The organism is Candidatus Thiothrix phosphatis (assembly GCF_035668035.1).
Classification (GTDB): Bacteria; Pseudomonadota; Gammaproteobacteria; order Thiotrichales; family Thiotrichaceae; genus Thiothrix; species Thiothrix phosphatis.
In genome coordinates, this window is the sequence record NZ_JAYMYJ010000105.1 from 1 (window position 1) to 56,495 (window position 56,495).

Sequence of the window (56,495 nt, forward strand, 5' to 3'; positions counted from 1 at the left end):
ACGCCTGGGATGCCCAGGCCATGCCCATGAACGCCCTGAAAAGCGGCGAGTTCACTTCTGTGCTGGAGCTGGACTCTGGCCAGGAATACCAGTTCCGTTATGTGTACGATGACGGTTCCTGGGAAAACGACTGGGAAGCGGATGGTTACGCCGCCAACGGCCTGGATGGGGAAAACTCCATCGTTCGCGTCTAGGTGAAAATCGGGTATAAACAGGGGTTCCCTGTTTGTCTGTGAGGAACCCGTATGGCTGTTGGCTTCACCCACCCTTTTGCATTTGACCCCGCTTATGGTTATTCACCGGAGGCGTTGTTGGCGGTAAGCGCACCGCCGCCGCCCGCTGATTTCGCCGCCTTTTGGCAAGCGCGTTACCAAAGCGCCATGAGGATGCATCCACGCCCGCTCATTGAGCATACCGGCGTGGCGCGGAATGGTTTTGAGGTCTACGACCTGCGCTATTTGTCCACCGGCGGCACCGTGATCCGGGGATGGCTGCTGGTTCCGCAGGATCAGCCGGTGACGCGGGGGCTGGTGTTCGGGCATGGCTATGGCGGTTGCAGCGGGCCGGATGACCGTCTGCATCCGCCAGGGGCTGCGCTGTTGTTCCCCTGTTTCCGTGGCCTGTCGTTGAGCCAACTGGCGGCGGTGTCCAGTGACCCGTCCTGTCATGTGTTGCACTGCATCGACAAGCCGGAACACTACATCATCGGCGGCTGTGTGGAGGATCTGTGGCTGGCGGTGTCGGCTTTGCTGCTGCTGTTCCCGGCGGCGCGCGGGCATGTCGGGTATGCAGGCGTCAGTTTCGGCGGCGGGATTGGCGCGCTGGCCCTGCCGTGGGATGAACGTATCCAGCGGGCGCACCTGAATGTGCCGACGTTCGGCAACCAGCCGTTGCGCCTGCAACTGCCCACCGTCGGCAGCGGGGCGGCGGTGCAACAGTACCAGCAGCAGCACGGCCATGTGCTCGACACCTTGCAGTATTACGACGCCGCTGTCGCCGCCGGTTTTATCCATCAGCCCATGCATGTCGCCGCCGCTTTGTTTGACCCGGCGGTGGCGCCACCCGGGCAGTTCGCCATTTACAATGCATTGCCGCAGCCGAAGTCGCTGTTCGTGCTGGAGGCCGGGCATTTCAACTACCCGCAGCAGGTGGCGCAGGAACAGGCGTTGCTGGCGGAACTGGAGAATTTCTTCGGGCAGTTATAGGGCTGTCATTCCGGCATGGTTACCGTAGTGAGCTGACATTGGCGTAATAAGCGGCGCGCCATTGGGGCATGTGTTCATACCCCTGCAACACAAACCCGGTAAAGTTCCCCTGACCCCCACCAGGAGCCGCAGCATGCAAACCTTTGGTTACAAGATCGTCGACAAGAGCCATGAAGAAATCGGGCCGGTCGTCAGCGCCGCCATCGGCCAACAGCGCCCGCTGGAAGTTGGCCTGTATTTTGGCAACCCCGCAGCGTGGGAGCTGATCCGCTCCAGCCTGCGGGAGGCTTCCGTCCCGATTCCGGTCAGCACCCATCTCGATCACCAGCGCCTGAGCCTGTTCCATCTCGCCGGGATGGAGGGGCAGCTTCACCAGCAGATCACCCAGGCGCAGGAAATCGGCTCCACCTATTCCATTACCCACATCCATAACCGGCCAACCAGCCAACGCCCCGCCCACCGCAAGGCGTTGGCTGAATACCTGACCCGCCAGTTGCAGGTGTTGGAGGCGGTGTGCGCCGAACGCCAGCATCCCATCCATATCGAGAACACCTACCACAACCTGGAGTTTTACCGCTGGTTTTTTGACCTGGTGGAACGGTTGGAGCTGCGTCACATCCACCATTGCTTCGATATTGGCCACGCCAAAATCTGGTCACTGGAAAAATTGCCGCAGTGGTTTTTGTGGTTGCGGGAGTTGGCGGACAGGGGGTTCCGCATCCATTTCCACCTGCATGCCAACAACGGGCTGGAAGACCAGCATTTGTCCTTCGTGGAAACCGAGGCGACGGGCATGAACCGCGCCGACAGCTACACCCTGAAATGGGATTATTTCGAGGTGATGGCGGAACTGCGTGAACACTTTCCAGACAGCCGCAAGGTGTTTGAGGTCAAGCCCCGGCAAGCGCTGGAAAACATGGCGTTGGTGATGGGGCGGTTGGGGCGCTGATACGCAAGGGTCAAACGGCTGTTGAGGAGGGGCAGGTTCGGCAAATGCGACGGGAATATCACCGCTGGTATAGCGCCCGGCTGGGGCGCATGATGGAATTGCTGGTGTTCGGGCATGCGGGGGCGAAAGTGCTGGTGTTCCCCACCCGTGACGGGCGTTTTTACGAATACGAGCAGTTGCGCATTGTGCACCAGCTGGCGCACAAGCTGGAGGCGGGGCATCTGCAACTGTTCTGCGTGGACAGTGTCGACCATGAGTCGCTGTATTGCTTCTGGAAGCATCCCGCCGAGCGCATCCGCCACCATATCCGCTTTGAGGATTACATCCTGCATGAAGTGTTGCCGTTCATGCAGCACAAGAACCCGCACCCGTGCACCATCGCGCACGGCTGTAGCCTGGGGGCGTTCCATGCCGCCAATATCGCGTTCCGCCATCCGCACCTGTTCCAGAAACTGAGCGCGTTTTCCGGCCGTTATGACCTGACTTTGCCGGTGGAAAGCTTCACCGACCTGTTCAACGGCTATTACGACGAAAACATTTATTTCCACACGCCGACGCACTTCCTGCCGAACCTGGGCTGTGGCTGGCGGTTGGGCCATTTGCAGCGGATGGACATCGTGCTGGTGATTGGCCGGGAAGACCCGTTCCTGGGCAATAACCAGCATTTGAGCCATATCCTGCACAGCAAGGGCGTCCGGCACCAGTTGCATGAATGGGATGAACGCGCCCACCGGGGCTATTACTGGCGGCGGATGGCCCCGCTGTACCTGTAGCCGCCGTCCGGATGCGCCAAGGCGGCGTCAATGCCGGACGGTTTTGGAAAACAGGTGGATGACCAGCACCCCGGCGATGATCAGCAGCATCCCCAGCGTCGCGGCCAGATCCAGGCGTTCATTGTAGAAAATGATGCCGATGATGCTGATCAGCACAATGCCCAGGCCAGACCACACCGCGTAGGTGACGCCCAACGGGATGGAACGCAACGCCAATGTCATGAAATAGAACGCCATCCCATAACCAACCACCATGACGAATGTCGGCAATGGTTTGGTGAACTCTTCCGTCGCGCGCAGGGAACTGGTGGCGATGACTTCAGCCACGATGGCGAGAGCAAGATAAAGGTAAGACATAAATTCCAGAAACCGGGTCCAACAAAACAGAGCCGGTATCATAAAGAAAGAAAGCTTGTCTGGATATGTGGCATCCGGAATATACATCCGCAAAACCGCGCCGGGCGCAGTTTGTCATGTAATTGTCATATTGTGCAGGCTAGTATGCTAACGATAAAAGCTAATGGAACGCCGCCGGAGTTTTGCATGCAGAAATTCACATGGATCATTGCTGTCATCGCCGCCCTGTTGCTGGTGAAAGGGTTGTTCTTGGATGGCGGGAATGCGCCGCCAGCCAATGTCGACCCCGCCAATGCCGATTTGGTCATTGTTTCCGGCTCGGAAAACAGGGAACTGCAACCCCTGATCGACGCTTGGGCAAGCGATGAAGGCAAGAAAATCGCCGTGGTTTACCAGGGCAGCGTGGACATTTACCGTAACCTGCAACAGGGTGCGGCCATGCCTTACGACGCCATTTGGCCTGCCAACCATTTGTGGGTCGAACTGGGTGACACGCAGAAAGTGGTCAGGCATGAACAATCGATCATGCGTTCCCCAGTGGTGCTCGGCCTGAAGCAATCCATCGCCCGCCAGCTTGGCTGGGACAAGCGCACGGTGCGGATTCAGGACATCCTCGACGCCGCCGAACAGAAACGCTTCCGGCTGGCCATGACTTCCGCCACCCAGTCCAATTCGGGCGCGAGTGCTTATCTCGGCTTCCTGTACGCCATGGCGGGCTACCCCGACACCCTGACCATGCAGAATTTGCAAGACCCGTCCGTGCGGGAAAAGGTCAAGAGCCTGCTGTCCACCACCAACCGCTCCTCGGGCAGCTCCGGTTGGCTGAAGGAAGCCTTGGTGCAGCACCCCGACCGTTTCGACGCCATGTTCAATTACGAGGCGCTGGTCATCGAAGCCAACCAGGCGCTGGTGAAACAGGGGCAGGAGCCGCTGTACGCCATCTACCCACAGGACGGGTTGTCGGTGGCGGACAGCCCGCTCGGCTTTATCGACAAAGGCGACAAGGCCAAGGAGGAACTGTTCCTGAAGCTGCAACAGTACCTGCTTTCCAGCAAGGTGCAGCAGCGGATTGAAGGCATGGGCCGCCGCACCGGCTTGCTGGGCATGACGGTCGCCAATCCTGACAAGTCTGTCTGGAATCCGGCTTGGGGGATTGAGGCCGACAAGAACATCGCCTCCATCCCGGTGCCGCAGCAACAGGTCATCCAGGAGGCCCTCAACCTTTACCAGACCGATTTGCGCAAGCCCAGCCTCACGGTCTGGGTGCTGGATGTTTCCGGCAGCATGAGCGGTGCCGGGATCGACAGCCTCAAGCAGGCCATGACCACCTTGCTGGACCCGGCCCAAGCCAGTGAACACCTGTTGCAGCCGGGGCCACAGGACATTACCTACATCATCCCTTTCAACAATCAAGTGGAAGCGGTCTGGAAAGTGCAGGGCAATGATCCCGCCCAACTGGCGGCGGCGTTGCGCAGCGTGCAGTCGTTGGAAGCGCGCGGCGGCACCGACCTGTACGCCGCGCTGGTGACAGCCTTGCAGCAGTTGCAGCCTTATCAGGCCGACGGTTCGCTGTGGCGTTACCTGCCCGCCATTGTCGCCATGACGGACGGGCGTTCCGACGGCACCAACCGGTTCGCGTTCCAGGACGCCTTGCAGGCGTTGCCGTTCGCCAGGGATGTGCCGATCCATGCGATTGCGTTCGGTGATGCCGATACGCAGCAATTGCAGGAACTGACCGGGCAAAGTGTTGGCCGCCTGTTCCAGGTCAAGGGCGACCTGCCCGCCGTGTTGCGTGATGCCAAGGGTTACAACTGATGCTGAAACTGAAGGAATTATGGCGGCAGGTCGTGGCGGGCGTGTTCGCCGCGCTGGTGTTTGTCGCGGTGTATCTGGGTTTGGGGCTGGTGTGGTGGGCGGCCTTGCTGGCCGGTTTCGCGGTGTATGCCGCCAGCCTGCTGCTGATTGAGCGTGCGCCGGAAGACAGTGAGGTCTATGTTTTCGCCAATATCACCCAGTCTGACATCAATACGGCGGCGCGCCAATGCCAAGAGGCTGCCGAACAACTGCGCAAGGCCAGCAAAGCCAAACGCCTTGACGCCGATACGGCGACAGCGTTGGGGCGGATGGCGCAACTGGTGGATGACATCGGTGCCAATTACCGCGTTGACGCCCGCGACCTCAAGTACAGCCGTAATTTCACCAATCACTACCTGCCGAAAATCCTCGAACTGGTGGCGGATTATGTGGCATTAAGCGAGCGTGCGACCAGCGGCGCATCCCTGGAGCGTCTCCACCAAGTTGGTGGTGCCATCCGTGGTTACCTGCCGAATTTGCAGACCATCCATGATGCATGCCTGGAAAACGATTTCGAAAAACTGGAGCTGGAAACCGCCGTGCTCGGCGACGTGATGAAGCTCGCCGTTCCCGCCGCCAAGGAAACAAGCCAATGAGAAAGCTACTGGGAATCCTGATATTGCTGGCGGTCGCCGCAGGCGTCGTGGTCGCCACCCAGGTGGATTGGGGCAGCCTGCAACGCACCGCCACCGCCAAGCAGGACTGGGCGGACGTGAAGATTTTCTACGGCGGTGAGAAAACGGCTTTCCTCACTGACCCCGGCGTGCGGAAAATACTGGACAAATACAAGGTGCGCCTCAACGCCGCCAAGGCGGGCAGCATCGAAATGGCGACCCAGCTTCCCGTTGATGGCGTGGACTGCCTGTGGCCGTCCAACCAGATTGCGGTGGAGCTGGCGCGGCAGGCGGGCAGGCCGGTGCTGTCCGACACCAATATCTTCAATTCGCCGTTGGTGTTTTACGCTTGGCGGCCAGTGACGGAAGCTTTCCTCAAGACCGGCGTCGCCGCCCGCAACAATGGCGTGTTGACGGTCGACACCCTCAAGCTGGCGCAACGGGTGCAGCAGCAGAAACGCTGGAAGGAGGATCTGGGGTTGGATGTGTACGGCGCGTTGAAAATCTTTTCCACCGACCCGCGCAGCTCCAATTCCGGCAATATGTGGGCGGGCCTGCTGGCCAACACCCTGAACGGCGGCAATGTGGTGGCGGCGGCGGATCTGCCGAAGGTGCTGCCGGAAGTGCAGGCGTATTTCCGCGCCATGGGGTATATGGAACACAGTTCCGGCGACATTTTCGAAAATTTCCTCAAGCAGGGCATGGGCGCACGCCCGATCATTGTCGGTTACGAAAACCAACTGGTGGAGTTTGTGATCGCACATCAGGAATACCGCGATGTGATCCGTGACAAGATCGACATCCTGTACCCGGCACCAACGGTGTTCGCCAGCCATCCGCTGATTTCCCTGACGCCCAACTGCAAGCGGCTGGAGGATGCGTTGCAAGACCAGGGTTTGCAGGCGCTGGCGTGGAAGGCGCATGGCTTCCGCAGCGGCCTGCTGGGGGTGGGCAACAGCCCGGACGTGCTGAACGTGGGTGGAATCCCTGCCACGGTCAACCAGGTCATGCCGTTGCCTGAAGCGGCGGTGATGAAGCGGCTCATTGATGCGCTGGAATAAGCGGCTTAACCAAACTGCAATATAAGTTTCATGTTGCTGCAAACTTTCTTGCTTACATTGCGGCTCATCCAAGCCCACTCATAATGGAGATTCCGTAATGAAACATTTGAACATCAGCCTGATGGCGGTGGCAGTGGCCGCTGCGCTGGCAGGTTGCAACGGTAATGACGGCGGTAGCGCCTCGGATACGACCACCACCACCACTACGCCTGCCGCCCGCTCCATCAGCTTTGGTTCTGTTCCTGTCCCTGCCACGGAGGCGGAAAAACGCGCGGTCAGCGCCACCAGCAAGGCGACGGTGAATGGCAAGGACTACAACATTGGCTACAACACCATCATGCGCAGTGGCGACCAGGTCGGCGGAGGCACCTTCGGCTTGGTCTACGATTCCACCGGCACACCGCTGACCGCCACCGATGGCTCGCTGCGCGTTTCCGACGACAATGACTTTGCTTCCCTGCTGCCGGTCGGCGGCAAACTGTTCATGGTGTCCCACTTTGAAACCCGTCCGGCAGCCATGTACCTGACTGAACTTTCCCAGGACAAAACCAGCGGCAAGCTGACCGCCGTGCAGACCCGCAACCTGGATTTCTCCGCTGTCCATGGCGGCTGGGTGCATTGTGCAGGCAGCGTGACGCCGTGGAACACCCACCTGGGCAGTGAAGAATACCCGCCTGACGCCCGTGCGGTTAACCCGGCCACCGGCTCCATCGACAACGACAGCGAATATTACAATGCCATGGCGGCCTACTACGGCGGCAACAAGCTGGCGCTGAATGCCTATGACTATGGCTATCAGGTCGAAGTCAAAGTCAATTCGTTCGACAGTGCCACCGTCACCAAACATTATACGATGGGCCGTATCGCGCACGAACTGGGCAAGGTCATGCCTGACAACAAGACCGTTTACATGTCTGACGATGGCGGTAACGGCGTGATGCTGCGCTTTGTGGCGGACAAGGCGGGCGACCTGAGTTCCGGTGAACTGTTCGCTGCCAAATGGACGCAGACCAGCAAGGACAACGGTGGCGCGGCCAACCTGTCCTGGGTCAGCCTGGGCAAGGCGACCGATGCGGAAGTCAAAACCTACCTGGACAGCAAGCTGACCTTCGCCGATATGTTTGACGCCGAAACCGCCAACGCGGACGGTTCCTGCCCAACAGCGGGCTTTACGCATGTTGCCACCGGCAGCGGCACAACCGGCATCAATGGCGTCACCGAGTGCCTGAAGCTGAAAACCGGCATGGAAAAGGCCGCTTCCCGCCTGGAAACCCGCCGCTATGCCGCCCTCAAGGGTGCGACCACCGAATTCAACAAGATGGAAGGCATCACGCTGGATCAAGACAGCAAGACTATGTATATGTCCATGTCCTCGGTTGAAAAAAGCATGCTGGATAACGACAAGACCGACCTGGGCGGCCCGAATGACATCCGGTTGGACAAAAACAGCTGCGGCACCGTGTTTGGCCTGAAACTGGATGACAATTATGCCGCCACCAGCATGGCGGGCGTGGTTCCCGGCAAGGCCTCCACCACCGGCGACGCGGCCAACACCTGTGACCTGAACGGTGTCGCCAACCCGGACAACGTGACCTACATGCCGGGCTACAAGACCCTGATCATTGGTGAAGACACCGGCACTGGCCATCAGAATGACGCCATCTGGTCTTACAACACCGAGTCCAAGGCGCTGACCCGCATCCTGACCACGCCATACGGTTCGGAAACCACTTCCCCGTATTTCTACCCGGACATCAACGGCTGGGCGTACCTGATGGCGGTGGTGCAACACCCTTACGGCGAATCTGACCAAAGCAAACTGGTGGCTGGCTCCGGCGACAACCGCGCCTATACCGGCTACATCGGCCCACTCCCTTCCATGAAGTGAGCGTTGGCTGCTGTTTGATATAAAAATAAGAAACGGGGGCGGCTGTGGCTGCCCCTTTTTTTGTATTCAGGAGATGACAGGATGATTGACCGGAACCTGATGATCAGCGGCATGCTGGGTTTGTGTTTGTCGGCTTGCGGAGGGGAGGCGGACAGCGGTGGCACAGCAACGTCCGCCGCCAGCGCTGTGCTGGAGGATTTGACGCCGCAAACCCTGACGGCCAACCAGGCGGCCTACATCCCGCCGCAATGTTATACCCGCACGCTGGATACGGCGGGCAGGGCGCATAACCCGTGCATGACCTGCCATATTCCGCCCAAAGAACCCAATTTTGTGAATGATGGCGCTTTGCAGCTCGGCTATACGTTTGCGGAATACGCCAACACCAACCATTGGGGCAATTTGTTTAAAGACCGCAGCCAGCAAGTCGCCGCCATCAGCGACAGCGCCATCCTGGAGTATGTGCGGCACAACAATTACCAAAGCAGCGCTGGCAAAATTGATCTGGCGGAAAAGCTCAAGGCCGTCCCGGCGGGCTGGGACTTTGACAAGGATGGCCAGTGGTCGGGGTTTGTTCCTGATTGCTACATGAATTTTGACCAGGAAGGCTTTGACCGCACCCCCGGCAACCAGTACAGCGGCTGGCGGGCGTTCGCTTATACCCCGTTTTTGGGGACTTTCTGGCCGACCAATGGCTCCACGGACGATGTCATCATCCGCTTGGGGGAGCCGTTCCGCCGCAATGCTGACGGGCAATTTGACCTGCTGGCCTACAAGACCAACTTGGCGATTGTCGAGGCGCTGATGACCCGCCAGGATGTGCCGGTTGGCCCGGTCGATGAAAGCCGTTTTGGCGTTGACCTGGACAAGGACGGGACATTGGCGGTGGCGACCCGGATTGCATTCGATTGGGCACCGAAGGAAGGCCGCACTATGGCGTTCGTCGGGCAGGCCAAGGCGATGCAGGAAGCGGGGCAATTGCATCTGGCGGCGGGCTTGTTTCCGGAAGGGACGGAATTCCTCCACAGCGTGCGCTACCTGGATCTGGATGCGGCGGGCAAGGTCAAGCTGGCACCGCGCATGAAGGAATTGCGCTACGCCCGCAAAACCGGCTGGCTGACCTACTCGGATTTGGAGTCCGCCGCGATCACCGAGGCGACGGAAAAAGCCAAGTTTCCCGACCGCCTGCGCCAGTTGATCGGCAATGTCGAGCAGGGCATGAGCAATCGGGCGGGCTGGGTGTATCAGGGTTTCATCGAAGACCGGGAAGGTGCCTTGCGTCCGCAGACTTTTGAGGAAACCACCGCCTGCATGGGCTGCCACGGCGGCATCGGCGCCACCAGCGACAGCAATTTTTCCTTTCCGCGCAAGTTGGGCCATGACAGTTTCCAGCAGGGTTGGTATCACTGGAGCCAGCGCGGTTTGCAGGGTGTCCCTGAACCCAAACGTGCCGACGGCCAGTACGAATACACCCATTACCTGGAGCAGAACGGCGCGGGCGATGAGTTCCGCGAAAACCTGGAAGTCATCAGCAAGTTTTTCGACGGGGCGGGGAACCTGAACCCGGATGCCGCCAACCGCCTGCATGGTGACATTGCGGAATTGCTGCTGCCATCCTCGGGGCGGGCGTTGCAGCTCAACAAGGCGTACAAGACGATCGTGGATGGGCAAGATTTCATCCATGGGCGCGAGGCGATGGTCACGCCGCCAGGCAATGTCCATGAAAGCGTGGAAAGGGGACAGGAAACCGGGGTAAGCGCCATCATCAGCGGCCCGCGATAGCCAGCCGGACAGGGCGGCGCATCTGGCCGTGCCTGTCAACAAAGTGTCATGAAGTCCGATTAAGCTGGGGGCTTTTATTCATTTGGCGTGGTTTGCAGATGCGCATCCTGATGGTTTCCGACGTGTATTTTCCCCGTGTGAACGGTGTTTCCACCTCCATCCAGGCGTTCCGGCAGGCGTTGCAGGCCGCCGGGCATCTTGTCACCCTGATTGCGCCGGATTATGGGCAGACAGTGGCGGATGAGGCGGGCATTGTCCGCATCAGTTCGCGCAAGGTGGTGGTCGACCCGGAAGACCGCATGATGCGCATCCGCCATATCCATCGGCTGACGGAGGCGTTGCGGGCGGAGGATTACGACATTATCCATATCCATGCCCCGTTCGTGGCGCATTACGCCGGGCTGAAGTTGGCGCGCAAGCTCAAACTGCCGGTGGTGGCGACGTACCATACATTTTTCGAGGAATACCTGTACAACTACGTCAAATGGCTGCCCAAGGAATGGCTGCGTTATGCGGCGCGGCGCTTTTCCCGCACCCAGTGCGCCGAGCTGGACGCGCTGGTGGTGCCTTCCAGCGCCATGCAGCAGGTGCTGGTGGATTACGGGGTGGGGACACCCATGACTGTCCTGCCGACGGGGTTGGACATGCAGGTGTTCGAAGCCGGGGATGGCGCGGCGTTCCGCCGGAAACAGGAGATTCCCGCCGACCGCCCGGTGATCTTGTTTGTGGGGCGGGTGGCGTTCGAAAAGAATATCGGTTTCCTGCTGGAGGTTGTGGGGCGGTTACAGGCCCGAATACCCAATATCCTGTTGGTGATTGCTGGGGAAGGCCCGGCGGAAAAGGCGCTGCATGCCCAGGTAAAGCGGGGCGGGTTGCAGCAGCAGGTGAAGTTCGTGGGCTATCTGCGCCGTGATGGCGATTTGCAGGCATGTTACAAGGCGGCGGATGTGTTCGTGTTCGCCTCCCGCACCGAAACGCAAGGGCTGGTGCTGATTGAGGCCATGGCTTGCGGGACGCCGGTCGTCTCCACCGCCGTGCTGGGGACGCGGGATGTGATCGGCGCGGGGCAAGGCGGGCTGGTGGCACCGGAGGATGCCGAAGGTTTCGCCGCACAGGTTGAACGCCTGTTGCAGGATAAGGTTCTGCACGCCCAGAAAACCGAGGAGGCGCTGGCGTATGCGGCGTCCTGGTCACATACTGCACAGGCGGAAAAACTGGTGGTGTTTTATCAGCAAGTTATGGGTGGATAACCGCTTTTTCTGAGGTTGCAGCACGCAGCAGGAAGCCGCATCCTTGACGATTTCTATCATGCTTTTTCCTTAGCGGAGGATTCCCCTTGAACGACCCGACGCGACAAGCAGCGCCACCCACCCCAACACTGGGGCAGGCATTTTTCTACTGGCTGAAATTGGGTTTCATCAGCTTTGGTGGCCCAGCGGGGCAAATCGCCATCATGCATACCGATCTGGTGGAAAAGAAACGCTGGATTTCCGAACACCGTTTTTTGCACGCGCTCAACTACTGCATGTTGCTGCCGGGGCCGGAAGCCATCCAGCTTGCCATTTACATCAGTTGGCTGATGCATGGCGTACTGGGTGCGGTGATTGCCGGGGTGTTGTTTTTCCTGCCTGCGTTCGTGCTGTTGTCGGCGCTGGCGGGTGTGTATCTGGCCTGGGGGGATGTGCCGCTGGTGCAGGGCATTTTCTACGGCATCAAACCAGCGGTGGTGGCGGTGGTGCTGTTTGCGGCTTGGCGGATCGGCTCCAAGGCGTTGCGTAACGGCATCCTGTGGGGTATGGCGGCGCTGGCGTTTGTCGGCATTTTTGCATTCGGGATTGGCTTTCCCTGGATTGTGCTGGCGGCGGGTGTCCTCGGTGCACTCGGCGGCAAACTGATGCCGGACAAGTTCAAGGGCGGCGGCGGGCATGGCGCATCCGACAAGGCTTACGGTGCAGCGGTGATTGATGATGATGCCCCGACCCCGGCACATGCGCGGTTTTCGTGGCCCAGGCTGGGTGCAACCGTGGCGGTATTCGTCGCCGTTTGGCTGCTGGCCATGCTGGCGCTGGGTGGGCAACAGGTTTTGGCCGATATGGGCAATTTCTTCACCAAGGCGGCCTTCCTCACCATCGGTGGGGCGTATGCGGTGCTGCCTTATGTCTATCAGGGCGGGGTGGAGCATTACGGTTGGTTGAGCGGTGCGCAGATGATGGATGGGCTGGCGCTGGGCGAAACCACGCCGGGGCCGCTGATCATGGTGGTGACATGGGTCGGCTACTTGGGTGGCGTCACCAAGGGTGTGCTTGCCAATCCGGGCTCGGCGGGTGTGGCCGGTGCGGCGGTGGCGACGTTTTTCACGTTCCTGCCGTCGTTCCTGTTCATTCTTGTGGGTGGGCCACTGGTGGAAAGCACCCGCAACGACCTGAAATTCACCGCGCCGCTGACCGGCATCACTGCTGCTGTGGTGGGCGTGATCATCAATTTGGCGGTGTTCTTCGCCTGGCACACCTTCTGGCCGCAAGGGACGGCCACCGCACCGTTTGCCGGAACCTTCCAGTGGTTCCCGGTGCTGGTCGCCATTGCCGCTTTCCTGGCACTATGGAAATACAAGCAGGACATCATGCGGGTAATCGGCGTCAGCGCGCTGCTGGGGCTGGCTTATGCATTGATTAAGGGGACAATGTGATGATGGGGGCGGATCATTGCCAAGCCCCGGCAGGAGACGCATAGCTGGAATTGCCCGGTATGAGTTTTCCTGCACTGCCTGCTGTTTCGGGTGGAATTGGGCATCAGCAAAACACAAAACCACCTGAAGAGCTGTTGAAATGGGTGATGAAAAACACCTCACTTACTTGGAATGAAAGCTTGGCGTTTGGTGTACCATACCCGGCCAAATGCGTTGAGGAAGCTGTCGGTGTGTTGAATCGTTGCTCGGGAACATTGGTAAGGTACGGTCGGGTATGGGTGATTCTGCTGGGTGTGTTCATGCACCATCCGGCGCTGGCGGCCCAGCAACCACTTGACCAGGTGGTCTTGCAGTTGAAATGGGTGCCGCAATTCCAGTTTGCAGGTTATTACGCCGCCCAGGCCAAGGGCTTTTTCCGGGAAGAAGGCCTGGAGGTGACGCTGCAACCCGGCGGCCCCGAGGTGGCGCCAATGGTTGAAGTGCTGGATGGGCGGGCGCAATACGGCGTTGAGGCCGGGGAGCTGGTTTACCACCGTTTGCAGGGCAAGCCGGTGGTGGCGGTGGCCAGTATTTTCCAGCATTCGCCAGCGGCGCTGATGACGATGGGGAATTCCAATTTGCTGACGCCCCACGATCTGGCGCACAAGCGTGTCGGGATGCTGGTGGGTGGCCAGCCGATTGTGGAAATCGCCGCCATGTTTGTGAATGAAGGGGTGAAGCTGGATGCGCTTTCCTTGCAGCCCAACAGCATCGGCACGGATGCGCTCGTGTCCGGCAAGCTGGATGCCGATTTTGCCTACATGACCAATGACCCGTTCAAGAACAAGCTGGCGGGGCGGGATGTCCATTATCTTTTGCCCATCAATTACGGGGTGGATTTCTATGGCGACACCCTGTTCACCACGGAACGGCAGTTGCAGGAGCACCCTGAACAAGTGGCGGCCCTCTACCGCGCTGTTGTCAGGGGGTGGCGTTATGCGCTGGAGAATCCCGAAGAAACCATCAGCCTGATGTTGGAGCGTTTCCCCAACTTGCAACGCGATGCCCTGCGGTTTGAAGCGGGGCGCATCCGGGAACTGGTGAACCCGGACATCGTGCAGATCGGGCATATGAACAGCGAACGCTGGCGGCGGATGGCGGACACTTTCGTCAAACTGGAAATGGTGAACGACACCAGCAGGCTGGCTGGCTTCCTCTATGACCCGGAGCAAAGGCCGGATTATCGCTGGTTGTGGTGGGTGTTGGGCGTCCTGGGAGGCGCAATCTTGTTGGGTTTCGCAGGCAGCGGGGTGTTGGCTTGGTTCAATGGGCGCTTGCAGGCGCAAAATTCCCTGTTGCAGCAATCCATGCAAGAGCGGCGACAAGCCGAAAACCTATTGCAGGAAAGCCGCCGCACCCTGCAAAGCCTGATCGGCAACCTGCCGGGCATGGCCTACCGTTGCCGTTATAACCGCCAATGGGCGATGGAGTTCATCAGCGATGGGTGCGAAATCCTGATTGGGTATCCGGCCAGCCATTTCCTGGGCGTTCAGGGACACAGTTTCAACAGCCTGATCCATCCAGATGATCAGGATCAGGTCTGGGATGAGGTCAGCGCCGCTGTGGCGGACGGCCATGCCTACCAGCTGAATTACCGGGTCCGCCACCGGAACGGCACCTGGCGTTGGGTGTGGGAGCAGGGGCATTGCGTGGAGCGGGATATGCAGGGCGTCCCGCTGTTCCTGGAGGGGTTGATCATGGACATCACCCCGCAGGTGGATACCCGGCAGAAGCTTCAGCAGGCCAAGGAAAAGGCCGATGCGGCGACCCGCGCCAAGTCCATTTTCCTCGCCAATATCAGCCATGAAATCCGCACGCCCTTGACCGCCGTCACGGGGTTGGCTGAATTGTTGCAGCAGATGGAGCTGGGGAGTAAGCAGCGCGAATACGCCGAGCAATTGTTTGCGTCTTCCCGGTTGTTGCTGGGGATTGTGGAAGATGTCATGGATTTTTCCCGCATCGAGGCCGGGGAAGCCAGCTTGCGGCCAGCGCCGTTTCACCTGCCGGGCATCCTGCAAAGCGTGGAGTACGTGGTGGGCGAGCAGGCCCACGCCAAAGGGCTGGGCTTTCAGGTGGTGGCGCAAAAAAACATTCCGCCGTTTCTGGTGGGCGACCCGTTGCGCCTGAGCCAGGTGCTGAACAACCTGTTGGTCAACGCCATCAAGTTCACCACCAAGGGGGAGGTGTCGTTGCATGTCAGCATGGAGTCCCGCACCCATACCCAGGTGCGCTTGCTGTTTTGTGTGCGTGACACGGGCATCGGGATTCCCGCCAGCCAGCGCAGCCGCCTGTTTGAACCCTTCACGCGCATTGAAGGCCAGAGCGACGCCATCGCCATCAAAGGTGCGGGGCTGGGCCTTTCCATCAGCCGCCGCTTGGTTGAACTGATGGGCGGCGAAATCCGGGTGGAAAGCATCCCTGGCGTTGGCAGTGAGTTTTCCTTCGCGGCGAATTTCGAGGTGGAGACGAGGACGCAGGCCAGGGTGGAGGCTTCAGTGCCATTGGAGGATGCCGGTTCGGGGGCGTTGGCAGGCGCCAAGGTGTTGCTGGTCGATGATGAGCCGCTGAACCTGATGATCGGGGTGGAAATACTCCACAAGTTCGCGTGCAATGTCCAGACCGCTGACACCGCCGTACAAGCGCTGAAACGGCTGGAGCATGAGCCTTTCGACCTGGTGCTGCTGGATGTGGAAATGCCGGGCATGAAGGGCGACGAACTGGCCCGGCGCATCCGCCAGAATGCGCGCTGGCGGGATCTGCCCTTGGTCGCCCTGACGGCGCATGCTTCCACCGACATCCGTGAACGTTGCCGGGAAAGCGGCATGGACGCTTACTTGGCCAAGCCGTTTGAAATAAAACAGTTGCGGCAAGTGTTGCTGCGTTTTCTGGCGGCCAGGCAGTCGGCCTGACCTTACCCGGCGTAGTGGGGCATGCCAGAGATTGTCGGCAACAGGAACTCCAGCGGGTTGCGCTGCTGTTGCAAGCGCGCCTCCAGCCCCTGTTTTACGACGCCCCATTCGGTGTCGAGGATGCTGTAAACGGCGGTGTCGCGGATGACGCCGTCCGGCATGATGGCGCTGCGCCGCAGCACGCCTTCCAGCACGGCACCCATCTTTTCCAGTGAACGGCGCGAACGCGCGTTGCGGATGTCGGTCTTGAATTGCGCCCGCAGGACGCCAAAGGTTTCGAACGCATGGCGCAGCAGCAGGTATTTGCTTTCCAGGTTGATGCCGGTGCGCTGGTGTTCGCTGGCGTACCAAGTGGCGCCGATTTCCAGTTTCATGTGCTTCATGCAGATGTCGCGGAACCGGGTGCTGCCAATGGCTTTGCCGGACGCTTGGTGGATGACGGCAAACGGCAGGTCGGTTCCGGCCTCGCGCAGGCGGATGGCGCTGCCGATGAAGGCTTCCATGTACGTTGGTTCGGCCAAGTTGCCATAGAACATGTACTGCCACAGCCGTTCGTCATGCGCGGCGTGCAACAGGTCAGGCATATGCTGCTCATGGAGCGGCTCAAGACGGACTAGCCGCCCCTCCAGTATGACAGGCTGCAAAGTCATGGCGAAACTCCTTTCCAGTTAGTGGGAAAGCGCGGCTAGGGGTCAGGGCAGGTAAGGCAACAGGTAGATGCTGCCTTCCGCCAGCCCGGCTCCCAGCAACGCGCCGATCAGCACGTCACTGGGGTAGTGCAGGCCCAGGATCACCCGCGACAACGCCACCAACGTGGCGAACGGAATCACCAGCACGGCCCATTCGGGGTAATAGTGCAGCAGCACCAGGCTGAAGCTGACCGCATGCAGGGTATGGCCGGACGGGAAACTGAACTGGTCCAGCGCCGCCACATTCTGGAAAATGTCGTCATTATGGCTGTAAGGGCGCACCCGCCCGGTGGAGGTTTTCAGCAATTTGTAGACCGTCAGCCCCGCCAGCGCCACCAGCCCCATGTGCAGGGAAACCTGTGCGGCGGGCCAGCCATAGATCAACGGCAGCATCAGCATCAGCACATACCAGAAAATGCCATCGCCTAGGCGGCTGACAGCGGCGAAAAAGAGGCTGACCGGTTTCCAGTGGTTGATGCGGTTGAACAGCAGGCACAGCGGAATTTCACGGTCGTTAAGCTGATGTAACAGTTTCATGGCTGACCTCGTGGAGGACGGTTTGGATAGTGTCGTGCAGGCGCCGCACCACTTTTTCCCAGCTCAGGTCGTGGGCGGTGAGGGTGGCGGCGGTGCCCATGCGTTGGCGTAGGGCGGCGTCCTGCGCCAGGGCGACGCTGGCTTGGATGAAGGCGTCATTGTCATCCAGCAGCACCGCCATGCCGTTGTCACCGCTGCGGATATGTTCGCGGGCGGCGGCGTAGTCGAACGTCACCACCGGCAGGCCGCAGGCCATCGCCTCCATGATGACATTGCCGAAGGTTTCACTGGTGCTGGGGTACAGGAACAGGTCGCCGCTGGCGTAGTGTTCCGCCAGTTCCACTCCCCGGCGCATGCCCGCGAACAGGCAGTCGGGATGCAATTCCTGCAAGCGTTTGCGTTCCGGGCCATCGCCGACCAGCAGGAAGTGCGCATCCGGAACCACTTGCTGGATGGCGCGGAAAGCGGCGAACGCCAGATCCAGGTTTTTTTCCTGCGCCATGCGTGTCACCAGCGTCACCAGCAATTGGTCAGGACGCAGGCCCAGTTGCGCGCGCAGGTGTTCGCTGCGGCGTTGCGGGTTGAACAGCCCCGAGTCGATGCCGCGGGCGAGGATGTCGAGCTTTTCATAGCCGCTGGCCGCCAGTTGCTGGCTGAGTTCTTGGGTCGGCACCAGTGTCACCAATGTCTGGTTGTGGACATGGCGCAAGTAGCGCTTCGCCAGATTGAAGAAGCTGCTGAGGCGGTAATAGCGGCTGTATTGGTCGAAATTGGTGTGGAAATCGCTGATCACCGGGATGCCGAGCTTTTTCGCCGCCTTCATCGCGGAATAGCCGAGCGGGCCTTCGGTGACAATTTGCACGATGTCCGGGCGCTGTTTTTTCCACTGCCGCTTGAGGGCGTTGTATTGCGGGAAGCCGAGGCGCACTTCACGGTAGAACGGCAAGGTCAGCCCATTGACCAGATATTCCTGGAAACCTTCCGTCTGCGTGGCGCGTTCACGCGGGTTCTGGCGTGGGCGCACCAGCTGGATGTGGTAGCCGCCATGGGCGCGCAAGCCTTCCACCAGACGGTAAATGGTGTTGGCGACGCCGTTGACTTCCGGCGGCCAAGTTTCGGTGACGACCGCCAGCCGGGTGTTGCGTTGGATAAGTTTGAGGTTGGGGGCAGTCACAATTACGTAATCTTGCATTAGACATACTTCTGATTATGAAGGGTAAATACTGCAGACGGGTGACGCTTTTGTGACGGTTGCGTTTAGTTGGCCGCTTGGTTGGGCAGGTCAGGGGTTGGGGGAAAAGCGGTAACCTGCCCCCCGCACTGTCTGGATGTAATGGGCCAGGCCGTGCGGTGCCAACAACTTGCGCAGACGCAGGATATGCACATCCACTGTCCGCTCCTCCACATACACGTTGCGTCCCCAAGCGTTGTTGAGCAATTGTTCACGGCTGTATACGCGATCAGGGTGCTGCATGAAGAATTTTAGCAGGCGATATTCGGTAGGGCCAAATTCAAGTTCTTCCCCGCGCGCGGTGACGCGGTGGCTGAGGGAATCCAGCACCAGTTCCTCGTATTCCAGCACTTCGGAGGGCTGGGCGTTATGGGTGCGGCGCAGGACGGCCTGGATCCGCGCCACCAGTTCGGCAGGAGAAAAGGGTTTGCTGATGTAATCGTCGACCCCAGCGTGGAAACCGTTGATCTTGTCGCTTTCTTCAGCGCGCGCGGTCAGCATGATGATGGGGATATCCTGGGTATTGGCGTCGCGCTGGAGACGCCGCACCAGCTCCAGCCCGCTGATGCCGGGCAGCATCCAGTCCATCAGGATCAGTTGGGGGCGTTGGCGGTCGATTTCGGCGTAAGCCTGTTCGGCGTTGGCGGCTTCGGTCAGTTCGAAACCGGCGCGTCCCAGCGCAAAGCCGACCATATTGCGGATAGGTTGCTCGTCTTCTACGATCAGGATAGTGCTCATGTTAAACCTGTGTGAATTCCATTCTCCACGGGCATTAAAGCGCAGGTGTATGTCAGTTCCGTGACAGACTGAAAATAAAAAAGGCGTCCGAAAGGACGCCTTTTACAGTGCTGAAATGGTTTGCCTGATTACTTGGCAGGAGCCGCTGCGGCAGTTGGTGCCGCTGGTGCTGCAACAGTGGCGCTGGCGGTAGGCGCGGCCACTGGGACTGGAGCTTGTGGCATTTGTGGCGCCATTTGCGGCATGCCATTGTAGCCATAAGCCCATGGGTTGTTTTGATAGCTGTTGCCGTAACCGTACAGGTTGTTGTAGGCGTTGCCGTAGCCATAACCATTGCCAGCGCCATACCAGTCGCCATTGCCACGGCCGCTGCCTGCAACGTCGGTGTCCATGTCGGTTTTGCCTTTGCCTTTGAAGTTGATGCTGAATTCAACTTCGCCGTCTGCGTTGCCTTTGCCACGGCCCCAGCCGTTGACATCGCCAGCCCCATTGCCGTAACCGTTGCCATAAGCATTGCCATAGCCAGTCCCGTTGCCATTGCCATTGCCGTAACCGCTGCCGTTGTCAAAGCCATTGCTCCAGTCAGCAGCGGCGACAGTTGAAAGGGCAACCAAAGAAGCGAATGCGATAACTTGCAGTTTCATAATCTGTTCTCCTAGCGTTTGTCAGTGGAAAGCTTTAGCGTGTGAATATCATAATATTAGAATTTTCTAATGTAAAGAGGGGAAACTGCATTTTTTAGGGTTGCTGTGAACTATTTGCCGGATACCCGCCCGCATTGCCGGGCTGGCCTGATGTCAGGCCAGCGTATTGCGGGGGAAGTGGTTAAGGCTTGATCCGGTACTCCGCTGACCGCGCATGTGCTGTCAGCCCTTCGCCGTGCGCGAGGATGGACGCGATCTTGCCCAGTTCCGACGCACCTTCCGCCGAGCAGTCGATCAGCGAGGAACGTTTCTGGAAGTCATACACCCCCAGCGGGCTGGAGAAGCGCGCAGTGCGGGAGGTCGGCAATACGTGGTTCGGCCCGGCGCAGTAATCGCCCAGCGCTTCCGCCGTGTAGCGGCCCATGAAAATCGCGCCTGCGTGGCGGATTTGCTTGGCCACTTCGCGCGGGTTTTCCACGGAAAGCTCCAGATGCTCCGGCGCGATGTAGTTGGCGACCTTGATGGCATCATCCAAATCCTGCGCCAGGATCAACGCGCCCCGGCCTTGCAGCGAGGTGGTGATGATTTCCTTGCGCGGCATTTCTTCCACCAGCCTGTTGATGCTGGCTTTGACCTGCGCGATGAAGTCCGCGTCCGGGCATACCAGGATGGATTGCGCGTCTTCGTCGTGCTCGGCCTGGGAGAAAAGATCCATTGCAATCCAGTCCGGGTTGGTCTTGCCATCGCAGACCACCAGGATTTCGGAAGGCCCAGCGATCATGTCGATGCCAACCGCGCCATACACCATCCGTTTGGCGGTGGCGACGTAGATATTGCCCGGCCCGACGATCTTGTCCACTTGTGGGACGGTTTGCGTGCCGTAAGCCAGCGCCGCCACCGCCTGTGCGCCGCCGATGGCGAACACGCGGTCAACGTTGGAAATGGCCGCCGCTGCCAGCACCAGCTCGTTCACTTCGCCCGCAGGCGTCGGCACCACCATGATCAGTTCCGGCACACCGGCGACCTTGGCGGGCACAGCGTTCATCAGTACGGACGATGGGTAAGCCGCCTTGCCGCCGGGCACGTACAGGCCAACCCGATCCAGCGCCGTCACCTGCTGGCCCAGCAGTGTGCCATCCGCTTCGGTGTAGCTCCACGAATCCATTTTCTGGCGTTCGGCATACGCCTTGATGCGCTCGGCCGCCAGTTGCAGGGCGTCACGCTGTCCTGGCGTGATCTTGTTCAGGGCTTCCTGCAAGCGGGCAGCCGGGATTTCCAGTTCCGCCATGCTGCCTGCGCTCATGCGGTCAAAACGGTTGGTGTATTCCACCACCGCTTCGTCGCCACGGGTACGCACATCTTTCAGGATGCCGTTGACGGTGTTGAACACCGCATCGTCAGAGACGCTTTCCCACGCCAGCAGATCCTGCATCTCCTGCCAGAAATTGGCGTCGCGGGTGTTTAATTCCTTGATGTTGAGCATGTTCAGAGATTCCTGCGTTTTTCTACCGACTCGGCCAATTGCTCCAGCACCTTTTCGGTGGTGTCGAAATTGATGCAGGCGTCGGTGATGCTTTGGCCGTAAACCAGTTCCTCGCGTTTTTTGCCGTCGGCTTTCTGGTTGCCTTCCACCAGATGGCTTTCGATCATGACGCCGCAGATGGAGCGGTTGCCGCCTGCAACCTGTTCGGCGACATCAGCGGCGACTTCCGGCTGGCGGCGGTAATCCTTGCAGCTGTTGGCGTGGCTGAAATCAACCATCAGGTACGGTGGCAGTTTGGCCTTTTCCAACGCCGCCACCGCCTTGGCGATGCTGTCGGCGTCGTAATTGGGCTCTTGCCCGCCGCGCAGGATCACATGGCAGTCTTCATTGCCCTTGGTGGCGAAGATGGCGGTGCGGCCTTCCTTGGTCACGGACAGGAAATGGTGCGGGCGGGAAGCGGCGCCAATGGCGTCGATGGCGATGTTGAGGTTGCCATAGGTGCCGTTCTTGAAGCCGATCGGGCAGGAAACGCCGGAAGCCAGTTCGCGGTGCCCCTGGCTTTCGGTGGTGCGTGCGCCGATCGCGGCCCAACTGATCAGGTCAGCGACGTATTGCGGCGTGATCAGGTCCAGGTATTCGGTGGCGGCGGGCATGCCGACGTTGTTCAGCTCCAGCAGCAGTTTGCGCGCCAGGCACAGGCCCTTGTTGATGTGGAAACTGTTGTCCAGATCCGGGTCATTGATCAGGCCTTTCCAGCCAATGGTGGTGCGCGGTTTTTCGAAATAAACCCGCATGATGATGTGCAACTGGCCTTTCAATTGGTGGCGTATGTGCTGCAAGCGGGCAGCGTATTCCAGCGCCGCATCCACATCATGGATGGAGCAGGGGCCAGTCACCACCAGCAGGCGGTCATCTTCACCGTGCAGGATGCGGTGCGCTTCCTGGCGGGCGGCGTACACGGTTTCGGTGGCTATGTCGCTCAACGGATATTCACGGTGCAACTCCATCGGCGGGGTCAGTTCGTGAATGCCGATAATGCGCAAGTCGTCAGTCTGGTATTTCATTGTATGTTCCTCTGCTCAACCGCTGACTGGAGGTGGGCCAGCAGGTTGCGGATAGGCTCGTGTTTCAGTTTCATCGAAGCCTTGTTGACGATCAGGCGGGAGGTGATGTCCGCCATGTGTTCCAGTGGCGCCAGTCCGTTTGCTTTTAATGTGTTGCCGGTGTCAACCACGTCCACGATGCAGTCGGCCAGCCCGACCAGCGGAGCCAGCTCCATTGAGCCGTACAACTTGATCACATCGACCTGGCGGCCTTGCTCGGCGAAATAATGGCGGGCGCAGTTGACAAATTTGGTGGCGACTTTCAGGCCGCCGTCCGGTAGTGGTTTGCCTGCAAAACCCGCCACCATCAGCTTGCAACGGGCGATTTGCAGGTCGAGAAGCTCGTACAAATCCTGTCCGCCGTGTTCCATCAGCACGTCCTTGCCCGCCACGCCGAGGTCAGCCGCGCCGTATTGGACGTAAGTCGGCACGTCGGTCGCGCGGATAATGACCAGTTTGACTTCGGGGCGGTTGGTGTCGAGGATTAGCTTGCGGCTGGTTTCCGGGTCTTCCAATGGCACAATGCCCGCAGCTTGCAACAGCGGCACGGTATCCTTGAATATGCGCCCTTTGGAAAGCGCAATCGTCAGTGTTCCTTTCATAATCAAGCATTCACCCGTTGGATGCGCGCACCCAGGCGGGAAAGTTTCTCCTCAATTTTTTCGTAGCCACGGTCGGTGTGGTAAATGCGGTCGACCGTGGTTTTGCCCTGCGCTGCCAGACCCGCCAGGATCAGTGAGGCGGAAGCGCGCAAGTCGGTCGCCATCACCGGCGCGCCTTTCAGGTTGGGCATACCGGCGACAATGGCGGTGTTGCCTTCCAGACGGATATTTGCGCCCAGACGCATCAGCTCGGCGACGTGCATCATGCGGTTTTCGAAAATGGTTTCGACAATGACGCCAATGCCTTTGGAAAAGGCGTTCATTGCCATGAACTGCGCTTGCATGTCGGTCGGGAACGCTGGGTATGGGTCGGTGCGGATGTCCACCGCTTTCAAAGTGCGGTCACGCATGTCCACTTCAATCCAGTCATCGCCATTGTCGACCAGCGCCCCGGCTTCAGTAAATTTGTGCAGCACAGCATCGAGTGTGTCAGGCGCTGCTTTCAATGCCCGCACCCGCCCGCCGGTGATGGCGGCGGCGGCCAGGAAGGTGCCGGTTTCAATCCGGTCTGGCAGCACGGTGTAATCCACGCCCTTGAGGCTGTCCACGCCTTCGACAGTGATCTTGTCGGTGCCTGCGCCCTTGATGTTGGCGCCCATGGCAATCAGGCAGTTGGCAAGGTCGACGACTTCAGGTTCACGCGCCGCATTTTCCAGGATGGTGCGGCCTTCCGCCAATACCGCTGCCATCAGCAGGTTTTCTGTACCGGTCACGGTCACGATGTCCATGACGATGCGTGCGCCTTTCAGGCGGTCGGCTTTGGCGCGGATGTAGCCTTCTTCGACCACGATTTTCGCGCCCATCGCTTCCAGGCCGGTGATGTGGATATTGACCGGGCGGGTGCCGATGGCGCAGCCGCCGGGCAAGGAAACTTCCGCCTCACCGAAACGGGCGAGCATCGGCCCCAGCACCAGGATGGAGGCGCGCATGGTGCGCACCAGGTCATAAGGCGCGCAGAAATGCTTGATGGTGGAGGTGTCGGCATGGATATTGTTATGTTCGTCCGCCTCAATCCGCACACCCATGCCAGCGATGACGGCGGACAGTGTGGTCACATCCTTCAGGCGCGGCACGTTGCGGATGGTCATGGGGGAATCCGCCAGCAGGGTGGCGGCCAGCAGGGGCAGGACGGCGTTTTTCGCCCCGGAAATTTCCACATCCCCATCCAGGGCGACGCCGCCCTCGATAATCAGTTTCTGCATGGTATTAAGACCCGGTTCAGTCGCTTGTCAGCAAAAGGATGGAATAATAGCGAAAATTGTTGGTGGATACACCGCAAAGTACAAACTTTCATGCGATGGGGTTGATCAGGGGAACTTAATAAAAGTAGCCCGCTTCTAAAAAACCACAATGGGGAAAACGACGGCAGGCACGCGGGGGCGGGAGGCCGTCGGGCAACACACACTAGGGTCTAATTACTCATGACAAAAGTTCACCATTTTTGGGGAAGCCGTCCTGTTTTGGCTTTCATGTTGCTGCTGGGGTTGGCGGCGACGCAACCAGCTGGGGCGTTTTACAATACTTATTCCGCTTTAGGGACCAACACCAACGAAATCATGGACGACGACGCCAGTGCGCCGTTCATCGACCTGATGAAAATGTCCCTGCCGTTCCGGGAGGCGCGGCAATTGAACAAGGGCAATATCCAGTATGACCGCAATGGTTGGCCGACCAGCATTTCCCAGGGGGGGCAGGCGGGCACCCGTTTTGTCAGCCGGTTGCCAGCGGGTGCCATTCCGCGCGGCCCGTATGTGGTGCTATACGATGGGGAAGGCGCGTTGGAATACGGCAATGACGCCACCCTGATGGAGCATACGCCCGGGCGCGACACCATCATGCTGGAGCCTGGCAAGGATAATGAATTCAATGCGACCTTGTTCATCAAGGCGACCAATCCGGCCAATTACGTGCGCAATATCCGCATCTTGCCGCCGGGCGGTGTCTGTTCCAGCAACCCTTTCCAACGGGTGGCGGGGCCGGGGCAATGCCGGGGGGATTATCTGGCGTTTGAACAATACTCCGGCAAAATCATTTTCAACCCCGATTACCTGGATTACATGAAGGATTTCCGCGTCATCCGTTTCATGAACATGAGTGGCATCACCCGCAATCCGGTGTATGCGTGGGAAGACCGCGCCAGTATCGACCAGCAGACCTGGGGCGGGTCGGAAGGGATACGCGGTGCGCCGATGGAGGTGATGGTGGAACTGGCCAACCGCCTGCATGCGGACCCGTGGTTTTCCATGCCGCATGCGGCCAGCGATGATTTCATCCGCCGGTTTGCCGAATACGTGAAAGTGAACCTTGACCCGACTCTGAAGGTGTATGTGGAGTACACCAATGAAGCCTGGAACGGCATTTTCACCCAACATGCCTACGTCAAGCAGCAGGGGCAGCGGTTGGGGCTGGATGCTGACCCGAACCAGGCGGCCTGGAAGTATTATTCCAAACGTTCAGTGGAGGTTTTCCGGGTGTGGGAACAGGCGTTCCAGGGCAATGCGCGGCTGGTGCGGGTGATGTCGGGGCTGGTGGGCAGCACGCAAATGACCAAGGCCATCCTGTCGTTTGGGGACGCTTACCGTTATACCGACGCCTATGCGGTGGCCCCGTATGTGTATGGCGACACTGACGCCCTGCGCCGGGCGCGCAGCGTGAGTGAGATTTTCCAGATCATGACCGACCCCAAATACCCGCATTCCCTACCGAATGAAATCAGCTCCATCGGCAAGCAGGCGGACATGGCGAAAAGTTTTGGCGTCGACCTGGTCGCTTACGAGGGCGGCCAGCACCTGGTGGACTGGAACACCAAGTCCGACAACCAGCATCCCAACAACCTGTTCTATCAGGCCAACCGCCATGCGCAAATGGGCGTCATTTATAAACGCCTGCTGGATGGCTGGCGGCAAGCGGGCGGCAAGCTGTTTGTCCAGTACACTTCGCCGCGCACGTACCGCAAGTACGGCAGTTTTGGCATCAAGGAATACATCACCCAGCCTGCTGGGCAAGCGCCCAAGTACCAGGCGATGATCAGTTTCATCCGCTCCAACCAATGTTGGTGGGAAGGCTGTTCCGGCAATACGCTGGTGCGGCACGCCAAGCCAGTGGTGACGTTGGAGGCGCTGAAAACCCAATCTGAACCCCTGGACGCCACTGCACCGCAATATGGGGCCGCTGATGCCCCATCCCCGGCAGATGGCGGGGTTCCTGCGCAAGCGGCGGCACCTGTGTCTGGGCGCATCCTGGTCGACATGCAGAATGGTGCCAATGAACAATACGCGGCGGGTGGGAACGCCCTCATCAGGCAGGTGCGTGACCGCAATGACGTTTGGCAGGGCAGCGCCTCCTATCAGCTCCGCTCCGTGGTCAACGGGCAGATAGACGGTGCACGGGATTTGGCGGCGATATGGCAGGCAAGCTGGGATCCGCAGAACCTTTACCTGCGGGTGTCGGTGGAAGATGACCACCCATTTGTCAGCGATTCCAGTGTGCCTTGGGAAGATGACGCTGTGGAAATTTACCTGGACGCGGATGGGTCAATGAACACCCAGTACGACCAGCGCAACGATTTCCACTTCATTTTCAGCCTCAAGGACGGCAAGGTCGCATTAGGCAAAAACTCGCCTCCTGTGAGCAGTGTGCCGATGAACCATGCCATTACCCGTTCCGCGAATGGTTATGTGCTGGAAGTCACCTTGCCGTGGAGTGCGTTGCGCGTGGTTCCCCGCCCCGGCCAGCGGATGGGGTTGGATGTGCATGTGGACGATGACGACGATGGTGGCGACCGTGACGGCAAGCTGACCTGGAAAGCGAGGCAGGACGAATCCTGGCGTAATCCCTCCTTGTTTGGGGGCGTAATCCTCAGCGAGTGATAATGGCGCAAGGGGCGGGCTTTGTGCCCGTCCGCCAGGATAACAGCAATAATGAGAGAGCGAGGAACCTACTATGGTGACGCCTGAACTATTGGCGGCTTATCACGCCACCCTCTATCAGGTGCGGCATTCACAGGGTGTGTTTACCCTGACGACCGACAATCCGTCGGCAGAATTGGTGGATTTGCTGCGTGAAACCGGCAGCCACTGCGCCGCTTTCATCACTGCCTGCAACCCGTATAGCTGGCCGGTGGGGGACGCCGAAAACGCCCGCGCCCAGCGGCGGCTGGCGAGCCAGTTACGGCAGGCTGGTTATGCCGCCATCCCGGCGATCGGGCTTGATCCGGCAGGCGAATGGCAGGGCGAGGAGAGCTTTCTGGTGCCGGGGCTGGAGTTGGAAGACGCCAAATTATTAGGCCGCCAATATGCGCAAAACGCCATTTTGTGGATGGACGCTGACGCCATTCCGCAACTGGTGTTATTGGATGGTTGAAGGGAAGCCTGCTTTGTCCGCGCATGTTTCCACGCCCGCTTTCGCCAGTTCCTGGTCAATGGCGGCGCAGATTTCACCCAACTCTTCCGGCAGCCAGTAAATCGGCAGGTTTTCCGGTGCTTCGGCTGTCCATTCGTTCTGAAGGCCAAAGAGGAATACGGTGAGCCTGCTGATTTCCACCAGTATGGAGAGGGCTGAGGGGATACAGGCGCTATTGGGCAGCACTAGGGCGTCAAAAGAGGCGCGTTCCAGTATCAGTGGCAGGTGGTCCAGCGTGGTTTGCGCGCCCAACAGGCTGACTTGGTAGCCATGATGGCTGAGGATATTGGCCAGCAACAAGGTTTCCACTTGCCCGTCATGCCCCGCCGTATTCACGATCAGCAGGCGTTTGCCATTGGCGCGGCTATTGTGTTGCAGATAGCGGGAGCCAAGCTTGGCGCACAAGAATTCATGCAGGAAAGCGTAATCCGCCGCTGTGGACGGCAATAGTTCCTGCTGTTCCCACAATTGCCGGTAGAACGGCAGCACCAGCTTTTGGGAGGCCAGCTCCAGCGAGTATAGCGACACGGCCTCATTGAAGGCGTGCTCCAGCGAGCGGGCGTCGAGCTGGCGGATCCAGCGTTGGAACAGGGCGCGGTAATGCCGCCATGGGTTGTCGGTTTGGATGTCCCTGGCAGGCTGTAACAGCATTGGGCGTGATTTGTTGCTGTCGAGCACGTCGCGTATCCTGCTGACGGGAATCCCTTGCTCAAGCAGGGTGAGCACCTGTTTGACCCGTTCCACATCCTGCTGGCTGTAGAGGCGATGGCCCTTGGGGGTGCGGTGTGGCTTCAGCAAGCCATGGCGACGTTCCCAAGCGCGCAAGGTGACAGTGTTTACCCCGGTCTGTTCCGAGACAGTGCCAATCGGGAATAGGGCGGTTTCATCAGCCATGATTGTACCAATGCGAGGCGTCACAAGGTTTGTATCAGTATTGTAGAGTATGCAATCAGGACATTATACCCATGTATGTCATACTTCGTGGAAACCCTGATAACGAGTGAGGAAGCGTTCAATGCCTTGAGTGCGGAAATGCTCCTCATCCCAGGCGAAAGGTTCGGCGATGTGCCGGTAGCTGGGTTTGAGGATATAGGTTTCAGCTAAACGGGTATGGCCGTTTGCAGTTGTGACCGGAGCAGGAAGGCGCAGGTAATATTCGCCTTCAAAATCATCCAGCCGCTTAATGTCGACGGAGCTGACGCTTAAATATAATACGCCGGTGATGCTGAAATGCTGGCTGGCTGGAATGGCGGCGGGATAGTCTTCACCCCTCACCGCCAGTCGCTGGTGGCCATGCAGGGTAGCGGATTGCGAGGCGTAACAGCCTTTTACGACCCGCGCCCACACGCGGTCAAACATCAATGATCCGTAGGTGAAGATATTTGCCATGATCTTGAATGGTAACATAAAAAAGCCGCCTTTAAAGGGCGGCTTTTAATGCTTGTAGTCAAGCTGTTGGTTTAACGGCCAAACAATTTGCTTGCCAGACCCATCGCGCCTTGTACACCACCCACGGCGTTCAACAAGCTGTTCATATCCAATGAGCCGTTTGGGGACGCCTTGTCAACGACTTCTGGAACAGACGCTTGCAAACCGCTGACAGCCTGTTCTGGGCTAATGCCCAGTTGCTGGGCGAAAGCGGCGATCTTGTCCTGTCCGAACATCTGGGCCAACTGGCCGCCAGAAGGCTGCTGGTTGGCACCATTGCCCAGCCATGAAGCCGCCAGTGATGCAAGGCCGGAATCACCGCCGCCTTGCATGCCGGAGATCATGGAGGCCAAACCGCCCAAACCACCAGCTTGAGCCTGATTTTGACTGTTGCCCATCAGCCCCATCAGGGCGGAGGCGATTTCAGTCATTTCCAATTGGCCATCGTGGTCTTTGTCCAGTTGGTTTTTGAACAGTTGGGCTGCGAGTTGCATCATATCCATTTTTGTTGATACCTCCGGTTAGATATTTTTGGGGATACGGATTTTCTGGCCAGGGAAGATCTTGTCTGCGTCTTTGATGACTTCACGGTTCACTTCCACAATCTTATTGAATTTGGAGCCATCACCATAGGCATGTTCAGCAATTTTCCACAGGGTGTCGCCTTTTTGGATGGTGTAAAACTCGTCATCACCAGCCACTTGGCTGCCGTCAGCGATAGTCATGTTGTCCGCTTTGACTTCCTGGATGCCCAATGCGTTGCCTGCCATCAAGACCGCTTTTTCCATGGCTTCAGCGGAGTTTGCTTCTCCGCTCAGTGTGGCGACTCCATCCTTAACATCAACCTGCAATCCGTTGACGCCAGGGTTGTCTTCTTCGATGTGCTGTTGGAGAGCTGCGGGTGCTTCCTCCTCTTTACCGAACAGTTTCTTGCCGATGTCACGGGCAAAATCGAACAGTCCCATCTTATTTTCTCCTATGTATTTACGAGTGGATCAATCTCCACGCATAGTATAGCCGGTTTATTGCAAATCAGCATTTAAACCGATGATCAGTCGATAGAAATGACAATAAGGTTCAATGGGGCTGTAGTTTGTTTTAGGCCAGGAACGCGCCGAATTTAACTAGCCGTTGTTGCCAATAAGTTCTGCTGAGGTTGTCGATAGAAACTTTTCCGCCACCTGAGGCTGCATGAATGAATTCCCCTCGCCCGATGTAAATGCCGACGTGATTGACGGCAGCTCCGCTGGTGCGGAAAAAAATCAGGTCGCCGGGGCGCATTTCTTCAAAACTGATGGTACGGCTGGCATTGCTTTGTTCGGCAGCAGTGCGTGGCAGGGTTATGCCGCGTGCATTTTTGTACACATATTGCGTCAGGCCACTGCAATCGAAGCCTTCACGGGGCGTTTCCCCACCCAGTTTGTATGGTGTGCCCAGTGCCTGATGGGCTTGAGCCAGCAGAGCGCGCCGGACAGGCGCATCAGCTGGTTCATATTGCTGCGAAAACGGTTGATACGGTTGTGAAAAAGATGATTGGGATGGATATGGCTGGCTATAACTGGCCTGATATACACCCGGAACCGTGTGGTTCCAATAAGGATATTGCGCATATTGCGGGTATGCCCCCATTGGCGCGCAACCCCCTATAAATGCTGCTGTAGCCCCCAGCAGCATAGCTGTTTTAATTTTCCCCATGATTTTATACCCTGCTTTTTGTTATGCATTTAGAACCAGGGTTAATTCTATAAGTTCAAAACTGAACACAGACAAAAAAACCCTTCCAAACATCATATTTGGAGGGGTTTATAGAAAATCGGAAATCTTTACCAATTGGTGCCGAAACTTTTATCGGTTTCATTGCCTAGTTTGGGCAAATCAGCCAAATCGTGAATGGTGCTCAATGGGCCATCTGGAAAAAGCTGGTATAGGTATTTGCGTCCTCCCATGGGGGCGAATTCTTCCTGCATCAAATCAGCCAGCATCCTGGCATTCTGGCAATCATCGCAATGCTCATAAAAATCCAGCACAAAATTAATGGCTTCCATCTGTTCGGGCGTTAGCTCAATATTGCGCTCGCGGGCATTTCGTTTAATCAGGCCATAAATGTTTTCAGTTTTAAGTACAGGCAATGGCGCGCGCGTAACAGGTTCTGCCCGAGGAAACATTTCATCCAAAGAAACATCGCTAAACAACATGACTTAACCCTCCTGATCTTGGCTTTTGTGGCGATGGTAAACAGCACTATCTCTACTGGTAGGGGCTGCTATATTTGTATATACCTCTAAAGTAGTATTCCTTAGTATCCAAGTCAAGTAATAACGGAGGAGGTTTTCATAAATGCTTGGCGAAAACTTAGAAGGGGCATGCGTTATGCTTCTGAATAAACTGGTATGGGAGCAGTCCGATGATTGATTTTCGACCCTGTTTCGGCAGCCTTACCCTGGCTGGTTATGGCTGGGAGCCTGCCGACTGGTCGCTGACGTTTTATCCGGATGATTTGCCGCCGGATTGGCATGTGTCGTATTACGCCACCGAATTCAACAGCGTGTTGCTACCGGCAGGTGGCTGGCAGGCTCCACTGATGGATGCGGCTTTCTGGTTGTCGGAGTTAGGCGCTGATTTTAGCTATTATGTCGAAATTAACCATGAGCTGATGCAGTCTGGGGTGTGGGCGCAGGTACAGGTCGCCGTTGAACGCTATCTGAGGGAGCAAGTGGCCGGGTTGCTGGTGGAAAACTTGGCCATGCCAGCGCTGCCTGTGGCATGGAAGGAATATTTCCCGGTGCACGTATTGCAGCCTGGGCAATTGTTGGCGGATATGCCTCCTATTGGCGCAATGGCACAGATTGCGTTGCTGAGGGCAAACCAGCCGCTTTCACCCATGGCATTGCGTAATATTTTTGAGCAAATGCAGCAGGGCACTTCCCACCGGGATATTGTCCTGTTCGTGGACGCATCCTGGGCGACAGTGGGGCAGATACGCCTGATGCAGCAACTCTATGGCGTCTGAACAGCTGGGGCGGTTAACGGTAATGGTTGCGGGGGTTATAACGGTAAGGGTCATATCGGTTGGGCGCTGGAAAATGGTGCCCCGGCTGTTGCTGGTAGTATTCCACGCCTTGCCCCATCATTTGTTCAAATACGCCGCTTTTTTCCATGTAATAGGCTAGCCCACCCAGTACGGTTAACCCCAGCAAAATGGCAAACACAATCTTGACAATGCTGTAAGGCCGTTCGCCCTGCGTTTTGCCGTTGCGCCCATTGATGACGAAGCGGTAGGTTTCGCCATTGTAGCGGAACGCAGCAGACCAGACCGGCAACAGCAAATGTTTGAAGGTGCGGGCGGAATGCTGGGTTTGCAGGTTGGCGACCCGCTGCTGGTCGCCGCCAATGTCGCTGAGCACGGCGTTATAGATGCGGCTGTCCATAATGCTGCGGGCTTCCTCGAAGCCTTCATCCAGGTCGATCTGGTAAATTTCGCTCTGGAAGCCGCTCAGGTAGCTTTCACTGTAGGGAACCAGGTTCGGCAAGTCCCATGGCTCCAGCCGGTCGAGGATGGCACGGGGCAGGGTGCGGGTCGCCCCAACCAGCACGTCGTCGAAAAATAGCCTCACCCGCCCGCTTGCCGGTGTCCAGCGGATACGGGGCACGGTTTGCATTTGTTGGCGTGGCTGCCCGTTGACGATGACGGTGACGAGCTGCCGTTCGTAATAAACTGTTCCCCGTTCCCCCCGGTAAAACGTGTCGGTATGGCTATCGAATGTCCAGTAGGGGATGTAGATGCCCAACAGCTTTTCATCCCGTTTGGCCTTGTCTTTCAAGGCGGAAGGCGCAAACCAAAGGTTGCCTATCCAGTTGTCAAACGCGCTGCGCGCATCCTTTTCGGTGATCAGGAATGGCAGCAAGGATTTCGGCTGGAACAGGCGCACCTGTTCCGTGCCGGTGACGACTGGTGTGCCGCAGAACGGGCAATCGCCCGCATTGCGGTTTGGTTTCAGTTCAAAAATGGCGGAGCAATTGGGGCACTTGATGACCTGGGTGTTGTCGAGCGGGCGCAGCTTGCCTTGTTCTATGGCCCGCAGCGCCTGCTCGAAATTGTATTCCCGAATTTGGCCGGTGCTTTGCCGGATGAGGTTGGTGTGCCCGCAATATCCGCAAACCAGGGTGTCGGTTCCTGGCTTGAAGGTCAGGTCAGCGCCGCACTCTTCACAGGGAAAGTGCTGTTGGTTGGTGTTGTCCGCCATTCAAGTTTTCGTTGTTATTCTGTGCCTTGCGGAGGGGCGGAAGGTGGGATGGGCGGCGGCGGCTGGCTTGCGAACACCCCATTGAGTGCCGCGACTTTCCCCGCCTCCTGCCAATTCTCCATGCCTGTCTGCCAAACCAAGGTGACGGTGTTCAGCTGGCCGCTTTGCGCCATTTGCTGCAACTGTTGGAGCGAGTATGGGCCTTTGGTTTCCTGCCCGATGGCGACATGCCAGTTGGCGTCCGGTAACGGCGGCGGTGTTGGGGCCGACGGCCTGTTCAGCACTTCCGACATCTTGTTGGCGACGGCAAGCCCCATGCCCATATCCAGCGCGCTATTGGAGCTGCCGCTGCCGACGCCTTGCGCAGTCTGGTATTGCAGGTACTTGTCCAGGTTGCCGAGCACGCCCATGCTGGCGCGCTTGTCGAACGCATCTTCCACCTCGGTGGGAAGGGAAATGTTTTCCACCAGAATGCTGGTCAGCTTGAGGCCATAGGCAGCAAATTCAGGCGCAATTTTCTGGGTGACGAATTGACCCAGTTGTTCATAGTTGGCGGCCATGTCCAGCACCGGGATATTGGCGCTGGCGACCACGCTGCTGAAGCGGGTGACGATCAGGTTGCGCAGTTGGTCACTGATTTCATCCACCGTGAAGTGGCCGTCAGTGCCCATGATTTCCTGCATGAACTTGCGGGCGTCGTCAATGCGGATGGAATAGGTGCCGAATGCGCGCAGCCGCACCCCGCCAAACTCACTGTCGCGGATCATCACCGGATTGCGGGTTCCCCATTTCAGGTTGGTGAACTGCTTGGTGTTGAAAAAATAGACTTCCGCCTTGAACGGGCTTTGGAAACCGTGGCTCCAACTCTGCAAAGTGGAAAGCACCGGCAGGTTTTTGGTTTCCAACACGTATAGCCCAGGGCCGAGCACGTCGGCGACTTCGCCTTCGTTCACAAAAATGGCGGTTTGTGATTCACGCACAGTCAGTTTGGCACCGTATTTGATCTCGTTGCCGTGCCGCTCGAAGCGGTACACCATGGTGTCGTTGCTGTCATCAGTCCAGGCGATGACATCAACGAATTCACCCATCAGTTTGTCCCATAGTCCCATGTCAGGCTCCTGTCGCTTGGGTTGGGTTGTCGGTTCTGGCTTTGGCGGCCAGCAGGGCTTGGCGCAGGCTGCTTTCCATCGTCTGGAGTTCGCCTTCGGCTTTGGCGCGCTTGGCCTTGCCCTCGTCGGCGATACGCAGCGAGTCGTTGATGGTTTCGATCAGGGTTTGGTTGGCTTTCTTGACGGATTCAATGTCAAACACGCCGCGTTCCATTTGCTTGCGGGTTTCCTCGTTGCCCAGGCGCAGGGTTTCGGCATTTTTTTCCAGCAGTTCATTGGTCAGGTCGCCCGCTTCCTTGACCACTTTGGCGGCGTCGCTCATGCGGAAAATGGTGACTGCCTGCGCCAATTGGTTTTTCCACAACGGTACGGTATTGATCAGGGTGGAGTTGATTTTGTTGATCAGGGTTTTGTCATTTTCTTGCACCAGGCGAATGCTGGGCAGGCTTTGCATCGCCACTTGACGGGTCAGGCGCAAGTCGTGCACGCGGCGTTCCAGGTCATCACGGGCGCTGCGCAGGTCACGCAGGTTTTGCGCCAGAATCAGGTCATCCGTTTTTGCCCCGGCTTCAGCGGCCAGTTTGGGGATGTCGTCATTGTCCAGGCGGCGCAATTTTTCATCACCGGCAGTGATGTAGGTTTCCAGGTTGTGGAAGAAATCCAGGTTGGCCTCATACAGCTTGTCGAGCGTCACGACGTCGGTCAGCAATTGGGTTTTGTGGGCTTCCATCTGGTCGGTGATGGAGTCGATCTGTTTGCGCACATCTTCATATTTGCTCATGAACTCCACAACAGGTTTGGCTTTGCCGATCAGCTTTTCCCACCAACTGGGTTCTTCATTCGGGTTGAGGGCTTCCACGTCAAAGCCCTTGATGGCTGTGATCATGCTGGTCAGGGCGGCACCTGCCGCGCCAATATCCTTGTTTTTCACGCCATTGAGCATCTTTTCGGAAATGGCGGTCATCTGTTCTTGGGTTTTGGTGCCAAAGAACATGATGCTGCTGCGATCCTGCATGTCAATTTCGTCAATAATGTTTTCTATTTGGTGTTTTTGCGGCTCTGCGGCCTGATCATAGGCAACCAGCTCAGTGGAGACTTCCGGTAATGGTGCAAGTTCAGTGCCGGGGACAACCGCTGGTGCTGTTTGGGTGGCGGTTGTGACGGTCGTGGTCTGGGCTTCATTCATGGTGGTTTTCTCCTGAGTATCTTTATGATTTAAAGGACGCCTTCACGTTTTAACTGGGTTTCCAACACTTCCATTTGCACATCCAGGTCAAACTGGTTGTCTTCCAGAAGTTTGGCTTGCTGTTCTGTAAATGTTTGTTCAAGTGAGTCGAGCACTCGGCTGAAATTGGTTTCCAAGGCTGTAGGGACAGCCTGTTGCCCCTGGTGGGTGCGGGCATAGCCTTCCGTCACCTGTTGGGTTCCATCCAGGTAGACTTTGAGGAACTTGCGGGCACGGCTCAGACGGGTCGGGTCATCTTCGATGCTGTCGAGTATTTCACGCGCCTTGCTGGTGATGCGTTGCAGGCGGGCGTTGAATTCCGGGTTGCTGATTTTGTGGCGGGCGTTGTCAATGGCATCAATTTTGATATTGGCGGCGTCCAAGGCGTCCAACACTTCATCGATGGTGACGCCGATGGATAGCCCATTTGCTTTGTCCCTGCGGGGATCCAGCCCATAGTAGAGCGCGAACCCGAGGAAGGCGGCCGCGCCAATCAGCAAAGCTTCGGGAATGGCGGAGAGCGTGAAACTGGATGCCCACCAATCCAACAGGGCAGTGTTGGCGCTGATCAGCAAAGCTGCAACGGTTTTGAACGGGGTGGATGGGGCGCGGGCAATCTTTTTGCGCTCATATTCGCCTTGTAGCCTGAAGCCTTGGCGGGCAATGGTGGCACCCAACATATATGCGGCAAATGCCCCACCTGTAAGCAGGGTGTCAAACACTGCGCCCCGTATCAGTGAGGCAATAGCGGTAATCAGGACTGGCAACGGCAACAAGTAAAGCAGGATGCCCTTGATGCCGTAGCGCATGTCATGGATGGTAGAATCATAGCGTTTGGCGGCAGTCATGACATTTCCTTTAGCCGAGTAGGGGAGGGATCAGGTGGAAGATGGAAAGCATGCTGACACCCCCAACCGTGACCAACAAAAGAATGAAGCCAACTATTTTTTTTAACGCATACGCCATGCCTTCGTCCTCTTTTTATAATCAGTGGTTAAGTGTAGCGTGTATATGAGGCCATCACCTATTCTATTCAAGCCTCTGGCGCAGAAAAAGATTTTATTTATGAACGGAAGCTGTATATAATAGGCATCATTACAAAAAAAAGCGGGTCATGAAAGACCCGCGTTTTGTGAAGGTGACTCAAGAACGCCGAAGCTATAGAAACTTCGGAGGGATGAAGGCAAACCCCCTGTTTGACGCCTTCAATCCGGTTCTCAATCCTTACCTTTCAACCAGCTCCCCAATGAATGGCCGGTTGGTAGGGTAAGTTTGAGAAATGAAACTTCAGCGCGCCGTCATTCCGAATCTCTTATGCCATTGAGTGTCAGAACGGCGGAACAGCTTATTTTTGTATTTCAGATACTTCTGACGACGAAACCGTTACCACAAACCCCAAGTTCACGATTCCTTGCTGAAGTTGTGCTTATGGTAAGCTTGGGTCACTGAATCGAACCTTAACCTCTGGGTTATTTTTTGCTCGATAAAAACAAGGCTGGATCGACTGCTTCGCCATTCAAATAGACAGACCAATGCAAGTGTGGGCCAGTGGCTCTGCCAGTGCTGCCGACTTTACCGATAACTTCCCCCTGTTGAACGACATCGCCAGGCTGTACGTCGATTTCACTTAAATGGGCGTACATGCTGATAATGCCTGAACCATGATCAACGTATATGGTGTTTCCACTGAAAAAGAAATCGCCCGTATAGAGCACCTGTCCAGCAGCTGCCGCCTTGACTGGCGTACCTTTGGCGGCGGCGATATCCATGCCGCTGTGCGGGCTGCGTGGCTGATTGTTGATGATGCGGCGTAACCCGAAGCGTCCGGTATCATGGCCAGGCGCAGGCCTAATGAAATCCAAGGCTGGCGGCTCTTCAGTGAAATGGGTTCTGATTTGTTTTTGAATAGCCTGTTCCTGAATGATGCGTTGTGAGGACTCTTCATCCGGATTGACTTTGTTTTTATCTTTTATGCTGATTTGTTGGGTTCTGTATTGCTTGGGTTGGATCTGGAAATTGATGGTTTCGCCATTTTGCAGGTACAGCGCCTGTGTTCCGGCCGTTGCGTCCAGTGGAATGCCCACTAGCGCCATCCATTGGTTATCAACAGGCGCAACCGTTACCCTGACCCCTTCATACTGTACAATCGGAGGAGAACCTGACAACGGCGACACCGGAATTTGGGCAATGCCACCAGGAACTGAGTTAGCGCGCGGAAAAGCCGCAAGATTGGCTGAATACAGGACGATACTGAACAGTAACCATTTTTTCATTTTTATTGACCTGGCAAGTTGGTATTGAAACAGATGATGAAGCATAACATAAGTGCGGGTCGAATGCGGGACATACAATCCTTCCATGTCATGGCGCTGTTGGCGGAGGCGCGCAAACGGGAGTCCGCAGGACAGGATATTATCCATTTGGAGATTGGCGAGCCGGATTTTCCGACTCCGGCTCCAATTGTGGAGGCAGGCATCCGGGCTTTACAGGCAGGGCGCACCAAGTACACGGCAGCCTGTGGGTTGCCACAACTGCGCGAGGCTATTGCCGGTTATTATGCTGACCGTTTTGGGGTCAACATTGCACCAGGGCGTATTCTTGTCACACCCGGAGCGTCGGGGGCTTTGCAACTGGTGTTGGGGAGTTTGTTGAATCCCGCCGATGAAGTGCTGATGACTGATCCAGGTTACCCTTGTAACCGCCATTTTGTACGCCTGTTTGAGGGCAAGGCAACGGGGATTGCGGTCGGGGCCGATACAGATTACCAACTGACCTCTGCCCACATTCATTCACATTGGAGCGTCCGCACACGGGCAGTATTGTTGGCCACTCCCTCCAATCCTACCGGAATGGTGCTGGGGGCTGACACGCTGAGGGATATTTACTCGGCAGTCCAGCAGCATGGCGGTGAGTTGATTGTGGATGAAATCTATCAAGGGTTGGTGTATGGCACCCATGATTATACGGCCTTGTCGATAAATCCTGAAAATATCTGGGTGATCAACAGCTTCTCCAAATACTTTGGTATGACTGGATGGCGGCTTGGTTGGGTGGTCGCGCCGGAGTGGGCGGTTGAAACGCTAGACCGGTTGGCGCAGAACATTTTTCTGGCACCATCAACACCCGCGCAATATGCTGCATTGGCTGCTTTTTCCCCTCAATCATTGGCGATCATGGAGCAACAACGGCAGGAGTTGTTGTTGCGGCGTGATTTTCTGTTGCCTGCATTGCGCGAGTTAGGGTTCTCAGTCCAGCGTGAGCCACAAGGGGCATTTTATATTTATGCCGGATCAGAGCGTTTTGGCGAAGACGCCCAACGCTTATGTCTGGATATGCTGGATAAAAGTGGCGTAGTGTTTACACCGGGCATTGATTTTGGAACACATCAGGCAAATGTGCATGTGCGCTTTGCTTACACCACTGGTGTCAAACGGCTAGGGCAGGCGGTGGAAAGGCTCGCCTGCTGTTTGCCGTATTGATTTAATTGCTGAAAGTATTGCACTCGTTCATGTTGCCAGACTGAAAGCCGCGCTGGAACCAACTTACGCGCTGTTGGGATGTGCCATGCGTGAAGGAGTCCGGATTGACGGCGCGCCCTGACATGCGTTGCAAACGGTCGTCACCAATGGATTGCGCCGCCGTCATGGCTTCTTCCACATCGCCGCTCTCCAGCATGTTGAACTTGGTTTGTACGTAATGTCCCCATACCCCGGCAAAGCAATCGGCCTGTAATTCCAGCGCAACCGATAGGGCATTGCCGTCGCGTTCGCTGGAGCGGGCTTGAAGGTTAGAAACTTTATCCGTAATGCCCAGCAGGTTCTGCACATGATGGCCTACTTCATGTGCCAACACATAAGCCTGGGCAAAGTCACCCGATGCGCCCAAGCCTGCAAGTTCCCGATAAAATCCCAGGTCAATGTAAACTTTTTGGTCGCCTGGACAATAAAAAGGGCCGGTTGAGGCGGTGGAATAGCCACAGGCGGTGTCAATCTGGTCGGTGAACAGCACTAGCTTCGGTTTGGTGTACTGTTTGCCCATTTGCTGGAAAACGGGTGTCCATACATCTTCCGTGCTGGCGAGGATGGTGGAAACAAATTTGCCCATGTCGTCATGTGGGGTGCCAGTCTGCACAGCGCTTGAAGAGCCGCCGCCGATCCCCCCAAGGATGGTGTTTGCGCCGCCGATAAGGCCCAATAGCTGTATGGGGTTCGCCCCCATGAACCAGCCAACCAGGACAATGGCGACAGTCCCCACCAGTCCGATGTGAAATCCGCCAACCCTGCCGCCGCCGCCATTGCGCCGGTCTTCGACATTGTCGCTCTGCCTTCCTGTCCTCCAACGCATACTTTCTCTCCAATAAGAATTTTCATAGGAAAATTTTCACAATTTCTGTGAACTAAAGCCAAATACACACTCTCTGTCAACTTATAAATGGCTATTACGTTATGGAAACAGAGTACCCGGCTTATTGCAGGGGGGAAGAGGGGCGCTCAAAGGAACATGATGATAACTGCGGTGCTGATAACCGGCCATGACAACCGGTGGGAAAGGGATTCGCATAAGGAAGAAGGCTTGGAAATAAATGCGCGGCTAAACAATTTCCTGCGGGAAGTTGAGCGGCGGGCGTTCGTCACTGCGCGTCTGGCGACCCAGGATGAAGATGAGGCGATGGATATTGTGCAGGATGCGATGTTCAAACTGGTTCAAAAGTATTCAGGCCACACGGAGAAGGAGTGGGGCGCGTTGTTTCATGCCATCCTGCACAGCCGGATCAATGATTGGCACCGCCGTCAGAAGGTGCGCAATCGCTGGCGGGTGTTTTTCTTTGCAGAAAACAAGGAAGAGGAATATCAGCCAGAAGAGCAGGTTGCCCAAACCCAGTTTCTTGAGCCGGAGCCTCAACTATTACAGGATGAGCTAAGCGCCATTATGTTGGCGGCGGTGGGAAAACTGCCATTGCGTCAGCAGCAGGCTTTGTTGCTGCGTGCATGGGAAGGCTATGACATTACGGAAACTGCCAGGATCATGCGCTGTTCAGAAGGGAGTGTGAAGACACACTATTCAAGGGCTATCCACAGTTTGCGGGAAAAACTGGGAGATCACAAATGACAGGTATGACTAAAGAATTTACTGAGCGGTTACTGGTGGAGGCAGTCAGGCAGGGGATGGATGAGACCACCGGGAACCTCGATTGGCAAACTCAGGCCCGCCTGACGCGTATGCGTTTGCTGGCGCAGGAGCAGTCTGGCCATTTGTCTGAGGGGGCTGGCTTCTCATCGTTTTCACGGGGATTTGCAGTCGCAACCGCTGTCACATTGGCAATTACCCTTTGGGTTTTACCCAATGTTAAGGATTCATTGCCAGGGGCGGCTCCAATGTTGGGCGATAGGACAGCGAAAACGTCGGATGTGGAATTGGACGCTAATGTTATGGATGTCCTGATGTCCAATGAAGATATGGACTTTCTAGAAAATCTGGAAATATACGAGTGGCTGGAGGCTGAATACGGCTAGCCAAATGATCTAAGGAGATAGGCATGAAAAGGAAGGGAATCCTGATAGGTTATTGCATGTTGGCTGCATTGACTTGGATGGCGCCTATATCGGCTGAGGAGAATTCAGATGATATTACGGCGATGCTCACATGGTGGGATGAATTCGGTAGCGATTGGGAAGAAGCTAAAGAATTGATCGATTTTGTCGCGATGGATACGACGCCGTATCTGGTGGCGGACAACACTATGGAGATGCAAGATGGGAAGCGTCGGCAATAATGTTTGGCCTAGGCTGATAGGTTCTTTGTTTACGATGGTGATGCTGCTTATTGGTGGGAATGCAATGGCGGAACCGGTCAGATGGAATGACCTTAATAGCACTGAAAAATCGGTATTAAAGGCATTTCAGGGCGAGTGGGAAGGTTTTTCTGAGAAAAAACAAAATATTTTACGTCGTTGGGCCAGTAAGCCCGAGTCGGAGCGGGCCAGGATCAAAAAACGTTACGCGGAATGGAAACAGCTGTCACCACAACAGCAACGGAAAGTTGCCCAACAATTGAAACGTTTTAAAACGATGTCGCCTTCACAAAAGGCAAGAGTGCGTGCATGGCACGAATGGGTACAGAAACTGCCTGAAGGGGAGCGCAAAAAACTGCGTGAATCCTGGCCAACGATGACTGATGCCGAGCGCCGGGCTTACATGAAAGAATTGCAGAAAAAGTATGGCCATAGTTAAATTTGTTATGCTGTTTTATAGATTGTATTTTTATTTAAAATCTAAATTAAGCACGTTATATTCAGCTTGTATTCAGGTTAAGTTTTGGTCTCTATATTTTGGTTATACACAAGATACTGTAAAAACAGTTATTTATGTATTTCGTTAAGTTTGTGTTCAGGTCTTCTCGTTGATGTAGATTTATGCTAACCTGCTATCAGAAAAGTTCTTAGAGTGTCAACAAAAGTCGGGGTAAGTGATTTTCCATAGCGAAATGCTTATAAAGATGGAAGGTTGCTTATGCTGCTGCTGAAAACAGCTAAAGGCTTTGCCTTTACAAAAAAGGAGTCTCAGGAATGCTAAAACCACAAACCCATGTGGATGAGAAGGAGGATGCTGCTTTTGCTCCACTGGATGAGGAAAATATTGGCGATGGGCTTGAAGAACTGGATGAAGCCGGTGATTCCGAAGATGATGCAGCAGGTTTCTCGGATATTGCAGCTCCCTTATCTTCGGGGGAAATTGACGCCACACAAATGTACCTCCGGGAAATTGAATTTTCCCCTCTTTTGACTCCTGAAGAAGAAGTCCTGTATGGGCGTCTTGTGCGTCAGGGTGATGCGTTTGGTCGCCAAAAGATGATCACCTGCAATCTGCGGTTGGTGGTGAAAATTGCCCGCCGTTACATGGGGAGAGGCCTGCCGCTGCCCGATTTGATTGAAGAGGGTAATTTGGGGTTGATCCATGCGGTTGAAAAATTTGACCCGGAACGCGGGTTCCGTTTTTCCACCTACGCCACTTGGTGGATTCGTCAGAATATTGAGCGCGCGCTGATGAATCAAACCCGCACCATCCGTTTGCCAATCCATGTCAACAAGGAACTGAACGCTTACATGCGCAAGGTGCGGGAGATGACCCAGAAATTGGGTTATGAACCTTCTCTTCCGCAAGTGGCGGAAGCCATGGATAAGCCTATCGAAGTTTTGCGCAAATTGCTGGATTTCAACGAGCGGATCACTTCGCTGGATGTCACTGTTGGCAAAGATGGCGATAGTCCCCTGGTTGATTTCGTCAGTACGGAAAGCAGCGACGAACCTGATAGCAAGCTGGAGGATGAAGACATTACCCAGTCGGTCGACAACTGGTTGGGGCAACTTGAGTTCAAGCAGCGGGAAGTCGTCATGCGCCGGTTTGGTTTAAATGGGCATGAACGGGCGACACTGGAGCAGGTGGGCGAAGCGCTGGGGTTGACTCGTGAACGTGTGCGCCAAATTCAAATGGACGCCCTCAAGCGCTTGCGCCGCATTCTGGAGAATAAAGGCCTGTCAGGGGAAAGCCTGCTGGGTATTGCCTGAACAGTTAGGCTTGAACCAGTGTTTGCATTGGCTTAACGAAGCAAAAACGCCGCAGCCACGCGGCGTGTTTCACTGAGCAGGATATTATAAGTACGGCAAGCGGCGTCATTGCCCATGATTTCAAAACCGACGCCGTTTTGCACCAGTGCCCTCCAAACAGCGGGAGATGGCATGTTTTGGGCGGGGTCGCTACCGATAATGATGACTTCTGCGCCAAGCTCGAATAACGGATCCAAATGGCGAGGCTCCAGTTCTTGTAGGCTTTTGGGTTCCCAGTCCCTGTGCAGCGTTTGTGGGCCAAGCAGGAAACTGTGTTGCAGCATTTCCTGATTGACCTTGACCCAGCCTTCCCCGTAGCCGGTGATGCGGTAAAGGGCGTTTCCGATGTCTTCGCTGAATTTCATTTCCTTTTCCCTACCTGTTCTGCAATTGACAGTCTGCATGGTGAATTGTAATGTGGCTGGCTTACAAATGGCCCCAGTGAATGGGTAATGTTCCTTTGATGGATTCAGAATAGTGCAGGACAATTTTCAAAGAATAAACCGGCTCCCGACCTATGTTTTCAAAATCACTGATGCGCTCAAAAAAGAAGCGCGAGCCAATGGCGAGGATATCATTGACTTCGGGATGGGGAACCCTGATCAGCCTACGCCTAAACATATTGTAGACAAATTGGTGGAAACGGCCTTGCGCAATGACACCCACCGCTACTCTATGTCACGCGGCATCCCGCGCCTGCGCAAAGCCATCAGTAATTGGTACAAGCGCAAATTCGATGTGGATATTGACCCGGAAACTGAGGCGATCGCCACCATTGGTTCCAAGGAAGGCCTGGCACATCTGGCGCTGGCGACCATGAGCCGGGGCGACACGGTGCTGGTGCCCAATCCGGCTTACCCCATCCATCCCTATGGCAGCATTATTGCCGATGCCGATATCCGGCATGTGCCGATGGTTCCGGGCAGGGATTTTTTCGCTGAATTGGAAGCCGCCATCAAGAACTCCTGGCCGGTGCCGAAGATGCTGATCCTGAATTTTCCGGGCAACCCGACGGGGCAGGTGGTGGATCTGGACTTTTTCGAGCGTGTCATCAGGATTGCCAAGGAACACCAAATCTGGGTCATTCACGACATTGCCTACGGTGAAATCTGTTTCGATGGCTATAAGGCGCCGTCCATCCTGCAAGTGGAAGGGGCGAAAGATATCGCCGTTGAGTTTTACTCCCTGTCCAAGACCTACAACATGCCGGGCTGGCGGGTAGGTTTCATGTGTGGCAACCCGACCCTGGTCAAGGCGCTGGAGCGGATCAAGTCCTATCTGGATTACGGCACGTTCACCCCGATCCAGGTGGCCGCCATCCAGGCGTTGGATGGGCCGCAGGATTGTGTGGAGGAAATCCGCAGCATGTATGAAAGCCGCCGCAATGTCCTGTGCGATGGCCTCAATGCAGCGGGCTGGTCGGTCGAGCGCCCCAAGGCCAGCATGTTCGTCTGGGCCAAAATCCCTGAACAGTATGCACACATGGGTTCGTTGGAATTCGCCAAGAAAGTGCTGGCTGACGCCAAAGTGGCGGTGTCGCCAGGTATCGGTTTTGGCGAATATGGCGATGATCACGTCCGTTTCAGCCTGATTGAAAATGAGCACCGGACACGTCAGGCGATCCGCAACATTAAGCAAATGTTCCGTAAAGATCAGGGCGCGGCATAAATAAGCTGGGCGTCCTGCCATTCAATTGGAGGAGTAAGCATGGAGCCTGTCAAGGTTGGTCTGCTGGGGTTGGGAACCGTCGGTGGCGGTACTGCGACTGTTTTGAAACGTAATGCGGAAGAAATTGCCCGTCGTGCAGGCCGCGGCATCGTAATCGATTACGCCGCCAACCTGAACCTTAGTCGTGCCGAACAATTGGGCTTGGGTGATGTGCGCCTGACCGAGGATGCGTTCGATGTCGTCAGCGATCCGGACATCCAGATTGTGGTGGAGTTGATTGGCGGCTACACCGTGGCGCGTGATCTGGTGCTGCGGGCAATCCACAATGGCAAGCATATTGTGACGGCGAACAAGGCGCTGATAGCGTTGCACGGCAATGAAATTTTCGCCGCAGCCCAAGAACAGGGTGTCATGGTGGCGTTTGAAGCGGCGGTCGCAGGCGGCATCCCGGTCATCAAGGCGGTGCGTGAAGGTCTGGCGGCCAACCGTATCGAATGGCTGGCGGGCATCATCAATGGCACTGGCAACTTCATCCTCACGGAAATGCGTGACAAGGGCCGCGCTTTTGGCGACGTGTTGAGCGAGGCGCAGACGTTGGGTTACGCTGAAGCTGACCCCACCTTTGATGTGGAGGGGATCGACGCCGCCCACAAGCTGACCATTCTCTCCGCCATCGCGTTTGGCATCCCGCTGCAATTCAAGCAGACCTATACCGAGGGCATCACGAAAATCACGGCGGAAGATGTCACCTATGCGACTGAGCTTGGCTACCGCATCAAGCACTTGGGGATTGCGCGCCGCACCGCCAAAGGCATCGAACAGCGGGTGCACCCGACCCTGATCCCGCATCGCCGCCTGATCGCCAATGTCGATGGGGTCATGAATGCCGTGCTGGTGAAAGGCGACGCAGTGGGGCCGACCCTGTACTACGGCGCTGGGGCTGGCGCGGAACCAACCGCTTCCGCCGTCATCGCCGATCTGGTGGACATTGCCCGTGCGCTGACCTCCGACCCGACCAACCGTGTGCCGCATCTGGCGTTTCAGCCCAGCAGCTTGGCGGACACGGCCATTTTGCCGATCGAAGAAGTGGAAACGGCGTTCTATTTGCGCATGTGCGCGCTGGACCGTCCGGGCGTGCTGGCGGATGTCACCCGCATTCTCGGCGACCGCCAGATCAGCATCGAAGCCTTCATCCAGAAAGAGCCGAAAACCGGCGAAAACAAGGTTGACATTATCATGCTGACCCAGCGGGTGCGCGAAGGCAACATGGACGAAGCGATTACGGCCATTGAGGCGCTGGAAAGCATTTGCAGCAGCGTTACCCGCATCCGCGTAGAAAGCCTGGGCTAAGACTTATGAAATATATTTCCACCCGCGGGCAATCGCCCGCGCAATCCTTTACTGAAATTTTGCTGGGTGGCTTGGCGCCGGATGGCGGCCTATACCTGCCGGAAACCTACCCACATTTCAGTGATGATGGCTTGGCGCGGATGCGCGGCATGAATTACCGCGAACTGGCGTTTGAGGTGCTGTCGCGTTTCATCACCGACATCCCGGCGGATGACCTGCAAGCCATCATCGACAAAACGTACACGGCGGCGGTTTATTGCAATGTGCGCCCCGGCGAAAATGCGGAAGACATTACCCCGCTGCACACCCTGGAGCCTGATTTGCATCTGTTGTGTTTGTCCAATGGCCCGACCATTGCGTTCAAGGACATGGCGATGCAGTTGCTCGGCAACCTGTTTGAATACGTGCTGGCGAAGGCGGGGCAGGGCATCAATATCCTCGGCGCGACCTCCGGCGACACAGGCTCTTCCGCCGAATACGCCATGCGCGGCAAGCACGGCGTCAATGTGTTCATGCTGTCGCCCTACGGCAAGATGAGCCGTTTCCAGACCGCGCAGATGTTCAGCCTGCAAGACCCGAACATTTTCAATATCGCGGTCAAGGGCGTGTTCGACGATTGCCAGGACATTGTCAAAGCAGTTTCCAACGACCATGCGTTTAAACAGGCCAACCACATCGGTGCGGTCAACTCGATCAACTGGGCGCGGGTGGCGGCGCAGGTCGTCTATTACTTCAAGGGTTACTTTGCGGCGACTGCCGACAACCGCCAGCAGGTCAGCTTCGCGGTGCCTTCCGGCAATTTCGGCAATGTTTGCGCCGGACACATTGCGCGCATGATGGGCTTGCCGATCCGCCATCTGGTGGTGGCGACCAACGAAAATGACGTGCTGGATGAATTTTTCCGCACTGGCGTTTACCGTCCACGCGGTTCCGCCAACACTTACCACACCAGCAGCCCGTCGATGGACATTTCCAAAGCCTCCAACTTTGAGCGTTTCGTGTTCGATCTGGTTGGGCGTGATGCGGGCAAGGTACGGGAGCTGTGGGGCGAAGTCGATCAGGGCGGAGCCTTCGATTTGAATGAAGGCAGCATCTTCGGCAAGGTTGCTGGTTTCGGTTTCCAATCAGGCTCCAGTTCGCACGCCAACCGCATGCAGACTATCCGCAATGCCTGGGAAACTTGGCAGGTCATGATCGACACCCACACGGCGGATGGCCTGAAAGTGGCGTTGGAGCGCCGCGAAGCCGATGTGCCAATGCTGGTGCTGGAAACCGCCTTGCCCGCCAAGTTTGAGGATTCCATCCGTGAAGCTTTGGGCCGTGACCCGGTGCGGCCTGCCGGTATGGCGGATCTGGAAAATCTGCCGCAGCGCTTCCAGGTGATGGAAGCCGATGCAAATGCGGTGAAACAATTCATTGTGGAAAAAACAGCGTAAGCCGTTCCATGGCGAATTTCAGCACGCATATCACCGTGGCGGCGGCGGGGGCTGGCCTGCTTTCCGTGCTGTTTCTGCAAGTTGGGTTGGCGGGGCCGCGCGAAGCCATGTTGCTGGCACTGCTGGGCACGATTGGCGGCATCCTGCCGGATATTGACCTGGAGCATGCTTACCCCAGCCGGATCATGTTTTCCCTGTTCGGGATTATTGCGGCCTTCCTGCTCGTGTTCGCCCGGAAAAGCGAGCTGTCGATTGTCGAATTGTGGGGGATGGGGTTGGTGGCTTTCGCCGTGATCCGTTTCCCGGTCTGGATGATCTTTAATCAGTATACGGTGCACCGGGGTTCCATCCATTCATTGGTGGCGGCGTTGCTGTTCATGTTTTTGACGGCGGCGTTCGCTTATCACGTAATGGGGGAAAAGCCCTTCATGGCTTGGCTGTTCGGGCTGTTTGTTTTTCTGGGCTTTGTGCTGCATCTGCTGCTGGACGAGCTGTACAGCGTGGATTTCATGAACAGCAAAATCAAAAAGTCATTTGGCACCGCCCTGAAAATACTGGACTGGAAAAAGCGTGAAAAATCCACCGCGTTGGTGGTGGCGACCATCCTGGCGTGGGCGGTGGTGCCGGATTCGCGCTCTTTCTGGGACACGCTGCTGAGTGCGGAAACCTACCGCATTATCGCGTCCCGCTTCTTGCCCTGATATTACCGGGTGCTGTCATGCGGGTGATGGCGATTTTCCTTCCGCAAGGGGTGGCGGGGATAATCTGTCGCCTATATGTGTCGTCTATTTTCATGCCATAATCCCCACTGTTTCTATGGGCTTGGAGAAACGGGATGGCGGATTCCACGCAAACCGAACAGATTTTCCTCAGCTATAGCCGCACCAATAATCTGGCGGAAGCGGTCGCCTTGCGCGCAGGACTGGAACAGGCCGGGTTTACGGTGTTCCGCGATGAGGATTCCATTTACGCGGGCGACAACTGGATGCAGCGTTTGCAGGCTGCGTTGCAGGGCTGTTCCGCATTCGTGCTGCTGTACGGGCGCGATGGCGTCAAACGTTGGGTGGGGGCGGAAGTGCAGTACGCCTTGAGCCGCCACCTTTCCCCGCATGATGATCCGCAACGGTTGCCGATTTTCCCCATCCTGTTGCCGGATGGCGATTTGGGCAGCTTGCCGCCATTCCTGAGCCTGTTCCAGGTTCAGCGCTGGCAATTGGGCGAAGCCTTGCCGGAGCGGTTGGCGCAGGCGATCCGCGACAAGAGCGAATGGCAGGACGGCAGCAATACCTTCGACGGTTGCCCGTATCTGGGCCTGAGCGCCTTTCAGCAACAGGATGCGCGGCTGTTTTTTGGGCGGCGCAAGGAAACGCTGGAGGCGCTGAAATTCCTCGGCGCGCAGCGCGAGGCCAACCCGGAGAATCACATTCCCATGGATGGGCAATACTGCCGCTGGCTGCAAATCGAGGGCAACAGCGGCGCGGGCAAGTCGTCGCTGGTGAACGCCGGGATGTTGCCGCTGATCCGGCAGGGCGCGTTGTGGGCGCGCACCAGCTACGAAAAGTGGCGAATCATCGGCCCGATGATGCCGGGCAAGCAGCCGCTCAAGCAGTTGGCGGAGGCGCTGGAACATGCCTTCAAACCTGACCCCGCCAGCCGCGACTCCCTGGCTTTGCGGCGGCGCATGGAAGCAGATGAAGAGGTGCTGACCTCCCTGCTGGCTGACCACAAGCAGGCTGATACCGCGCTCCTGTTGGTGGTTGACCAGTTTGAGGAGTTGTTCACCTTTGCCGAAGAAGCTGAAAAGCGCCAGTTTGACGCCCAGCTTGCCTATGCGCTGGCGGATGCAACTTGCCCGCTGTTCCTGATCAGCACGGTGCGCATCGATTTCCTGGATGGCTTTGAAAAACTCGGCAAGCTGTCGGAGCGCTACAACGACCAGTGCAAGCGTTATCTGCTGAAAACCCTGTCGCAGGACGGCATCCGCGAGGTCATCACGCAACCGGCGCGGCTGGCGGGGCTGGACGCCAGCGAAATCACCCCCGCGATCCTGAGCGACACCGAAAACGAACCGGGCGCATTGCCGCTGGTGGAAAATGCGCTGCATTACCTGTGGGAACACCGCAAGGACAACCGTCTCAGTTATGAGCTGTATCGCCAGCAAGGCAGGCTGGTTGGACTGTTGGGGATGCAGGCCGACGCCCTGCTGGAGCGGCTGGACAAGGACAAAAGCCTTCCCAAAGGCAGGGAAGGGGCGCTGGAACTGCTGCTGGCGCTGACCCGCATCAACCCGCAGGGCAACCACACCCGCGAACGCATCCCGCTGCTGCAAGCCCGCCAGATTGCGGGGGATGAGAACGAAGCAAAGGGGCAAGCCATCATCGACTATCTGGCGGGCAGGCGGCAGGAGGGCGGCAATGGCGGCTTGCGCCTGATTACCACGGTGGGCGATGGAAGAAACCCATCCCCAGCCCTTCCCTTATCAGGGAAGGGAGCCTTGCCGCAACGCCGAACTGCTGACGGTGGCACACCCGGCTCCTCCCCTGATAAGGGGAGGTTGGGAGGGGTTTCTTCTGTCTCGGTTGACCTGATCCACGAAACCCTGATCCGCGCCCGTCCGGATGAAAAGACCGGCAAACTGGTGGGCTACTGGCAGACGCTCTATCGCTACATCGACAACAACCGCGACCGGCTGTTTTACCGCGACCAGTTGAAGGAACAGGCGGCGGCATGGCAGGGCAGCGGCTGGTTTGGGCGCTGGTGGCGGCTGGCGGGCTGGTCTGACCTCCGTCACTTCCGCAAGGTGCGCCCTGGTCGGGCGACGCAGGAAGGGTGTTTCCTGCGTTGGAGCGAACGCATGGCGTGGGTGCAGGGCGGCGTGCTGGCGCTGCTGCTGGCTTTCGTCGGGCAAGCCTACCTGTGGACGCTGGATCATGGGCTACCACCCAACTACATGCTCACCCAGCAGAAATTTCGCCTGATGAATTTGGGGTGGTTGACTGAGCCGTTGCCTGAAATGGTGGAGAAAGCAATCCAGCCGCCTGAAGGTGAGTTTCTGGTAGGGGAATACGACAAGGAGTTTGGCGAAATGGTAAATAAAGCATTGAAAGATATAGGATCATACGGCCAGCAGAACTTTGGCTATCCCGCTGCCAATGCCACGATTCCGCAGCCTTTTTTCATTGGCAAGTATGAAGTGACTTACGAACAGTATGATTACTACGTTTGGCAACAACAGGGAGCAGAGAATCCGCCAACCTATCCTGGCAACCCTCCCAATGAGAGTGGGCGGGGGCAACGTGCAGTAGTGAATGTGTCATGGAATGATGCGAATGCTTACCTGCAATGGCTGGGTAAAAAATCCGGGGAAAGTTACCGCCTGCCGACTGAAGCCGAATGGGAATATGCTGCCCGTGCCAGAACCGACACGCCTTACTGGTGGGGGGATAAGGAAGATGCCCAAGGGATGGCTAACTGTAATGGTTGTGGTAGCCAGTGGGATAACAAATTTGTTGCCCCTGTTGGCAGTTTTAAAGCCAATGATTTCGGGCTGCATGATACGGCTGGTAATGTCTGGGAGTGGACTTGTTCGGAATGGAAAGCGGATATTGATGAAGGCGCAGGCCATTGTGTAGAGCCTAAAAGTCAGTCAGCTGCGCGGGTGTTGCGCGGTGGTTCGTGGTACAGCAAACCTGACTGGTTGCGTTCTTCTGCGCGTTCCTGGGGCAGCACCGGCAACCGAATCAACGATGTGGGATTTCGGGTATTGCGTTCAGCCAGGACTAAATAACCCTTTTCCCTTTACCGTGGCGGAGATGGCCTATACTCGTTGCTGAGGCCGTTGTCGGGATTGGTGGCGGTCGGGTCACTTTACCGCGCGAAGCGCGGCGATTTTTTTTGAGGCTACCTAATGGATAAAAAACAGCCCTCATCATCCGTGCCACAAGCCGTCCACGACTGCCGCAACCTGATCAAGTGGATGATCCCGCATATCGACAAACTGCCGCGCAACCGCCGTTTCACCCTGGGCGAACGGCTGGAAAACCGCTTGCTGTTGATCCTTGAGTCACTGGTGACCGCCGCCTATGTTCCCAACAAGCGCAGCTTTTTGTTCCAGGCCAACCGCGATCTCGCGGTATGTCGCCACCTGTGGCGTTTGTGCTATGACTTCCGCGCCATTCCCCTCAACAGCTACCAGTTCGGCGGCAAGCTGATGCTGGAACTGGGGAAACAGGTTGGCGGCTGGATGAAGGCGGCATGAAACGCTACGGCAAGCTGTGGCCAGGTGTCGTCTCATTTGGCAACCTGTTGTCAGCTTATCATCTTCGACAACTACGCCTGCCGCAAGGGTAAAGGTGTGCATCAGGCGGTGGCGCGTTACCAGTGTTGGGCAAACCGCTACGCCTACGCGCTCAAGTTGGATATTGCCCGCTATTTCCCCAGCATCGACCACGCCATCCTCAAACAGCAAATCGCCCATCATCTCAAAGACCCGGATGTGCTGTGGCTGTTTGATGTCATCCTCGATCATTCGCCCGCCTTCCCGCCCGAACCACTGGTATATTTTCCCGGCGATGACCTGTTGACCCCGCTGGAGCGGCGCACCGGCATCCCCATTGGCAACCTCACCAGCCAGTTCCTCGCCAACCTGTATCTGGATGGTTTCGACCATTTTGCGAAAGAAATGCTGGGGGTGAAAGCCTACCTGCGTTATGTCGATGATGCCGTTCTGCTCTCCAACAGCAAGGCGGAACTGCATGGCTGGCGGCAAGCCATTGAAGAAAAACTGTTGGAACTGCGGCTGCGCCTGCATCCGCGCAAGGTGAACATTTTTCAGGTCTACGAAGGAGTGGATGTGTTGGGTTATCGGGTATTTCCCGCCCACCGTTTGCTGCGCAATGATAATGGCCACCGTTTTGTCCGCCGCTTGCGTGGTTTCACTCAAGCATGGCGTGATGGTCGTGTGGAATGGGGTGATTTCAACCCTGGCGTTCAAAGTTGGATAGGCCATGCCAGCCAAGCCGACACACTGGGTTTGCGCCAGCGCATTTTCGATACTACGGTCTTTACACGGGAAGAGGGCTAAGGTGCGCGGGTGTTGCGCGGTGGTTCGTGGAACAACAAACCTGACTGGTTACGTTCTTCTGCGCGTAACAGGAACAACACCGACAACCGAAACAACAATGTGGGATTTCGGGTATTGCGTTCAGCCAGTCCGCCCCAGCTGCCAGAGTCCGGTTGCCTACGGTCAGGCGGAGCGTGCATCGGGGTGTCCATGACCCTTTTTCCGGGCTGCGCACGGACGCGCCAGCCGAATAGATGGCAGGGAAGCGGCAGGCGGGGCTGGTAGCTTGGGCGAACGTCCCGCCTGTTTTTCGCTGCGCCTGTGTCAGGTTGCTCTCGACTGACTCGGGCAATGAGATGCGCCACTGTTGGGAGGAGGGCAAGCCTTCGAAGATGGTGGGTTTCGTTCTCCGTCCCATCCTACTGCCGCGCCAGATACAGCCGGTAATTCAGGCTGATCACCGCCAGCAGCAGCAACGCCGCCACCAAGGTATGGCTGGTGGCGACAAACAAGGGCAAAGCCAGTACCACATTCAAGATGCCCAATGTCACCTGTGTCAGCAGAAGCAGCAGGATGGCGTATGGGGTCATTCCCAATAGCTGTTGGCGCTTGCGGATTGCCCACCACGCCAGTGCGCCCAGCGTCAGCAACACAACCAGCGCCCCCAGCCGGTGCGCCAGATGGATGGCGGTGCGCGCTGGATTTTCCAGGATGCCGAATTCGTAATTGGTCCCTTCCCGCCATTCGAACGCAAACCCGCTGGCAAAATCCGCATCTGGCCACAAGGTGCCGTGACAGGTTGGGAACGTGGTTCCGCAGGCGACGGCGGCGTAATGGGTGCTGGTCCAACCGCCCAGGAAAATCTGCCCAACCAACAGCAGCAAGGTGATCAGGCTGGCCATTTTCAACCTGACCGTTGCCGGGGAATGGAACATCAGTGGCCGGGAATGGTGCTGCCGGAGCCATAGCAGCCATACCAGCGACAGGGTGGCGAAGCCGCCCAGCAAATGGCCGGTCACAATCATCGGGCTTAACAGCAGGGTCACTGTCCACATGCCCAGGGCGGCCTGGAACAGGACAGTCCCCAGCAACAGCGCAGGCAGCGCCAGCCCCGTTTGCGCCAGTTGCTGACGGAACCGCAGGTTGATAATAAAAATGCCTAAAATCAGTAAACCCAGCGTTCCGGCGGCATAACGGTGGATCATTTCCTTCCAGGCCTTGTGCGCTTCCAGCGGTCGCTGGAATTGGGCGTCGTCCACCACGCCCGGCACGGTCAGGTGCCCGTAGCAACCAGGCCAGTCGGGGCAGCCTAGCCCTGCGTCGGAAAGGCGCGTATACGCCCCCAGCACAATGACCGCCAGCGCCAGCAGCAAGGTGACGGAGAGCAGGCGTGAGTAGAATGTTTGCATTATGGTCCGGTGTCGGCTTGGGTTTGGAGGTAGGGCCTCAACTGCGCCAGCATTTCATCCAGCGTCAAGGCTCCCCGTAAGTTGAGCAGGATGCGCCCCTGGCTGTCAATCAGGTGGTGGCTTGGAACCACGAGGTCAGGCGTCAGCCGCCGCGCGGCGCTCCCCTCCAGATCCAGCGCCACCGGCACGGACAACCGCAAGCGGGTTTGAACATCCAGGATGATGTTCGGCGGGTCATAAGGCATGGCCAACGCCACGATGGATAATTGGTCGCCGTAGCGGCGGTGGAAAGCTTCCAGTGCGGGCAATTCATGCAAGCAGGGCGCACAACTGGCAGACCAGGAACTGACCCAACTGAGTCGGCCTCGTGGGTCAGGGATATGGATGCGGCCACCTGTCAGCGATGGCAGGTTCAGTGGGGTGATGCGGGGATCGGGTTTGCTTGCCCACAGCAATGCAGCGGCGCCGCCCGCTGCGACCAAGGCCAGGGGCATGAGGTATTTCAGTTTATTAGCAAATCCAGACATCATGAATTGGCGACAAATTTCCATGATAATTGTCAAAAACTAAGATATATTACCTGGATACCGTGTGGTTTCACACACTTGGCATGAAGCAAAGAGGGCTTGTTGTGGTGACGATGACAGACAACATGACCGATCAATGCCGGATCTTCGAGGTGCGGCCAAACCGCTCTTTGTCCCGCGAAGGGATGCTGGTTTTCTTCTTGGCGGTCGCCGTCTTTTCCCTGCTGGTTGCGTTGCGCTGCATTTTGCTGGGCGCATGGCTGGTGCTGCCGTTCACCGTGCTTGAACTCGTGGTCTTAGGCTGCTGCCTATACCTGTTTGAACGCGGTTCGCGTTATTCCGAAACCATCCAGATCAGCCACGACTCCATTCTGTTCATTGCCCGGCGCGGCGTAAAAGTCCTGCAGGAATGCCGTTTCCAGACGTATTGGGCAAGGGTTGCGCTCCAGTTGGATCAGCATAGCTGGTATCCCGGCAAACTGCTGTTGCAGTCGCACGGGCGCAGTATCGAAATTGGCGCTTGCCTGACCGAGGATGACCGCAAGGCGTTCGCGGCGAGCATCAGGGCGTCACTGGAGGATTGCCGCCGGATGCCCTGAGCAGGACACGAATACCCGTTGGAGGAGGAAACATGTCAGGAGGAAGCATGTTAGAGAGAAGGACAGCCTGTTTGGCCGCAACCTTGCTTGCGGTTGTTGGTTGCTTGGGCGCAGCCGTCGCCCACGCGGATTACGAATATAACCTGACGCCGCCTGCCTCCACCATTACGCAGGAAATTTTCGACCTGCACATGCTCACGACCACCATCGCCACCATCATCATGGTGATCGTCACCGCCATGATCATTTACGCGCTGTACGCTTTCCGCCATTCCCAGGGCGCGATACCCGACCAGGATTTCCACAACAACTGGTTCGGGCGCTGGGCATGGGTGCTGGTTCCGGTCATTGTGTTGGGGATCGACCTGAGCATCGCCAGTTCCGCTTCCTCCACCCTGTCGTCCGTTGAGTCGCATGACAAGGCCGATGTCACCGTCAAGGTGACGGGTTCGCAATGGAAGTGGACGTATGAATACCTGGATGACGGCATCAAGGTGGTCAGCAACCTGAAAAAGCTGGAGCCGACCGACCCCTTGTACCTGCGGGATGTGGACAACCCGTTGGTGCTGCCGACCGGCAAGCGGGTGCGTTTCCTGCTGACCTCATCCGATGTGCTGCACAACTGGGGCGGGGCGGAAGTGGTGCCGAAGAAGATTTCCATCCCCGGCTATATCAACGAAACCTGGACCAATATCACCAAGGAAGGCGTCTACCGTGGGCAATGTTATGAAAACTGCGGCGCGGGCCACGCTTTCATGCCTGCGGTCATCAGCGCCGTCAGCCCGGACAAGTTCGAGCAATGGCGCGCGCAGCAAAAGTCCCAGGCTGCGCAGGCCGCCGCCGAAGCTTCATCCGACAAGGTATGGGGCAAGGATGAGCTGGTCGCCAAGGGGCAGGAAGTCTACACCAAAAACTGCATGGCCTGCCATCAGGCCAATGGCAAGGGGCTGCCTGGCGTCTTTCCTGCCCTGTCTGGCAGCAAGATCGCCGATGGCCCGGTCGCCGGTCATCTGGAACGGGTCATCCACGGCAAGCCCGGCACCGCCATGGCCGCCTGGGGGCCGCAGCTCAATGATCTGGAAATCGCCGCTGTTGTCACCTTTGAGCGCAATTCCTGGGACAACCACACCGGCGATGCAGTCCAGCCCAAAGATGTAAAAGCAGCCCGATAATGTTTTGAGGAGGTTTTCAACCATGAGTGGAGCAGTCACGGCGCACGACGATCATCAT

Annotated in this window: 56 protein-coding genes and 1 pseudogene (1 of these 57 running past the window's edge); 32 read left to right on the top strand and 25 right to left on the bottom strand. The window is 57.1% G+C overall.

What is annotated here, in order from left to right; all coding sequences use genetic code 11:
- The 4 genes and pseudogenes from VSS37_RS10545 to VSS37_RS10560 form a co-directional block, all read left to right on the top strand.
- A pseudogene (locus VSS37_RS10545) lies at nt 1–194 on the top strand (isoamylase early set domain-containing protein); the annotation flags it as partial.
- A 51-nt stretch (nt 195–245) separates the two neighbouring features.
- Entirely contained in the window at nt 246–1,205 is a 960-nt protein-coding gene (locus VSS37_RS10550; RefSeq protein WP_324695015.1) for an acetylxylan esterase, read from the top strand.
- A gap of 133 nt (nt 1,206–1,338) precedes the next feature.
- Entirely contained in the window at nt 1,339–2,154 is an 816-nt protein-coding gene (locus tag VSS37_RS10555) for an IolE/MocC family protein (protein WP_324695017.1), read from the top strand.
- A 44-nt stretch (nt 2,155–2,198) separates the two neighbouring features.
- Nucleotides 2,199–2,927 (top strand): esterase family protein, encoded by a 729-nt coding sequence (locus tag VSS37_RS10560; RefSeq protein ID WP_324695018.1) that lies wholly within the window; start codon nt 2,199–2,201, stop codon nt 2,925–2,927.
- 27 nt (nt 2,928–2,954) lie between these two features.
- Here the strand turns inward: VSS37_RS10560 and VSS37_RS10565 are convergent, their stop codons facing one another.
- Complete coding sequence (locus VSS37_RS10565; RefSeq protein WP_324695021.1) at nt 2,955–3,284, bottom strand: DMT family transporter; 330 nt, start codon at nt 3,282–3,284, stop codon at nt 2,955–2,957.
- 186 nt (nt 3,285–3,470) lie between these two features.
- On the opposite strand from VSS37_RS10565, the gene VSS37_RS10570 reads away from it, so the two are divergent.
- From VSS37_RS10570 to VSS37_RS10605, 8 genes are all read left to right on the top strand, one after another.
- Nucleotides 3,471–5,099 (top strand): vWA domain-containing protein, encoded by a 1,629-nt coding sequence (locus tag VSS37_RS10570; RefSeq protein WP_324695022.1) that lies wholly within the window; start codon nt 3,471–3,473, stop codon nt 5,097–5,099.
- Nucleotides 5,099–5,734, top strand: a complete 636-nt coding sequence (locus tag VSS37_RS10575) for a 5-bromo-4-chloroindolyl phosphate hydrolysis family protein (protein WP_324695024.1) — start codon at nt 5,099–5,101, stop codon at nt 5,732–5,734. Before VSS37_RS10570 ends, VSS37_RS10575 begins: the two co-directional genes overlap by 1 nt.
- The gene (locus VSS37_RS10580; RefSeq protein ID WP_324695026.1) at nt 5,731–6,813 is read left to right on the top strand and encodes a hypothetical protein; all 1,083 of its coding nucleotides are present in this window, start codon (nt 5,731–5,733) and stop codon (nt 6,811–6,813) included. The genes VSS37_RS10575 and VSS37_RS10580 overlap by 4 nt, the downstream gene beginning before the upstream one ends.
- Before the next feature lie 97 nt (nt 6,814–6,910).
- Nucleotides 6,911–8,701: a PhoX family protein gene (locus VSS37_RS10585; RefSeq protein ID WP_324695028.1), complete on the top strand. Its 1,791-nt coding sequence runs from the start codon at nt 6,911–6,913 to the stop codon at nt 8,699–8,701.
- An 81-nt stretch (nt 8,702–8,782) separates the two neighbouring features.
- Nucleotides 8,783–10,483, top strand: a complete 1,701-nt coding sequence (locus VSS37_RS10590; protein WP_324695030.1) for an Aq_1262 family (lipo)protein — start codon at nt 8,783–8,785, stop codon at nt 10,481–10,483.
- A 98-nt stretch (nt 10,484–10,581) separates the two neighbouring features.
- Nucleotides 10,582–11,733, top strand: a complete 1,152-nt coding sequence (locus tag VSS37_RS10595) for a glycosyltransferase (RefSeq protein WP_324695032.1) — start codon at nt 10,582–10,584, stop codon at nt 11,731–11,733.
- An 86-nt stretch (nt 11,734–11,819) separates the two neighbouring features.
- Entirely contained in the window at nt 11,820–13,169 is a 1,350-nt protein-coding gene (gene chrA / locus VSS37_RS10600; RefSeq protein WP_324695033.1) for a chromate efflux transporter, read from the top strand.
- Nucleotides 13,170–13,399: 230 nt separating this feature from the next.
- Nucleotides 13,400–16,117 (top strand): ABC transporter substrate-binding protein, encoded by a 2,718-nt coding sequence (locus VSS37_RS10605; protein ID WP_324695034.1) that lies wholly within the window; start codon nt 13,400–13,402, stop codon nt 16,115–16,117.
- A gap of 2 nt (nt 16,118–16,119) precedes the next feature.
- On the opposite strand, the gene VSS37_RS10610 is transcribed toward VSS37_RS10605, so the two are convergent.
- From VSS37_RS10610 to murA, 9 genes are all read right to left on the bottom strand, one after another.
- Nucleotides 16,120–16,767, bottom strand: a complete 648-nt coding sequence (locus tag VSS37_RS10610) for a GNAT family N-acetyltransferase (RefSeq protein ID WP_324695036.1) — start codon at nt 16,765–16,767, stop codon at nt 16,120–16,122.
- A 42-nt stretch (nt 16,768–16,809) separates the two neighbouring features.
- Nucleotides 16,810–17,343 (bottom strand): phosphatase PAP2 family protein, encoded by a 534-nt coding sequence (locus tag VSS37_RS10615; protein WP_324695038.1) that lies wholly within the window; start codon nt 17,341–17,343, stop codon nt 16,810–16,812.
- Entirely contained in the window at nt 17,321–18,535 is a 1,215-nt protein-coding gene (locus VSS37_RS10620; protein WP_324695040.1) for a glycosyltransferase family 4 protein, read from the bottom strand. Before VSS37_RS10620 ends, VSS37_RS10615 begins: the two co-directional genes overlap by 23 nt.
- Before the next feature lie 90 nt (nt 18,536–18,625).
- A complete protein-coding gene (gene phoB, locus VSS37_RS10625; RefSeq protein ID WP_324695042.1) occupies nt 18,626–19,312 on the bottom strand; it encodes a phosphate regulon transcriptional regulator PhoB in 687 nt (228 codons plus the stop codon).
- Between the two features lie 128 nt (nt 19,313–19,440).
- Complete coding sequence (locus VSS37_RS10630) at nt 19,441–19,956, bottom strand: hypothetical protein (RefSeq protein ID WP_324695043.1); 516 nt, start codon at nt 19,954–19,956, stop codon at nt 19,441–19,443.
- A 181-nt stretch (nt 19,957–20,137) separates the two neighbouring features.
- Complete coding sequence (hisD, locus tag VSS37_RS10635; protein ID WP_324695044.1) at nt 20,138–21,439, bottom strand: histidinol dehydrogenase; 1,302 nt, start codon at nt 21,437–21,439, stop codon at nt 20,138–20,140.
- Between the two features lie 2 nt (nt 21,440–21,441).
- Nucleotides 21,442–22,503: a 3-deoxy-7-phosphoheptulonate synthase AroG gene (gene aroG, locus VSS37_RS10640; protein WP_324695046.1), complete on the bottom strand. Its 1,062-nt coding sequence runs from the start codon at nt 22,501–22,503 to the stop codon at nt 21,442–21,444.
- Nucleotides 22,500–23,144 (bottom strand): ATP phosphoribosyltransferase, encoded by a 645-nt coding sequence (hisG, locus tag VSS37_RS10645; protein ID WP_324695048.1) that lies wholly within the window; start codon nt 23,142–23,144, stop codon nt 22,500–22,502. Before hisG ends, aroG begins: the two co-directional genes overlap by 4 nt.
- Nucleotides 23,145–23,146: 2 nt before the next feature.
- Nucleotides 23,147–24,406: a UDP-N-acetylglucosamine 1-carboxyvinyltransferase gene (gene murA, locus VSS37_RS10650; RefSeq protein WP_324695050.1), complete on the bottom strand. Its 1,260-nt coding sequence runs from the start codon at nt 24,404–24,406 to the stop codon at nt 23,147–23,149.
- Between the two features lie 219 nt (nt 24,407–24,625).
- On the opposite strand from murA, the gene VSS37_RS10655 reads away from it, so the two are divergent.
- Nucleotides 24,626–27,073 carry a sugar-binding protein gene (locus tag VSS37_RS10655; protein ID WP_324695052.1) on the top strand — a complete coding sequence of 816 codons (2,448 nt, stop codon included), beginning with the start codon at nt 24,626–24,628 and terminating at the stop codon, nt 27,071–27,073.
- 73 nt (nt 27,074–27,146) lie between these two features.
- Nucleotides 27,147–27,566, top strand: a complete 420-nt coding sequence (locus VSS37_RS10660; protein ID WP_324695054.1) for a DUF3293 domain-containing protein — start codon at nt 27,147–27,149, stop codon at nt 27,564–27,566.
- Here VSS37_RS10660 and VSS37_RS10665 read toward each other — a convergent pair.
- The 6 genes from VSS37_RS10665 to VSS37_RS10690 all read right to left on the bottom strand — a co-directional run bounded on the left by VSS37_RS10665 (nt 27,552) and on the right by VSS37_RS10690 (nt 31,228).
- Nucleotides 27,552–28,499, bottom strand: a complete 948-nt coding sequence (locus VSS37_RS10665) for a MerR family transcriptional regulator (protein ID WP_324695056.1) — start codon at nt 28,497–28,499, stop codon at nt 27,552–27,554. The genes VSS37_RS10660 and VSS37_RS10665 overlap by 15 nt on opposite strands.
- Nucleotides 28,500–28,577: 78 nt before the next feature.
- Entirely contained in the window at nt 28,578–29,012 is a 435-nt protein-coding gene (locus tag VSS37_RS10670; RefSeq protein WP_324695058.1) for a gamma-glutamylcyclotransferase family protein, read from the bottom strand.
- A 53-nt stretch (nt 29,013–29,065) separates the two neighbouring features.
- Nucleotides 29,066–29,536 (bottom strand): YidB family protein, encoded by a 471-nt coding sequence (locus tag VSS37_RS10675; RefSeq protein ID WP_324695060.1) that lies wholly within the window; start codon nt 29,534–29,536, stop codon nt 29,066–29,068.
- An 18-nt stretch (nt 29,537–29,554) separates the two neighbouring features.
- Nucleotides 29,555–29,998 (bottom strand): peptidoglycan-binding protein LysM, encoded by a 444-nt coding sequence (gene lysM, locus VSS37_RS10680; protein WP_324695062.1) that lies wholly within the window; start codon nt 29,996–29,998, stop codon nt 29,555–29,557.
- Between the two features lie 133 nt (nt 29,999–30,131).
- Nucleotides 30,132–30,662 carry a C40 family peptidase gene (locus tag VSS37_RS10685; protein WP_324695063.1) on the bottom strand — a complete coding sequence of 177 codons (531 nt, stop codon included), beginning with the start codon at nt 30,660–30,662 and terminating at the stop codon, nt 30,132–30,134.
- A gap of 194 nt (nt 30,663–30,856) precedes the next feature.
- The gene (locus tag VSS37_RS10690) at nt 30,857–31,228 is read right to left on the bottom strand and encodes a TusE/DsrC/DsvC family sulfur relay protein (RefSeq protein WP_324695065.1); all 372 of its coding nucleotides are present in this window, start codon (nt 31,226–31,228) and stop codon (nt 30,857–30,859) included.
- 209 nt (nt 31,229–31,437) lie between these two features.
- On the opposite strand from VSS37_RS10690, the gene VSS37_RS10695 reads away from it, so the two are divergent.
- On the top strand, nt 31,438–32,043 hold the full coding sequence (locus VSS37_RS10695) for a hypothetical protein (RefSeq protein ID WP_324695067.1): 606 nt from the start codon (nt 31,438–31,440) through the stop codon (nt 32,041–32,043).
- Between the two features lie 13 nt (nt 32,044–32,056).
- Here VSS37_RS10695 and VSS37_RS10700 read toward each other — a convergent pair whose 3' ends face one another.
- The 5 genes from VSS37_RS10700 to VSS37_RS10720 form a co-directional block, all read right to left on the bottom strand.
- On the bottom strand, nt 32,057–33,277 hold the full coding sequence (locus VSS37_RS10700) for a TFIIB-type zinc ribbon-containing protein (RefSeq protein WP_324695068.1): 1,221 nt from the start codon (nt 33,275–33,277) through the stop codon (nt 32,057–32,059).
- A gap of 14 nt (nt 33,278–33,291) precedes the next feature.
- Nucleotides 33,292–34,386 (bottom strand): SPFH domain-containing protein, encoded by a 1,095-nt coding sequence (locus VSS37_RS10705; RefSeq protein WP_324695070.1) that lies wholly within the window; start codon nt 34,384–34,386, stop codon nt 33,292–33,294.
- Between the two features lies 1 nt (nt 34,387).
- Entirely contained in the window at nt 34,388–35,572 is a 1,185-nt protein-coding gene (locus VSS37_RS10710) for a toxic anion resistance protein (protein WP_324695072.1), read from the bottom strand.
- Nucleotides 35,573–35,601: 29 nt separating this feature from the next.
- A complete protein-coding gene (locus tag VSS37_RS10715) occupies nt 35,602–36,459 on the bottom strand; it encodes a 5-bromo-4-chloroindolyl phosphate hydrolysis family protein (protein ID WP_324695074.1) in 858 nt (285 codons plus the stop codon).
- A 621-nt stretch (nt 36,460–37,080) separates the two neighbouring features.
- Nucleotides 37,081–37,971: a peptidoglycan DD-metalloendopeptidase family protein gene (locus tag VSS37_RS10720; RefSeq protein WP_324695075.1), complete on the bottom strand. Its 891-nt coding sequence runs from the start codon at nt 37,969–37,971 to the stop codon at nt 37,081–37,083.
- Here VSS37_RS10720 and VSS37_RS10725 point away from each other — a divergent pair.
- Nucleotides 37,948–39,090, top strand: a complete 1,143-nt coding sequence (locus VSS37_RS10725; protein ID WP_324695076.1) for a pyridoxal phosphate-dependent aminotransferase — start codon at nt 37,948–37,950, stop codon at nt 39,088–39,090. The two genes, VSS37_RS10720 and VSS37_RS10725, sit on opposite strands and share 24 nt — an antisense overlap.
- Nucleotide 39,091: 1 nt before the next feature.
- On the opposite strand, the gene ypfJ is transcribed toward VSS37_RS10725, so the two are convergent.
- On the bottom strand, nt 39,092–39,955 hold the full coding sequence (gene ypfJ, locus VSS37_RS10730; RefSeq protein ID WP_324695078.1) for a KPN_02809 family neutral zinc metallopeptidase: 864 nt from the start codon (nt 39,953–39,955) through the stop codon (nt 39,092–39,094).
- A gap of 156 nt (nt 39,956–40,111) precedes the next feature.
- On the opposite strand from ypfJ, the gene VSS37_RS10735 reads away from it, so the two are divergent.
- From VSS37_RS10735 to rpoS, 5 genes are all read left to right on the top strand, one after another.
- Nucleotides 40,112–40,720, top strand: a complete 609-nt coding sequence (locus tag VSS37_RS10735) for an RNA polymerase sigma factor (protein WP_324695079.1) — start codon at nt 40,112–40,114, stop codon at nt 40,718–40,720.
- Nucleotides 40,717–41,124, top strand: coding sequence for a hypothetical protein (locus VSS37_RS10740; RefSeq protein WP_324695080.1), 408 nt, complete (start codon nt 40,717–40,719; stop codon nt 41,122–41,124). The genes VSS37_RS10735 and VSS37_RS10740 overlap by 4 nt, the downstream gene beginning before the upstream one ends.
- A gap of 23 nt (nt 41,125–41,147) precedes the next feature.
- Nucleotides 41,148–41,384 carry a hypothetical protein gene (locus tag VSS37_RS10745; RefSeq protein ID WP_324695082.1) on the top strand — a complete coding sequence of 79 codons (237 nt, stop codon included), beginning with the start codon at nt 41,148–41,150 and terminating at the stop codon, nt 41,382–41,384.
- Nucleotides 41,365–41,841 (top strand): DUF3106 domain-containing protein, encoded by a 477-nt coding sequence (locus tag VSS37_RS10750; protein WP_324695084.1) that lies wholly within the window; start codon nt 41,365–41,367, stop codon nt 41,839–41,841. The genes VSS37_RS10745 and VSS37_RS10750 overlap by 20 nt, the downstream gene beginning before the upstream one ends.
- A gap of 335 nt (nt 41,842–42,176) precedes the next feature.
- Nucleotides 42,177–43,175, top strand: coding sequence for an RNA polymerase sigma factor RpoS (gene rpoS / locus VSS37_RS10755; protein ID WP_324695086.1), 999 nt, complete (start codon nt 42,177–42,179; stop codon nt 43,173–43,175).
- Nucleotides 43,176–43,207: 32 nt separating this feature from the next.
- On the opposite strand, the gene VSS37_RS10760 is transcribed toward rpoS, so the two are convergent.
- Nucleotides 43,208–43,579, bottom strand: a complete 372-nt coding sequence (locus VSS37_RS10760; protein ID WP_324695087.1) for an Mth938-like domain-containing protein — start codon at nt 43,577–43,579, stop codon at nt 43,208–43,210.
- Between the two features lie 112 nt (nt 43,580–43,691).
- Between VSS37_RS10760 and alaC the strand changes: the two genes are divergently transcribed.
- The 8 genes from alaC (at nt 43,692) to VSS37_RS21855 (ending at nt 53,015) form a co-directional block, all read left to right on the top strand.
- On the top strand, nt 43,692–44,882 hold the full coding sequence (gene alaC, locus VSS37_RS10765) for an alanine transaminase (RefSeq protein WP_324695089.1): 1,191 nt from the start codon (nt 43,692–43,694) through the stop codon (nt 44,880–44,882).
- A 39-nt stretch (nt 44,883–44,921) separates the two neighbouring features.
- A complete protein-coding gene (locus tag VSS37_RS10770) occupies nt 44,922–46,232 on the top strand; it encodes a homoserine dehydrogenase (protein ID WP_324695090.1) in 1,311 nt (436 codons plus the stop codon).
- Between the two features lie 5 nt (nt 46,233–46,237).
- Nucleotides 46,238–47,668, top strand: a complete 1,431-nt coding sequence (gene thrC / locus VSS37_RS10775) for a threonine synthase (protein WP_324695092.1) — start codon at nt 46,238–46,240, stop codon at nt 47,666–47,668.
- A gap of 8 nt (nt 47,669–47,676) precedes the next feature.
- Nucleotides 47,677–48,369 (top strand): metal-dependent hydrolase, encoded by a 693-nt coding sequence (locus VSS37_RS10780; RefSeq protein ID WP_324695094.1) that lies wholly within the window; start codon nt 47,677–47,679, stop codon nt 48,367–48,369.
- A 134-nt stretch (nt 48,370–48,503) separates the two neighbouring features.
- Nucleotides 48,504–51,455, top strand: coding sequence for an nSTAND1 domain-containing NTPase (locus tag VSS37_RS10785; protein WP_324695096.1), 2,952 nt, complete (start codon nt 48,504–48,506; stop codon nt 51,453–51,455).
- A gap of 120 nt (nt 51,456–51,575) precedes the next feature.
- A complete protein-coding gene (gene avd, locus VSS37_RS10790; RefSeq protein WP_324695098.1) occupies nt 51,576–51,926 on the top strand; it encodes a diversity-generating retroelement protein Avd in 351 nt (116 codons plus the stop codon).
- Between the two features lie 36 nt (nt 51,927–51,962).
- On the top strand, nt 51,963–52,751 hold the full coding sequence (locus tag VSS37_RS10795) for an RNA-directed DNA polymerase (RefSeq protein ID WP_324695099.1): 789 nt from the start codon (nt 51,963–51,965) through the stop codon (nt 52,749–52,751).
- Nucleotides 52,752–52,760: 9 nt separating this feature from the next.
- The gene (locus VSS37_RS21855) at nt 52,761–53,015 is read left to right on the top strand and encodes an SUMF1/EgtB/PvdO family nonheme iron enzyme (protein WP_375339140.1); all 255 of its coding nucleotides are present in this window, start codon (nt 52,761–52,763) and stop codon (nt 53,013–53,015) included.
- Between the two features lie 134 nt (nt 53,016–53,149).
- On the opposite strand, the gene VSS37_RS10800 is transcribed toward VSS37_RS21855, so the two are convergent.
- A complete protein-coding gene (locus tag VSS37_RS10800) occupies nt 53,150–54,139 on the bottom strand; it encodes a COX15/CtaA family protein (RefSeq protein ID WP_324695101.1) in 990 nt (329 codons plus the stop codon).
- Nucleotides 54,139–54,633 (bottom strand): TlpA family protein disulfide reductase, encoded by a 495-nt coding sequence (locus VSS37_RS10805; protein WP_324695103.1) that lies wholly within the window; start codon nt 54,631–54,633, stop codon nt 54,139–54,141. Before VSS37_RS10805 ends, VSS37_RS10800 begins: the two co-directional genes overlap by 1 nt.
- Before the next feature lie 158 nt (nt 54,634–54,791).
- On the opposite strand from VSS37_RS10805, the gene VSS37_RS10810 reads away from it, so the two are divergent.
- The 3 genes in view from VSS37_RS10810 to VSS37_RS10820 are tightly spaced (at most 47 nt apart) and all read left to right on the top strand, a layout consistent with a single transcriptional unit that may run on beyond the window.
- Nucleotides 54,792–55,265 (top strand): DUF2244 domain-containing protein, encoded by a 474-nt coding sequence (locus VSS37_RS10810; RefSeq protein WP_324695104.1) that lies wholly within the window; start codon nt 54,792–54,794, stop codon nt 55,263–55,265.
- Nucleotides 55,266–55,312: 47 nt separating this feature from the next.
- Nucleotides 55,313–56,437: a cytochrome c oxidase subunit II gene (coxB, locus tag VSS37_RS10815; RefSeq protein WP_324695106.1), complete on the top strand. Its 1,125-nt coding sequence runs from the start codon at nt 55,313–55,315 to the stop codon at nt 56,435–56,437.
- Between the two features lie 22 nt (nt 56,438–56,459).
- A protein-coding gene (locus VSS37_RS10820; RefSeq protein ID WP_324695107.1) for a cytochrome c oxidase subunit I crosses the window boundary here: on the top strand, nt 56,460–56,495 show its 5' portion. Its footprint extends 1,575 nt past the window's final position; only the first 36 of its 1,611 coding nucleotides appear in the window; it begins with the start codon at nt 56,460–56,462; its stop codon lies off the right edge, out of view.

Bases quoted from the DNA above. Each gene is read 5' to 3' on its own strand.
- VSS37_RS10550 (WP_324695015.1), top strand. From the start codon at position 246: ATGGCTGTTGGCTTCACCCACCCTTTTGCATTTGACCCCGCTTATGGT.
- VSS37_RS10555 (WP_324695017.1), top strand. From the start codon at position 1,339: ATGCAAACCTTTGGTTACAAGATCGTCGACAAGAGCCATGAAGAAATC.
- VSS37_RS10560 (WP_324695018.1), top strand. From the start codon at position 2,199: ATGCGACGGGAATATCACCGCTGGTATAGCGCCCGGCTGGGGCGCATG.
- VSS37_RS10565 (WP_324695021.1), bottom strand. From the start codon at position 3,284: ATGTCTTACCTTTATCTTGCTCTCGCCATCGTGGCTGAAGTCATCGCC.
- VSS37_RS10570 (WP_324695022.1), top strand. From the start codon at position 3,471: ATGCAGAAATTCACATGGATCATTGCTGTCATCGCCGCCCTGTTGCTG.
- VSS37_RS10575 (WP_324695024.1), top strand. From the start codon at position 5,099: ATGCTGAAACTGAAGGAATTATGGCGGCAGGTCGTGGCGGGCGTGTTC.
- VSS37_RS10580 (WP_324695026.1), top strand. From the start codon at position 5,731: ATGAGAAAGCTACTGGGAATCCTGATATTGCTGGCGGTCGCCGCAGGC.
- VSS37_RS10585 (WP_324695028.1), top strand. From the start codon at position 6,911: ATGAAACATTTGAACATCAGCCTGATGGCGGTGGCAGTGGCCGCTGCG.
- VSS37_RS10590 (WP_324695030.1), top strand. From the start codon at position 8,783: ATGATTGACCGGAACCTGATGATCAGCGGCATGCTGGGTTTGTGTTTG.
- VSS37_RS10595 (WP_324695032.1), top strand. From the start codon at position 10,582: ATGCGCATCCTGATGGTTTCCGACGTGTATTTTCCCCGTGTGAACGGT.
- VSS37_RS10610 (WP_324695036.1), bottom strand. From the start codon at position 16,767: ATGACTTTGCAGCCTGTCATACTGGAGGGGCGGCTAGTCCGTCTTGAG.
- VSS37_RS10615 (WP_324695038.1), bottom strand. From the start codon at position 17,343: ATGAAACTGTTACATCAGCTTAACGACCGTGAAATTCCGCTGTGCCTG.
- VSS37_RS10620 (WP_324695040.1), bottom strand. From the start codon at position 18,535: ATGCAAGATTACGTAATTGTGACTGCCCCCAACCTCAAACTTATCCAA.
- phoB (WP_324695042.1), bottom strand. From the start codon at position 19,312: ATGAGCACTATCCTGATCGTAGAAGACGAGCAACCTATCCGCAATATG.
- VSS37_RS10630 (WP_324695043.1), bottom strand. From the start codon at position 19,956: ATGAAACTGCAAGTTATCGCATTCGCTTCTTTGGTTGCCCTTTCAACT.
- hisD (WP_324695044.1), bottom strand. From the start codon at position 21,439: ATGCTCAACATCAAGGAATTAAACACCCGCGACGCCAATTTCTGGCAG.
- aroG (WP_324695046.1), bottom strand. From the start codon at position 22,503: ATGAAATACCAGACTGACGACTTGCGCATTATCGGCATTCACGAACTG.
- hisG (WP_324695048.1), bottom strand. From the start codon at position 23,144: ATGAAAGGAACACTGACGATTGCGCTTTCCAAAGGGCGCATATTCAAG.
- murA (WP_324695050.1), bottom strand. From the start codon at position 24,406: ATGCAGAAACTGATTATCGAGGGCGGCGTCGCCCTGGATGGGGATGTG.
- VSS37_RS10655 (WP_324695052.1), top strand. From the start codon at position 24,626: ATGACAAAAGTTCACCATTTTTGGGGAAGCCGTCCTGTTTTGGCTTTC.
- VSS37_RS10660 (WP_324695054.1), top strand. From the start codon at position 27,147: ATGGTGACGCCTGAACTATTGGCGGCTTATCACGCCACCCTCTATCAG.
- VSS37_RS10665 (WP_324695056.1), bottom strand. From the start codon at position 28,499: ATGGCTGATGAAACCGCCCTATTCCCGATTGGCACTGTCTCGGAACAG.
- VSS37_RS10670 (WP_324695058.1), bottom strand. From the start codon at position 29,012: ATGTTACCATTCAAGATCATGGCAAATATCTTCACCTACGGATCATTG.
- VSS37_RS10675 (WP_324695060.1), bottom strand. From the start codon at position 29,536: ATGGATATGATGCAACTCGCAGCCCAACTGTTCAAAAACCAACTGGAC.
- lysM (WP_324695062.1), bottom strand. From the start codon at position 29,998: ATGGGACTGTTCGATTTTGCCCGTGACATCGGCAAGAAACTGTTCGGT.
- VSS37_RS10685 (WP_324695063.1), bottom strand. From the start codon at position 30,662: ATGGGGGCATACCCGCAATATGCGCAATATCCTTATTGGAACCACACG.
- VSS37_RS10690 (WP_324695065.1), bottom strand. From the start codon at position 31,228: ATGTTGTTTAGCGATGTTTCTTTGGATGAAATGTTTCCTCGGGCAGAA.
- VSS37_RS10695 (WP_324695067.1), top strand. From the start codon at position 31,438: ATGATTGATTTTCGACCCTGTTTCGGCAGCCTTACCCTGGCTGGTTAT.
- VSS37_RS10700 (WP_324695068.1), bottom strand. From the start codon at position 33,277: ATGGCGGACAACACCAACCAACAGCACTTTCCCTGTGAAGAGTGCGGC.
- VSS37_RS10705 (WP_324695070.1), bottom strand. From the start codon at position 34,386: ATGGGACTATGGGACAAACTGATGGGTGAATTCGTTGATGTCATCGCC.
- VSS37_RS10710 (WP_324695072.1), bottom strand. From the start codon at position 35,572: ATGAATGAAGCCCAGACCACGACCGTCACAACCGCCACCCAAACAGCA.
- VSS37_RS10715 (WP_324695074.1), bottom strand. From the start codon at position 36,459: ATGACTGCCGCCAAACGCTATGATTCTACCATCCATGACATGCGCTAC.
- VSS37_RS10725 (WP_324695076.1), top strand. From the start codon at position 37,948: ATGCGGGACATACAATCCTTCCATGTCATGGCGCTGTTGGCGGAGGCG.
- VSS37_RS10720 (WP_324695075.1), bottom strand. From the start codon at position 37,971: ATGGAAGGATTGTATGTCCCGCATTCGACCCGCACTTATGTTATGCTT.
- ypfJ (WP_324695078.1), bottom strand. From the start codon at position 39,955: ATGCGTTGGAGGACAGGAAGGCAGAGCGACAATGTCGAAGACCGGCGC.
- VSS37_RS10735 (WP_324695079.1), top strand. From the start codon at position 40,112: ATGATGATAACTGCGGTGCTGATAACCGGCCATGACAACCGGTGGGAA.
- VSS37_RS10740 (WP_324695080.1), top strand. From the start codon at position 40,717: ATGACAGGTATGACTAAAGAATTTACTGAGCGGTTACTGGTGGAGGCA.
- VSS37_RS10745 (WP_324695082.1), top strand. From the start codon at position 41,148: ATGAAAAGGAAGGGAATCCTGATAGGTTATTGCATGTTGGCTGCATTG.
- VSS37_RS10750 (WP_324695084.1), top strand. From the start codon at position 41,365: ATGGGAAGCGTCGGCAATAATGTTTGGCCTAGGCTGATAGGTTCTTTG.
- rpoS (WP_324695086.1), top strand. From the start codon at position 42,177: ATGCTAAAACCACAAACCCATGTGGATGAGAAGGAGGATGCTGCTTTT.
- VSS37_RS10760 (WP_324695087.1), bottom strand. From the start codon at position 43,579: ATGAAATTCAGCGAAGACATCGGAAACGCCCTTTACCGCATCACCGGC.
- VSS37_RS10770 (WP_324695090.1), top strand. From the start codon at position 44,922: ATGGAGCCTGTCAAGGTTGGTCTGCTGGGGTTGGGAACCGTCGGTGGC.
- thrC (WP_324695092.1), top strand. From the start codon at position 46,238: ATGAAATATATTTCCACCCGCGGGCAATCGCCCGCGCAATCCTTTACT.
- VSS37_RS10780 (WP_324695094.1), top strand. From the start codon at position 47,677: ATGGCGAATTTCAGCACGCATATCACCGTGGCGGCGGCGGGGGCTGGC.
- VSS37_RS10785 (WP_324695096.1), top strand. From the start codon at position 48,504: ATGGCGGATTCCACGCAAACCGAACAGATTTTCCTCAGCTATAGCCGC.
- avd (WP_324695098.1), top strand. From the start codon at position 51,576: ATGGATAAAAAACAGCCCTCATCATCCGTGCCACAAGCCGTCCACGAC.
- VSS37_RS10800 (WP_324695101.1), bottom strand. From the start codon at position 54,139: ATGCAAACATTCTACTCACGCCTGCTCTCCGTCACCTTGCTGCTGGCG.
- VSS37_RS10805 (WP_324695103.1), bottom strand. From the start codon at position 54,633: ATGCCCCTGGCCTTGGTCGCAGCGGGCGGCGCCGCTGCATTGCTGTGG.
- VSS37_RS10810 (WP_324695104.1), top strand. From the start codon at position 54,792: ATGACCGATCAATGCCGGATCTTCGAGGTGCGGCCAAACCGCTCTTTG.
- coxB (WP_324695106.1), top strand. From the start codon at position 55,313: ATGTTAGAGAGAAGGACAGCCTGTTTGGCCGCAACCTTGCTTGCGGTT.